49 protein-coding genes and 1 pseudogene (2 of these 50 running past the window's edge) are annotated in these 57,671 nt (G+C 32.6%); 25 read left to right on the forward strand and 25 right to left on the reverse strand.

Annotated features, from left to right (window positions below):
- The 4 genes and pseudogenes from xylB to LQ679_RS06510 all read right to left on the reverse strand — a co-directional run.
- Positions 1-1,390, reverse strand: the 5' portion of a protein-coding gene (gene xylB / locus LQ679_RS06495; protein WP_204183622.1) for a xylulokinase. It extends 101 nt beyond the left edge of the window; 1,390 of the gene's 1,491 nt are visible here — the first part of the coding sequence; its start codon is at positions 1,388-1,390; the stop codon falls past the left edge of the window.
- A gap of 5 nt (positions 1,391-1,395) precedes the next feature.
- Entirely contained in the window at positions 1,396-2,718 is a 1,323-nt protein-coding gene (gene xylA / locus LQ679_RS06500; protein WP_025907538.1) for a xylose isomerase, read from the reverse strand.
- A 157-nt stretch (positions 2,719-2,875) separates the two neighbouring features.
- Positions 2,876-4,024: an ROK family transcriptional regulator gene (locus tag LQ679_RS06505; protein WP_275589902.1), complete on the reverse strand. Its 1,149-nt coding sequence runs from the start codon at positions 4,022-4,024 to the stop codon at positions 2,876-2,878.
- Positions 4,025-4,546: 522 nt separating this feature from the next.
- Positions 4,547-6,372 (reverse strand): annotated as a pseudogene (locus LQ679_RS06510) (APC family permease).
- A 290-nt stretch (positions 6,373-6,662) separates the two neighbouring features.
- Here LQ679_RS06510 and mecA1 point away from each other — a divergent pair.
- Complete coding sequence (mecA1, locus tag LQ679_RS06515; RefSeq protein WP_204187718.1) at positions 6,663-8,663, forward strand: PBP2a family beta-lactam-resistant peptidoglycan transpeptidase MecA1; 2,001 nt, start codon at positions 6,663-6,665, stop codon at positions 8,661-8,663.
- Between the two features lie 48 nt (positions 8,664-8,711).
- On the opposite strand, the gene LQ679_RS06520 is transcribed toward mecA1, so the two are convergent.
- Entirely contained in the window at positions 8,712-8,897 is a 186-nt protein-coding gene (locus LQ679_RS06520; protein ID WP_025907530.1) for a hypothetical protein, read from the reverse strand.
- 195 nt (positions 8,898-9,092) lie between these two features.
- On the opposite strand from LQ679_RS06520, the gene LQ679_RS06525 reads away from it, so the two are divergent.
- The 3 genes from LQ679_RS06525 (at position 9,093) to uhpT (ending at position 12,441) form a co-directional block, all read left to right on the forward strand.
- A complete protein-coding gene (locus LQ679_RS06525) occupies positions 9,093-9,530 on the forward strand; it encodes a MarR family transcriptional regulator (protein ID WP_239762288.1) in 438 nt (145 codons plus the stop codon).
- Between the two features lie 20 nt (positions 9,531-9,550).
- On the forward strand, positions 9,551-10,894 hold the full coding sequence (locus LQ679_RS06530) for a dihydrolipoyl dehydrogenase family protein (RefSeq protein WP_126476575.1): 1,344 nt from the start codon (positions 9,551-9,553) through the stop codon (positions 10,892-10,894).
- Between the two features lie 167 nt (positions 10,895-11,061).
- Entirely contained in the window at positions 11,062-12,441 is a 1,380-nt protein-coding gene (gene uhpT, locus LQ679_RS06535; protein WP_037589170.1) for a hexose-6-phosphate:phosphate antiporter, read from the forward strand.
- Between the two features lie 34 nt (positions 12,442-12,475).
- On the opposite strand, the gene LQ679_RS06540 is transcribed toward uhpT, so the two are convergent.
- From LQ679_RS06540 to LQ679_RS06555, 4 genes are all read right to left on the reverse strand, one after another.
- On the reverse strand, positions 12,476-13,210 hold the full coding sequence (locus LQ679_RS06540; protein ID WP_239762289.1) for a response regulator transcription factor: 735 nt from the start codon (positions 13,208-13,210) through the stop codon (positions 12,476-12,478).
- Positions 13,211-13,215: 5 nt separating this feature from the next.
- Positions 13,216-14,757, reverse strand: a complete 1,542-nt coding sequence (locus LQ679_RS06545) for a sensor histidine kinase (RefSeq protein WP_239762290.1) — start codon at positions 14,755-14,757, stop codon at positions 13,216-13,218.
- Entirely contained in the window at positions 14,754-15,707 is a 954-nt protein-coding gene (locus tag LQ679_RS06550; protein ID WP_126476578.1) for an extracellular solute-binding protein, read from the reverse strand. The genes LQ679_RS06545 and LQ679_RS06550 overlap by 4 nt, the downstream gene beginning before the upstream one ends.
- 162 nt (positions 15,708-15,869) lie before the next feature.
- Entirely contained in the window at positions 15,870-16,613 is a 744-nt protein-coding gene (locus tag LQ679_RS06555) for a glycerophosphoryl diester phosphodiesterase (RefSeq protein WP_126476579.1), read from the reverse strand.
- A gap of 162 nt (positions 16,614-16,775) precedes the next feature.
- Between LQ679_RS06555 and LQ679_RS06560 the strand changes: the two genes are divergently transcribed.
- Entirely contained in the window at positions 16,776-18,173 is a 1,398-nt protein-coding gene (locus LQ679_RS06560; protein ID WP_126476580.1) for an MFS transporter, read from the forward strand.
- A gap of 557 nt (positions 18,174-18,730) precedes the next feature.
- Here LQ679_RS06560 and LQ679_RS06565 read toward each other — a convergent pair.
- Complete coding sequence (locus LQ679_RS06565; protein ID WP_196307698.1) at positions 18,731-19,900, reverse strand: hydroxymethylglutaryl-CoA synthase; 1,170 nt, start codon at positions 19,898-19,900, stop codon at positions 18,731-18,733.
- Positions 19,901-20,002: 102 nt separating this feature from the next.
- Here LQ679_RS06565 and LQ679_RS06570 point away from each other — a divergent pair, with 102 nt between their 5' ends.
- From LQ679_RS06570 to brnQ, 3 genes are all read left to right on the forward strand, one after another.
- Complete coding sequence (locus LQ679_RS06570; RefSeq protein ID WP_239762291.1) at positions 20,003-21,160, forward strand: thiolase family protein; 1,158 nt, start codon at positions 20,003-20,005, stop codon at positions 21,158-21,160.
- The gene (locus LQ679_RS06575; protein ID WP_206166601.1) at positions 21,160-22,437 is read left to right on the forward strand and encodes a hydroxymethylglutaryl-CoA reductase, degradative; all 1,278 of its coding nucleotides are present in this window, start codon (positions 21,160-21,162) and stop codon (positions 22,435-22,437) included. The genes LQ679_RS06570 and LQ679_RS06575 overlap by 1 nt, the downstream gene beginning before the upstream one ends.
- 506 nt (positions 22,438-22,943) lie before the next feature.
- Entirely contained in the window at positions 22,944-24,302 is a 1,359-nt protein-coding gene (gene brnQ, locus LQ679_RS06580) for a branched-chain amino acid transport system II carrier protein (protein WP_037589161.1), read from the forward strand.
- 57 nt (positions 24,303-24,359) lie between these two features.
- Here brnQ and LQ679_RS06585 read toward each other — a convergent pair whose 3' ends face one another.
- The 4 genes from LQ679_RS06585 to pgaC are packed head-to-tail and all read right to left on the reverse strand — an operon-like array spanning position 24,360 to position 27,759.
- Positions 24,360-25,400: an acyltransferase family protein gene (locus LQ679_RS06585; RefSeq protein WP_239762292.1), complete on the reverse strand. Its 1,041-nt coding sequence runs from the start codon at positions 25,398-25,400 to the stop codon at positions 24,360-24,362.
- Complete coding sequence (icaB, locus tag LQ679_RS06590; RefSeq protein WP_239762293.1) at positions 25,393-26,259, reverse strand: intercellular adhesin biosynthesis polysaccharide N-deacetylase; 867 nt, start codon at positions 26,257-26,259, stop codon at positions 25,393-25,395. Before icaB ends, LQ679_RS06585 begins: the two co-directional genes overlap by 8 nt.
- Positions 26,246-26,563: an intracellular adhesion protein IcaD gene (icaD, locus tag LQ679_RS06595; protein WP_078099638.1), complete on the reverse strand. Its 318-nt coding sequence runs from the start codon at positions 26,561-26,563 to the stop codon at positions 26,246-26,248. The genes icaB and icaD overlap by 14 nt, the downstream gene beginning before the upstream one ends.
- Positions 26,527-27,759 (reverse strand): poly-beta-1,6-N-acetyl-D-glucosamine synthase, encoded by a 1,233-nt coding sequence (gene pgaC / locus LQ679_RS06600; RefSeq protein ID WP_239762294.1) that lies wholly within the window; start codon positions 27,757-27,759, stop codon positions 26,527-26,529. The genes icaD and pgaC overlap by 37 nt, the downstream gene beginning before the upstream one ends.
- A gap of 161 nt (positions 27,760-27,920) precedes the next feature.
- Between pgaC and LQ679_RS06605 the strand changes: the two genes are divergently transcribed.
- Entirely contained in the window at positions 27,921-28,493 is a 573-nt protein-coding gene (locus LQ679_RS06605; RefSeq protein WP_037589157.1) for a TetR/AcrR family transcriptional regulator, read from the forward strand.
- Positions 28,494-28,756: 263 nt separating this feature from the next.
- Positions 28,757-28,924: a hypothetical protein gene (locus LQ679_RS06610; RefSeq protein ID WP_185805772.1), complete on the forward strand. Its 168-nt coding sequence runs from the start codon at positions 28,757-28,759 to the stop codon at positions 28,922-28,924.
- A 151-nt stretch (positions 28,925-29,075) separates the two neighbouring features.
- Here LQ679_RS06610 and LQ679_RS06615 read toward each other — a convergent pair whose 3' ends face one another.
- Complete coding sequence (locus LQ679_RS06615; protein WP_204255480.1) at positions 29,076-29,567, reverse strand: TspO/MBR family protein; 492 nt, start codon at positions 29,565-29,567, stop codon at positions 29,076-29,078.
- A 93-nt stretch (positions 29,568-29,660) separates the two neighbouring features.
- Between LQ679_RS06615 and LQ679_RS06620 the strand changes: the two genes are divergently transcribed.
- Positions 29,661-30,281: an NAD(P)-dependent oxidoreductase gene (locus LQ679_RS06620; RefSeq protein WP_239762295.1), complete on the forward strand. Its 621-nt coding sequence runs from the start codon at positions 29,661-29,663 to the stop codon at positions 30,279-30,281.
- Positions 30,282-30,830: 549 nt separating this feature from the next.
- Positions 30,831-32,714: a trypsin-like serine protease gene (locus LQ679_RS06625; RefSeq protein WP_239762296.1), complete on the forward strand. Its 1,884-nt coding sequence runs from the start codon at positions 30,831-30,833 to the stop codon at positions 32,712-32,714.
- Between the two features lie 42 nt (positions 32,715-32,756).
- On the opposite strand, the gene LQ679_RS06630 is transcribed toward LQ679_RS06625, so the two are convergent.
- Complete coding sequence (locus LQ679_RS06630; RefSeq protein ID WP_239762297.1) at positions 32,757-34,145, reverse strand: DHA2 family efflux MFS transporter permease subunit; 1,389 nt, start codon at positions 34,143-34,145, stop codon at positions 32,757-32,759.
- Between the two features lie 270 nt (positions 34,146-34,415).
- Positions 34,416-34,874, reverse strand: coding sequence for a MarR family transcriptional regulator (locus LQ679_RS06635; RefSeq protein WP_206166597.1), 459 nt, complete (start codon positions 34,872-34,874; stop codon positions 34,416-34,418).
- Between the two features lie 274 nt (positions 34,875-35,148).
- On the opposite strand from LQ679_RS06635, the gene LQ679_RS06640 reads away from it, so the two are divergent.
- From LQ679_RS06640 to LQ679_RS06670, 7 genes are all read left to right on the forward strand, one after another.
- A complete protein-coding gene (locus LQ679_RS06640; protein ID WP_239762298.1) occupies positions 35,149-36,711 on the forward strand; it encodes an IucA/IucC family protein in 1,563 nt (520 codons plus the stop codon).
- A gap of 1 nt (position 36,712) precedes the next feature.
- Positions 36,713-38,398, forward strand: a complete 1,686-nt coding sequence (locus tag LQ679_RS06645; RefSeq protein ID WP_204188256.1) for an IucA/IucC family protein — start codon at positions 36,713-36,715, stop codon at positions 38,396-38,398.
- A complete protein-coding gene (locus LQ679_RS06650) occupies positions 38,379-39,548 on the forward strand; it encodes an MFS transporter (RefSeq protein ID WP_239762299.1) in 1,170 nt (389 codons plus the stop codon). The genes LQ679_RS06645 and LQ679_RS06650 overlap by 20 nt, the downstream gene beginning before the upstream one ends.
- Complete coding sequence (locus LQ679_RS06655; RefSeq protein ID WP_239705585.1) at positions 39,535-40,659, forward strand: alanine racemase; 1,125 nt, start codon at positions 39,535-39,537, stop codon at positions 40,657-40,659. The genes LQ679_RS06650 and LQ679_RS06655 overlap by 14 nt, the downstream gene beginning before the upstream one ends.
- Before the next feature lie 118 nt (positions 40,660-40,777).
- Positions 40,778-41,707 carry an ABC transporter substrate-binding protein gene (locus LQ679_RS06660; protein WP_239762300.1) on the forward strand — a complete coding sequence of 310 codons (930 nt, stop codon included), beginning with the start codon at positions 40,778-40,780 and terminating at the stop codon, positions 41,705-41,707.
- A complete protein-coding gene (locus LQ679_RS06665; RefSeq protein ID WP_204188257.1) occupies positions 41,697-42,695 on the forward strand; it encodes a FecCD family ABC transporter permease in 999 nt (332 codons plus the stop codon). The genes LQ679_RS06660 and LQ679_RS06665 overlap by 11 nt, the downstream gene beginning before the upstream one ends.
- Complete coding sequence (locus LQ679_RS06670; RefSeq protein WP_037589144.1) at positions 42,692-43,675, forward strand: FecCD family ABC transporter permease; 984 nt, start codon at positions 42,692-42,694, stop codon at positions 43,673-43,675. Before LQ679_RS06665 ends, LQ679_RS06670 begins: the two co-directional genes overlap by 4 nt.
- A gap of 440 nt (positions 43,676-44,115) precedes the next feature.
- On the opposite strand, the gene LQ679_RS06675 is transcribed toward LQ679_RS06670, so the two are convergent.
- From LQ679_RS06675 to dcuS, 7 genes are all read right to left on the reverse strand, one after another.
- Entirely contained in the window at positions 44,116-44,652 is a 537-nt protein-coding gene (locus LQ679_RS06675; RefSeq protein ID WP_239762301.1) for a putative immunity protein, read from the reverse strand.
- Between the two features lie 88 nt (positions 44,653-44,740).
- On the reverse strand, positions 44,741-45,340 hold the full coding sequence (locus LQ679_RS06680) for a hypothetical protein (protein WP_204188476.1): 600 nt from the start codon (positions 45,338-45,340) through the stop codon (positions 44,741-44,743).
- A gap of 116 nt (positions 45,341-45,456) precedes the next feature.
- Positions 45,457-45,717, reverse strand: a complete 261-nt coding sequence (locus LQ679_RS06685) for an AbrB/MazE/SpoVT family DNA-binding domain-containing protein (protein ID WP_239762302.1) — start codon at positions 45,715-45,717, stop codon at positions 45,457-45,459.
- An 87-nt stretch (positions 45,718-45,804) separates the two neighbouring features.
- A complete protein-coding gene (locus LQ679_RS06690) occupies positions 45,805-46,986 on the reverse strand; it encodes an NAD(P)-dependent malic enzyme (RefSeq protein ID WP_239762303.1) in 1,182 nt (393 codons plus the stop codon).
- Positions 46,987-47,013: 27 nt separating this feature from the next.
- Positions 47,014-48,357 (reverse strand): 2-hydroxycarboxylate transporter family protein, encoded by a 1,344-nt coding sequence (locus LQ679_RS06695; protein ID WP_239762304.1) that lies wholly within the window; start codon positions 48,355-48,357, stop codon positions 47,014-47,016.
- A 135-nt stretch (positions 48,358-48,492) separates the two neighbouring features.
- Positions 48,493-49,206, reverse strand: coding sequence for a response regulator (locus LQ679_RS06700; RefSeq protein WP_037589138.1), 714 nt, complete (start codon positions 49,204-49,206; stop codon positions 48,493-48,495).
- A complete protein-coding gene (gene dcuS / locus LQ679_RS06705; protein WP_239762305.1) occupies positions 49,200-50,807 on the reverse strand; it encodes a DcuS/MalK family sensor histidine kinase in 1,608 nt (535 codons plus the stop codon). Before dcuS ends, LQ679_RS06700 begins: the two co-directional genes overlap by 7 nt.
- Before the next feature lie 198 nt (positions 50,808-51,005).
- On the opposite strand from dcuS, the gene LQ679_RS06710 reads away from it, so the two are divergent.
- The 4 genes from LQ679_RS06710 (at position 51,006) to LQ679_RS06720 (ending at position 55,042) form a co-directional block, all read left to right on the forward strand.
- Positions 51,006-51,398 carry a (deoxy)nucleoside triphosphate pyrophosphohydrolase gene (locus tag LQ679_RS06710; protein WP_239762306.1) on the forward strand — a complete coding sequence of 131 codons (393 nt, stop codon included), beginning with the start codon at positions 51,006-51,008 and terminating at the stop codon, positions 51,396-51,398.
- Positions 51,399-51,400: 2 nt separating this feature from the next.
- The gene (locus LQ679_RS06715; RefSeq protein WP_239762307.1) at positions 51,401-54,283 is read left to right on the forward strand and encodes a DEAD/DEAH box helicase; all 2,883 of its coding nucleotides are present in this window, start codon (positions 51,401-51,403) and stop codon (positions 54,281-54,283) included.
- A gap of 287 nt (positions 54,284-54,570) precedes the next feature.
- Positions 54,571-54,693 (forward strand): hypothetical protein, encoded by a 123-nt coding sequence (locus tag LQ679_RS14795; protein WP_275589903.1) that lies wholly within the window; start codon positions 54,571-54,573, stop codon positions 54,691-54,693.
- Between the two features lie 241 nt (positions 54,694-54,934).
- On the forward strand, positions 54,935-55,042 hold the full coding sequence (locus LQ679_RS06720) for a putative holin-like toxin (RefSeq protein ID WP_481817224.1): 108 nt from the start codon (positions 54,935-54,937) through the stop codon (positions 55,040-55,042).
- A gap of 181 nt (positions 55,043-55,223) precedes the next feature.
- On the opposite strand, the gene LQ679_RS06725 is transcribed toward LQ679_RS06720, so the two are convergent.
- Positions 55,224-56,135 (reverse strand): LysR family transcriptional regulator, encoded by a 912-nt coding sequence (locus tag LQ679_RS06725; protein WP_126477410.1) that lies wholly within the window; start codon positions 56,133-56,135, stop codon positions 55,224-55,226.
- A 182-nt stretch (positions 56,136-56,317) separates the two neighbouring features.
- Between LQ679_RS06725 and LQ679_RS06730 the strand changes: the two genes are divergently transcribed.
- Together LQ679_RS06730 and LQ679_RS06735 are read left to right on the forward strand one after the other, a co-directional pair.
- Positions 56,318-57,637, forward strand: a complete 1,320-nt coding sequence (locus tag LQ679_RS06730) for a GntP family permease (RefSeq protein WP_037589132.1) — start codon at positions 56,318-56,320, stop codon at positions 57,635-57,637.
- 17 nt (positions 57,638-57,654) lie between these two features.
- A protein-coding gene (locus LQ679_RS06735) for an SDR family NAD(P)-dependent oxidoreductase (RefSeq protein WP_037589131.1) crosses the window boundary here: on the forward strand, positions 57,655-57,671 show its 5' portion. It continues 739 nt past the right edge of the window; only the first 17 of its 756 coding nucleotides appear in the window; the start codon lies at positions 57,655-57,657; its stop codon lies beyond the right edge, outside the window.

The raw sequence follows: 57,671 nt of genomic DNA on the forward strand, positions 1-57,671 counted from the left end.
TTGGTACTATTTTTTCTTTATACTCAATCCAAGCATCATTTAGATCTTTAAATGATTTAAACCATTTTTCTCCCATAGCTGCTAACATAGCGGCACCATAAGCTGGTCCTTGCTCTTCAGTACGTGTAACAATCGTTACGCCGAAGACATCTGCTTGAATTTGTAACCATTCTTTATTTTTAGCACCACCACCAATTGATACAATTTCTTGAATAGCGATGTTATTATTTTTCATAATCTCTATACTTTCATTAATAGAATAAGTTATTCCTTCAATAACAGACCGCTTCATATCTAATTGAGTTGTATTAGCGTCTAATCCTATAAAGCTACCTCTTACGACTGCATCATTATATGGCGTACGTTCTCCCAATAAATATGGTGTATATAATAATCCATTTGCACCAATTTTAGACTGAGAAAAATCTTCTAGAAATACACTAAAATCATCCGACTTATTTATTAAATTTTTAAGCCATGACAAACTGTATCCAGCTGATAGGGTGACACCCATTACATATTTTTGATTAGGAACACAATGAGCAAAATAATGCATGCTACCATCATTTTGATAATTCGTATCATTCTCTATAGATAAGGCCACACCTGAAGTTCCAATACTTACAAGCTGTTTTGATTCATCTGTAATACCTGAACCAAGCGCACCACAAGCATTATCAGCTCCACCTTGATAGACATTAATATCCACACTAATATTCAACTGATCTTTCAGTTTATCGACTAATACACCACTTTTTTCATGTGATCCAATCACTTTTGGACAAATATTTGGATTGATTCGTAAAGTGTTGAGTAATTCTTCAGACCATTCTTCCGATTTTATGTTATACAATATAGTCCCAGAAGCATCTGATGGTTCAGTATATATATTTCCAGTCAATTTATAGACAACATAGTCTTTTGGTAACATAAATTTAAAAATTTTATTGTAGTTTTCAGGTTCATGATTTTTCAACCAGATTAACTTTGGTAGTGTGAATCCTTCAAGTACTGTATTTTGAGTGTAATTAAGTAATTGCTTTAATCCTACAGCATTTTTAATGTTTTCTACTTCTTGTGAAGTACGCGTATCATTCCATAGAATTGCTGGTCTTATACTTTCTCCTTTTTCATCAACTACTACTAAACCGTGCATCTGACCTGAAAAACTGATACCTGAAATCGATTGTTCTCCATACTTATTTAATAAATATTTTAAACTTTCAATTGTCGCTTCATACCAAATATTAGGGTCCATCTCGCTATAACCTGACTTAGGATGATTTGTTTCATAGTTAACACTATATGAATCAGCAACTAATCCTTCTTTATTGACAAGAACTGACTTCAATCCACTCGTACCGATATCGATGCCAATTACATATTCCATAATTATCAATCTCCATTGTTAATATTTAAAATATATTGATTAATTTGAGTCTTAATCACTTCTAGATGATCTGATTCATTTTCGATTTTATCAATGTTTAAAGCATATTCTTCTAATTCTTTAAATGAAGTTTTACCTTCAACTATTTGTTTACCGATTCCCTCATTAAATGATTGATACTTATCATTTATAATATTTTCAAAGAAATTATCTTCAATCATTTTGTGAGCAACTCTAAGACCTAATGCAAATGTATCCATACCCGCAATATGCGTAAGGATTAAATCTTCTTGTTTAAATGATGTTCTTCTTGGTTTAGCGTCAAAGTTTAATCCACCAGGGTTTAATCCACCATTTTTCAATATTTCATACATCGCTAAAGTCGTATCGTAAACGTCAGTTGGAAATTCATCCGTATCCCATCCTAATAACGGATGCCCTTGGTTTGCATCAACTGAACCTAATAATTGATTATCACGCGCATATCTTAATTCATGTTGAAATGTATGGCCAGCTAATGTTGCATGATTTGCTTCAATATTAAATTTAAATATTTTATCTAAACCATATTTTTGTAAAAAGGCATGTCCTGTAGCAACATCAGTATCATATTGATGAGAAGTTGGTTCTTTTGGTTTAGGTTCTATTAGAAATTGTCCTTCGTAGCCTATTTCATTAGCATAGTCCTTCGCCATTTTAAAGAAATTAGCTAAATTGTCTAACTCTAATTTCATATCAGTATTTAGTAAACTTTCATAACCTTCACGGCCGCCCCAGAATACAAAGTTTTCTGCACCAAGCTTTTTAGCAATTTCTAATGATTTTTTCACTTTGGCTGCCGCGTATGCATATACTTCAGCATTAGAAGTAGTAGCTGCACCATGTACAAAACGTTCATGTGTAAAGTTATTAGTCGTATTCCATAATAATTTTTTACCCGTACTTTTCATTTTTTCTTGAATTAAATCTACAATTATATCTAAATTTTCATTAGATTCTTTTAAATTCTTACCTTCTGGCGCAATATCTACATCATGGAAACAGAAATATTCAATATTTAATTTTTCCATAAACTCAAAAATTGCTTCAACTCGAGCTTTAGCTTTCCCCATCTCATCCAGATTATCCCAATCACGTTCAGCTGCACCAACACCAAATGGATCCGATAGGTCAGCAGTAAAAGTATGCCAGTATGCAACACTAAATCTTAAATGCTCTGCCATAGTCTTATTACCTAATTTTTCATCTGGATTATAGTATTTGAAACTATAAATATTATTTGATTTAGAACCTTCGTATTTTATATTGTCAACGTTAAAGTATGTCATGGAAATCCTCCTAGATTTTAGTTGGTTAGTTTAATAAACAAACTAACTTTAGAGATAATATAGCACACTTATCGTAATATGTAAACGCTTACTATATAAATATCATAAAAAAAACGCACTAGAAGCTTATCTAGTACGGTTTATGTGGATATATTATTTATAATCTGATATTTAAGTATAAGTCATCAATTTTTAATATTTTTTGCATTATTGATAAAGTACCACCTAATAAAGTAGCGAATTGCACATTTGATGTTAACTGAATTTGAACATCATTACGATCATATCGTTTAAACTCATTCTTAATTTCTTCCAAAATTGTAGGCATTTCATTAAATAATGGACAATTTATATAAATCGCACTGGGGTTAAATTGAATATTTAAATTATGTATGAGAACTGCAATTTTACTAATAAATTGTTTCATTTCTTCAATTACAATTGGATTCTTGTCATTATAATACTTTATTAGCACTTTCAAAGTTATACGCTCGTTCATCTGCATGCTAATATTCTGTAAAAGGGCTTCTTGTGAAAATATATCCTCAACTTTGTGAAAAGTTTCTATATTATCAACCATTTTCGACATGAGTGTTTTGCCTATTTCTCCTGCTTCTCCATTTTCCCCTCTATATAATTGGTCATTAATGATAAGGCCAGCACCTATCCCTTTATGTATACTTAAAGAAATAAGATTTTTGTGGGCATTATTACGATTAAAATTATGTTCATATAATGCTGATAAATTTGCTTCATTCTCGATTACAACTGGAGCATTTGCAAATTTTTTGATTTCTTCAGAGAGACATATATCTTCTGTATCATGAAATGGTAAATAAGTAATATTTTGTTCGTTATCTACAACACCATGAATAGAGACTGATACTCCTAATAAACCATTTAAAGTTTCATATTTATTACTGATATCAATATTTTCTTTCAAAACTTTTAATATACTACTAGCTTTATCATCTGGTAACTCATATGATTGATGTTTTATTATATTTCCATCAAAATAATTATACATAATATCAACTGAACTATAAGTTAGATCTAAAGAAACAAAATAGCCATAAAGATGGTTTACTTTAAGAAGAATAGGCTTTCTTCCCCCACTTTTTGTACTATCCCCTTCTCCAACTTCACGAACTAAAGATTTTATTTTTAATTTATTCAAAATACTAGAAATAGTTGCCTTATTAATTTCAAGGTTTTTGGATATTTGAGTACGTGAAATATTATGATGATTATATATTTCTCTTAGCACTCTTTTTTCATTATCATTAATGTTTAAAATATTTTCCATATTTGCATACCCCATAAGTTATTTTGAATTGTTATTATTTATATTGTCATTTATACCAATTATTTTAACACAAATTAGAAAATGTCAAATCACTTGTAAATGCTCATTCAAATATTAGAATGTCCAATTCATATGTTTTCTCAACTCTTTTTCTCTTTAATCTTCTTTTTTTCCAAACTGTTTAAAACTCTTCACATTCCCTAAATGATGGATTTTTGTGCATATTTGTATGTTGTTTTTTAACTCATTGGCAGTTATGTATGATTTTTGGCTTTATAGGGAGTTTTTAACATAAATGGGTTAAGTTTATTTATACTTAATGTATCTTAAAAGGAAAGAGGTTTTGCAAATGGATATCGCTGGTGTTATTACAAGCATTATTGATTTAATCAAGACTTGCATTCAAACTTTCGGTTAATTTCAGTTTTATTGCATTAAAAAGGCAGAGGAAATATTCAATCTTTTGATTGTTTCCTCTGCTTTTTTTAAATATATAGTTGTAAAATACAAACGATTTTCAGTTTAATGTTTTAATTTGTATGGTATCGTTGATATGACGATATTCTTTCTATAGAATAAATGCACTTTTAACATAAAGCTTGTTTGATTGTGTAATAAATTATGCCATCTTCTATTTGTAATAAATTGCGGTATGATAACAGTTATTAAATAATCTTCTGCTGTTGCTTTATGATTAATTTTATCTATAAAACGCGTGATAGGTTTAATGACGTCTCTGTACTCTGAATGCAATACGACAAGTCGTATATCTGGGTACAATGACTTCCATTTCGCTTGTAATTTCTTCTCATTTGTTTCACCTACTGCTACGTGTACAACGATGATGTCGTCAGATGTTAATTTTGCATATGCGATAGATTTATCTACTGCATTTGTGATACCGCTTATTGGAATAATGGCTAAGTTCTTACTTTTTGTTGTAGTGCTTTTGTGTGATTCTGAAACGTGTAATTCTTTCGCGATATTTATATAGTGTTTATGAATTCGAACAAACATCAATACGACGATCGGTAAAAAGATTAAGATTGGCCACACGTGTGGCATTTTTGTTATGAGTAAAATCATAAATATTGTAAATGTTATAACAGTACCTAATGTATTGATTGCTAATTTCTTTTTCCAATGTTTCGGTTTTTCTTTGATCCATTTTATCATCATACCGAGTTGTGCTAACGTAAACGGAATGAACACCCCACTGCATATAGTGGAACAAAGTTTTCAGTTTTGCCGTTAAAGCCTATTATTAAAAATATTGCTAAAACACCTAATATAATAATAGAGTTCGAATAACCTAATCTATCACCACGAACTGTAAACATATGTGGCATGTACTTATCTTTATCCATATTTGCTGCGAGTAGTGGAAATGCTGTAAATCCAGTATTAGCCGCTAATATCAGAATGAGTACTGTTGCACCTTGAATAAAGTAGAATATCACATTTTCTCCAAAGACTTGTTTCGCAAGTTGAGATAATACAGTCGTTTCTCTTTGTGGCATAATGCCATAGAAATAAGTTAAATAGACCATACCTACAAGCATAAACCCTAAAATACTTCCCATTGCGATTAAAGTCTTAACAGCATTTTTGGGTGCGGGATCTTTGAAACTTTTAACTGAGTTCGATATCGCTTCAACACCTGTTAAAGATGATGCACCAGATGAAAATGCTTTTAGTAATAGAAAGAACGTTACACCCGGTACTGAGCTACCGACAACGGATATTGTTTGTGGTTCAGCTTGGCCAGTTGCTACTTTCCATACACCAACAACAATCAGCATAATCAAACCAAATATAAATAAATATACGGGATACGACAACACCGTTGCAGATTCTGTTAAACCTCTTAAGTTCAAAATTAAAATCAATACGACTAAAATACATGCTATTAAAATTCGTTTTTCATATAAAGATGGAAATGCGGCTACAAATGCATCAGTACCTGATGAAATACTAACAGCGACTGTTAATATATAGTCTACAAGTAACGACCCACCTGCTAGTAGCGACCATTTTTCTCCTAAGTTATGTTTTGAAACGGTATAAGCACCACCACCATGAGGATAAGCGTAAATAACTTGTCTATATGACAGCACTAATGTGATTAACAGTATCAAAATAAATGCCGTAATCGGTAGTGTATACCAAGCTGCTATAGCACCTAACACTGAGAGCACAATTAAAATCTGCTCTGGTCCGTATGCTACAGAGGACAATGCATCTGATGAAAGTATGGCTAACGCTTTTGTATTACTAATCTTTTCATTTTGTAACTCTTTGTTTTTCTTTGGTTTACCTATTAGTAATCTTTTAGCTTGAGAAAATATCATATCTAATCTCCTAATCATATTTAATAAATTGAATAAAACGTTAACGATTGATGACATCAAAAGCATATATATATTTATACGCTCATCAAATTTAAAAGTATATATAAGCAACCATCTTTCGAGTGTATTATTTCTCTTTATCAATAAAATAACTCTTAATTAAAGTGTATATTACTCCATTAATAAACTTTCATAATAAGGGTAAATTGATTATTTATGTTATATTTGTATTCACAACTTGAATAACTGAAACACTCATTCTTAGTCCTAATTCTGGGAGGATTCTTATGAAAAAATTAATCATCGCCATCGTGATTGTAATCATCGCTGTTGGTTCAGGCGTATTCTTTTATGCATCTAAAGATAAGAAAATAAACGAAACAATAGATGCCATTGAAGATAAAAACGTTAAGCAAGTCTTTAAAAATAGTACTTACCAATCTAAAAACGATAATGGTGAAGTAGAAATGACAGACCGCCCTATTAAGATTTATGACAGTCTCGGCGTCAAAGATATCAACATTAAAGATCGTGATATCAAAAAGGTTTCGAAAAACAAAAAGCAAGTCACAGCAAAGTATGAACTGCAAACGAATTACGGCGAAATTAATCGTGACGTTAAATTAAACTTTATTAAAGAAGATAAAGATTGGAAATTGGATTGGAATCAAAGTGTCATTATTCCAGGCATGAAGAAAAATCAATCCATCAATATTGAACCATTGAAATCAGAACGTGGTAAGATTTTAGACCGAAACAATGTAGAGTTAGCCACTACAGGAACAGCACATGAAGTTGGTATTGTTCCTAATAATGTTTCCACAAGTGATTACAAAGCAATCGCTGAAAAGTTAGACCTTTCAGAATCGTATATTAAACAACAAACAGAACAGGATTGGGTTAAAGATGATACATTCGTCCCTCTCAAGACTGTTCAAGATATGAATCAAGATTTAAAGAATTTTGTTGAAAAGTATCATCTCACATCACAGGAAACAGAAAGTCGAGAGTATCCGTTTGAAGAAGCAACAACGCACTTACTTGGATACGTTGGCCCTATTAATTCAGAAGAATTGAAGCAAAAAGCATTTAAAGGTTATAAAAAGGATGCCATCGTTGGTAAAAAAGGTATCGAAAAACTATACGATAAAGAACTTCAAAATAAAGACGGATACCGTGTCACAATTATTGATGATCAAAATAAAGTGATAGATACATTAATCGAGAAAAAGAAAAAAGACGGTAAAGATATTAAATTAACCATTGATGCTAGAGTCCAAAAAAGTATTTATAACAACATGAAAGATGACTACGGTTCGGGGACTGCTATTCATCCACAAACTGGTGAACTCTTAGCACTTGTCAGCACGCCATCTTATGATGTTTATCCATTTATGAATGGAATGAACGATGAAGATTATAAGAAATTAACTGAAGATGATAAAGAGCCACTCCTTAATAAGTTCCAAATTACGACATCACCGGGTTCGACTCAAAAAATATTAACAGCCATGATTGGCTTAAAAAATAAGACATTAGACGGCAAAACAAGTTATAAAATTAATGGAAAAGGTTGGCAAAAAGATAAATCTTGGGGTGACTACAACGTTACAAGATATGAGGTCGTGAATGGCGATATTGACTTAAAACAAGCTATTGAATCATCAGATAATATCTTCTTTGCGAGAGTTGCACTTGAATTAGGCAGCAAAAAATTCGAAGAAGGAATGAAACGCCTTGGTGTTGGTGAAGATATCCCGAGTGATTATCCATTCTACAATGCACAAATTTCAAATAAGAACTTAGATAATGAAATATTGTTAGCTGACTCAGGTTATGGCCAAGGTGAAATATTAATCAATCCTGTTCAAATTCTTTCAATATACAGCGCATTAGAGAACAAAGGTAATGTGAATGCACCACATGTACTGAAAGATACGAAAAATAAAGTCTGGAAGAAGAACATCATTTCCCAGGAAAATATTAAGTTGTTAACAGACGGTATGCAACAAGTCGTTAACAAAACACATAGAGAAGATATTTATAGATCATATGCCAACTTAGTTGGTAAATCAGGTACAGCTGAACTCAAGATGAAACAAGGTGAGACAGGACAACAAATAGGTTGGTTCATTTCATATGATAAAAATAATCCAAATATGATGATGGCTATTAATGTGAAAGATGTACAAGATAAAGGCATGGCAAGTTACAATGCCAAAATATCTGGAAAAGTGTATGACGATTTATATGATAACGGTAAGAAAACGTATCGTATTGATAAATAAACAAACAGAGCAGCATCCGCGATTGGATGCTGCTCTGTTTTTATGTCTTTAAAAAATATTCATAACAATTCTAGAAATATATAGCAACGCAATGATTAAACTGCATAGAAATACCATGCTCATATATTTTTTCTTTTTAGGCTTTGCTGCTTCAATTTCGTCTTTATTCTCTAGATATTCTAGCAATTCTTTCTCTATTTCCTCGTTAATATCTTTGTCATGATTTTCACTCACAACCATCCCTCCACGACTACATGTTCATCTTTAAATTTATATTATTACAATTTCTGTAAAAGGACAATCTTTACTTTGTATTAATTACAAGTTATCAATTCTAGTACCTTTTTCAATTTGTGAGCACCACATTTGATTAATCGCGCACGATAATTTAATATATAATCAATCGCACACGATAGAAAGGAGTATTTTATGGATTACAATATGAAACTAGCCAATCAAGTTTGTTTCTCAGCATATAATGTAAGTCGATTATTTGCCCAATTTTATGAAAAAGAGCTTAAGTCATTTGGTTTAACTTACTCACAATATTTAGTCTTACTTTCATTATGGGAGGAAAATCCTCAAACATTACATTCAATTGGTCATAAATTGGACCTTTCAAGCAACACGCTTACCCCACTACTTAAAAGATTAGAACAATCAGGATGGGTTACTCGACAAAAATCAGACCAAGACAAAAGACAATTAATTGTTTCATTAACTCAAAAAGGAAAAGAACAAAAACAACCTATTTATGATGCCATCTCTAAATGTATATCAGAAGAAATGGATTTAGAATTATACAAACAAACGAAAGACATTATGGATCAATTAGAAACAACTTTAAGAAAGCAATTAAATAAATAATATATAAAGGATGATAAACTATGAAAAAATTTGATGTTGTATTTATAGGTAGTGGCCATGCTGCATGGCATGCTGCGTTAACGTTAAAACATGCTGGCAAATCTGTAGCAATTATAGAAAAAGACACGATAGCTGGTACATGTACGAATTATGGCTGTAATGCCAAAATCTTACTTGAAGGACCTTATGAAGTTCTAGAAGAAGCTAGTCACTATCCTCAAATTATTGAATCTGATCAATTACATGTAAACTGGGAGAACTTGATGCAATATAAGAAAGCTGTCATTAATCCCCTTTCTAATACGCTTAAATCTATGTTTGAACAACAAGGTATTGAAGTAATCATGGGTGCCGGTAAATTAGTAGATGCTCATACAATTGATGTTGAAGGCACACCTATTCAAGCAGAGAACATCGTTATTGCCACAGGTCAACATAGTAATAAATTAGATATAGAAGGTAGTGCATTAACACATGATAGTCGTGACTTTTTATCTTTAGATAAAATGCCAAATAACATCACATTTATTGGTGCCGGTATCATTAGCATCGAATTCGCTTCAATCGCAATTAAATCTGGCGCTGAGGTTCACGTCATCCACCATACAGACAAACCATTAGAAGGCTTTAATGAAAAACATATCGCTAAATTAATTCATAAATTAGAAGCAGAAGGCGTACAATTCCATTTCAATGAAAATGTTCAATCAGTCCAACAAGCTGGCAACAGTTACAACGTTACAACAGAATCTGGACTTAGCATTGACACTGAATATGTACTAGACGCAACAGGTCGTAAACCAAATGTACAAAATATAGGATTAGACGAATTAGGCATTGAATATAGTGAAAAAGGTATTCGAGTTGATGATCATTTAAGAACAAACATACACAACATATATGCAAGCGGAGATGTATTAGATAAAACAATTCCTAAATTAACACCAACAGCAACATTTGAATCTAACTACATCGCGTCTCACATATTGGGCATCAATCCAAACCCTATTCAATATCCAGCAATACCATCAGTACTATACTCATTACCAAGACTTTCACAAATCGGTGTTACTGTTAAAGAAGCAGAAGATAACGAAGCATATACAATAAAAGACATACCGTTCGGTAAACAAATGGTATTTGAATATAAAAATGAAATAGAAGCAGAAATGACAATTATATTAAACGCAGACAAACAACTCGTAGGCGCAGAAATCTACGCAGACGACGCAGCAAACTTAATCAACCTACTCACATTTATCGTTAACCAAAAACTAACAGCCAAAGACCTTAATCAACTCATCTTTGCATTCCCAGGCTCATCAAGCGGCGTGCTAGATTTATTAAAAGTAGCAATGATGTAATATTAAAAAACAGAGGTAAGACTACCGTCACTAATACGGAAGACTTACCTCTGTTTTTGTTTTGGAAAATCACTTCACTTTTTTGGATAAAATGACATTTCTTCGTATATAAAGCGCTTACACAAATTGCTAAGATTTTTATATACAAAACTACACGGGGTGATTACATGCAATTTTTTGAAATTAACAAAATTCCTAACAAAGGAATTCCACTTTCAACTCAAAGAAAGTTATGGCTTCGACACTTTATGAAAGCTTTCTTTGTAGTATTCTTTACATATATGGCAATGTATTTAATTAGAAATAACTTTAAAGCTGCTCAGCCATTACTAAAAGAAGAAGTCGGTCTGACTACTTTAGAATTAGGATATATCGGGTTAGCGTTTAGTATTACATATGGGCTTGGTAAATCATTACTTGGCTATTTTATAGATGGTAAGAACACTAAGAAAGTTATTTCATTCTTACTTGTTTTAGCAGCACTTGCTGTTTTAATAATGGGCTTTACGCTTAGTTACTTTGGTTCTATTTTAGGACTATTCATTGTATTATGGGGATTAAACGGTGTGTTCCAATCAGTTGGTGGTCCAGCTAGTTATTCAACAATCTCAAGATGGGCACCACGTTCGAAAAGAGGACGTTACCTTGGATTTTGGAATACTTCACATAATATCGGTGGTGCAATAGCCGGTGGACTTGCTTTATGGGGTGCACATACATTCTTTAATGGTAGTGTTGTTGGTATGTTCATCTTCCCTTCAGTCATTGCTTTAATTATAGGTATTGCTGGTTTATTCATTGGTAAAGACGATCCTGAAGAATTAGGTTGGAATCGTGCTGAAGAAATATGGGAAGAACCAATTGAGCAAGAAAATATTGATTCAGTTCATATGTCAAAATGGGAAATTTTCAAAACTTACATATTAAAAAATCCTGTTATTTGGATTTTATGTATTTCAAACGTATTTGTTTATATAGTACGTATAGGTATAGATAACTGGGCACCTTTATACGTATCTGAGCATTTAGGATTCGGTCAATCTGATGCTATCAATACCATATTCTACTTTGAGATAGGTGCACTTGTTGCGAGTTTATTATGGGGATATGTTTCCGATTTACTAAAAGGACGTCGTGCTGTCGTAGCAGTTGGTTGTATGTTTATCATTACATTTGTAGTTATACTTTATACAAATGCTACAAGTGTTGCTATGGTTAATATCGCTTTATTTGCATTAGGTGCATTAATCTTTGGACCTCAACTATTGATTGGTGTTTCATTAACAGGATTTGTACCAAAACGAGCAATCAGTGTTGCTAACGGTATGACAGGATCATTCGCTTATTTATTCGGTGATTCAATGGCCAAAGTAGGACTAGCTGCTATTGCAGACCCTAAATCAAAAGGATTAAATGTATTTGGATACACACTTAGCGGTTGGACAGATGTCTTTATCGTCTTCTACTTCGCTTTATTCATTGGTATCATTTTATTATGTATCGTTGCATATTATGAAGAAAAGAAAATACGCTCATTAAATATTTAATATAAAAAAGGAATGGATTTTAACCCATTCCTTTTTATTTTTTCATATAATCACTTGGTGATACTTCTAAATATTTTTTGAATTTATAACTAAACACTTTATATTCTGAAAATCCTACCATGTCAGCTACTTCATAATGTTTATAATGGTGTTCTAGTAGATGAAGTGATTTAAATACTCTATATCTATTTAAGTAATCTAATATTGTAATACCTACTTCTTGTTTAAAAATCCTCATAAGATAGCTTTCACTTGCGTCAAATTGACTAAGCATTTCTTTCACTGATTGTTTATCGTGATAGTGTTTACGGATATATTGAATGATTTTATTTACATAATAGTCATCATAATCAATCTCTTTTAAAGGTTTGAACACTTCTATATCTACTTTTTCTTCTTGATCATCATACTTTTCATAAATCTTATTGAGTATTTGTTTTAATTCTTGTTGATTAATAGGTTTTAGCAAATAATCTGTTACTTTATGCTGAATGCCTGCTTTCATATATTCGTAATCGTCATAACTAGATAAAATAATTTTCTCACAAGAAATGTCTTTAATGTTCTCTAGTAATTGTATGCCATTCATCTTAGGCATTCTAATATCAATAATCACAAGTAGTGGATGATTAAGATGAATTAATTCCAGTGCCTCTTCTCCGTCTTTTGCTAACAATACTTCATTGAAATTATAATCAGACCATTGTATAGAAGACTTCAAACCTTCTCTTATAATTCTCTCATCATCACAAATAATAACTGTATGCATAATACTCACCTACCTTTAGGAATTCTTAGAGCAATCATTGTGCCTTTATTTTCAATTGAATAAATTTTTATTTTTGATCTTAAACCATACTTCAATATTAATTTATGATTTAAATGGTTTAATCCTAAATGTGTTGTTTCATAAACAGAAAGATTTAAATTTTCTCGCGTTAATCTTAGTTGTTCTTTTGACATGCCATCTCCATCATCTTTAACAATAATAAGAAGATGATGCGCGTTTTCTCTTATTCGAATATTAATTGTTAAATCATGTTCACGTTCATTATGTTTGATCGCATTTTCTATAAATGGAAATATACACATTTTATCGATTTTCATTTCTTTAATATCAGAAGGTACATCGATTAATAATTTTATATTGTCGTCAAATCTTACATTTTGAATAGAGATATATTTCTTTATATATAGGAGTTCATCTTTAACAAGTACATTATCAGACTTAACTCTTAATGAATATCTCAGCATTTCTGATAATTGTTGCAAAATTTCTTCCGCCTTGTTCGGAGAAGTACTTACAAGATATTGTATCGTTTGCATTGTATTGAATAAAAAATGCGGGTGAAATTGTCTTTCTATTTCTTTAAGTTGAATTTCTCTCAATGATTTTTCTGTATCTTCAATTGAATGAATTAATGCTTCATTGGATTCAAACAAATCATAAACATACTTATTAATTTCTTCTAGTTCACTTGTACGGGATAAAGGTTCATATGTACCTAGTTTTCTTTCTTTTGCGTATTTAATTCGCTTAATAATTGATTCTATATCTCGCGTTTGAACTTGAGAAATTTTACTAGAAGAAATGTAACCAAATATAGTTAAAATGACGAATGTTAACAACATAATTGATAATAATTTAATACCGTCATTCAATATTTCATGTATATCTTTTAATAAAACAATGTGTGCATTTAACTCAGGTATATATTCACTTTTATAAACATAGCCAAATTTAGGTAATGTAACTTTATAGTTTGACGGGATCTTTTCATAATTTGAATACAAGACATTGTCATAACTATCTACTAATAATAAATGTTGATTATTTTTATAATGCAATTGATTCAAATAAGGTTGTTCTTCTATGTATATCGAAAGTTTATAATAACCATTGTTAAACTTTATATTTTGACTCTTTATGCGAAGTAAATTCGATAAATTTTTATCTTCATAATTATTCGTCATTTTTATATCATGATTTTCTAATATATAAATCATAGAAGCATCTTTTATGTGAATCGAGTCATTAATGAGCCGACGTATTTCTGTTTTATCTTGATCATTCTTAGGATTTAAAGATTCAAATTTGTGTTTATCATTCTTAATGGCTTTTGTAACTTTCTGATTTAATGACGTGACAATATCTTTACTTTCAACTATATTATGCTTCAAACTATTTATTTCAAGTATTCTGTATACGCCTAAAAATGTTGCAAATCCTATTAATATAATTAAAAATGCCGGTAGTATAGTAGTGATAAATAAAGATTTTCTAATCATACGTTGATAAGGTTTAGTTGGTATCATTGAATCAACTCCAAAAATTGCTTTCTAGTTAGATGACTAATATCGTCATCCTTAATTACAGGTATTTCACTGAACTTTGCTGCAACTTGCTTATTTTGATTAAAAACATCTTTTCTACCAGACTGAATTTTATACTCATCTGCTATTTTTTGTTGAACTTTTTTACTTTGTAAATAATTAATCAGTTTTTTACTTTTCGGATTAATATTTTCTTTTTTTACAAGTGCGATGCCGTCATGATTCAACATTGTACCTTCACTTGGATAAATCATTTTCAAAGGATAACCTTTATTAATATAAGCTTTAGCATCCGATTCATAACTTAAACCAGCATAATATTTACCTTTCGCAACTTCTTGAATAACTTTAGAAGATTTATCAACTTTATTTGCAGAAGCCATAAAATCTTTTACGTCATCAACATCATGATTGATACTTTCAATAGCTTTCATATGCTGATATCCCGTCGTTGTTTCTAGAGGATTAGAATAGACCACTTTACCTTTCAATTCATCTGCATGTAAGTCTTTATAACCTCTAACTTTAATATTTCCTATTAAGTCTTCGTTCACAACAATCGTAGTTGGCATTAATATGAAATCTGATACATACGGTACTTTTTGTTTTGCATATTTCATATACTTCTGATTTTTCGATTCGTATACTTCAAAATCATCTGGATGTTCAATCATTTCTGACAAAACACCACCAACCACAATATCCCCTAGTTCATCTTCATCTGATTGATGTATTTCCCTTAATAATACTTGTGTTGAACCCTGCTTAAGTTCAACTTTAACATTTTCAGTTTGTTCAAAGTCATTTAATAAAGAACGTATTAATTCTCTAGGATACGGAGAATAAACAGTTATCGTTTCTTGATGATTGTTTAATTTCCCACAGCCAGAAACAATCAATAATAAGCAAACTAAAACAAAAAATTTTTTCATACTTTTTCTCCCGTTTATTGTTTTTCATTTACTACTCTTGAAATTATTTTATCATTTGGAATAAATTATCAATATGTTTTTTTACATATTACAAACAAAAAACACTAGGTTATTCTATTTGAACAACCTAGTGTATAAAAGATTATATTTTTATAGTCTCTCCTACTCAGACAAATGCACCATTTTATCTGCGCTGTCTGTAAATATGCCATCAACGCCCCAGTTTGCTAATTGGTTTGCGCGTGCTGGTTTGTTTACGGTCCAAACGTTTAATTCATAACCCGCTTCTTTGACCATTCTTACTTTTGCTTTTGTGAGTTTGGCATCTTCTGTATTCACTATTTTCGCATTGCAATAGTCTAACAATGTTCTCCAGTCTTCTTTGAATCCTGTCGTATGGAAGATGACGGCTCTTTTATATTCTGGCATGATTTCTTCTGCTAGTTTAACGAGTACAACGTTAAAACTTGATATGAGTACTTCTTGATTTTGATTTAAGTTTGCTAGTTTTTCTTTAACTTGTTTTACCATACTTTTAGATAGGGCCAGTCCATTCGGTCCAGTGACGCCTTTTAATTCTACGTTTAAGTTCATATTATATTCATTCGCTATTTCTATAACATCATCGAATGTTGGTAAGTGTTCATCCTTAAATTTCTCACCATACCATGATCCTGCTGATGCTTCTTTTAATTCTTCATAGTTTAATGCTGTTATTTCCCCGGACATACTTGTTGTACGGTCTAAATAGTCATCATGTATGATGATTAATTGTTCATCTTTTGTAATACCTACATCTAATTCTAGCCAATTTACACCTTCTATTTCTGAAGCCGCTTTAAAAGATGCTATTGTATTTTCTGGAGCTTTACTAGGTAATCCTCTATGTCCATATATTGTTAACATATTACCTCTCCTTGCGTTTTTTATTTTTAATTTGTTAATTTTTTGATTCTTAGGGTATATATTTACAACAAACATCCGTAGAATCAGCATAACTGTATTATCACATTAATGGTCTGTTTATTGCCAACAAAATGTGTAACTTATTTTTAGGAGGGTATGGTTATGGCTAGTGAAACAATTACAATACATACGAAACAGGATATTATCGATTATGTGAACGAACGGAAGACGACAAAGCGTACGTCACTATTATTGATTATCGTATTAGGTACAATATTTTTAGATGCTTATGATTTAACAATATTAGGTACAGCGACTGATCAACTTACGCAAGAATTCAAACTTTCTCCAACTTACTTATCATTTATTATGACAGCAATGCCATTCGGTGCATTATTTGGTGCTGCGATTGGTGGATTTTACGCCGATAAATTAGGTCGTAAATTGATTCTATCTGTCTCACTTATCTCTTTAATCATCGGGGCGATTGGTGCCGCGTTATCACCTGCACCAGCTATTTTATTATGTTTCAGATTATTAATGGGCTTTGCGATTGGCATGGATAGCCCAGTTGCTTTTACATTTATAGCAGAAATCAGTAATAAAAAAGATAAGGGCCGTAACGTCAACTATTGGCAAGTTGTTTGGTATATCGCCGTTGTATCTTCGGCTCTTATCGTTATTTTATTATATTCTCTTGGAACTGGCGCTTGGTTATGGCGTTATTCTGTAGCTCTCGGTGCATTGTTCGCAACGATTATACTCGTATTAAGATTATTTTATTTAAGCGAAAGTCCATCATGGTCAATGAAAAATAAAACCTTAACAGAAGCGAGTAAAGAACTCGAGAAGAACTACAACATCAATGTGAATATCGAGCCCAATAAAGGTGAAAATGAATCATTTAGTAAAACAGAAGTTAAAAATCCTTTACGTACGTTATTTAATAAACGCTATCGAAAAAGAACAATATTAGCGACTTCCATTGCAACATTACAAGGTATGCAGTACTACGCAATCGGGCTGTATATTCCTTTAATCGCAATTTATATTATCGGAGAAAATAAAATCGAATCTCTATCAGGTACTGCACTCATTAATATCGCGGGTATCATTGGTGGTTTAACTGGTGCATTACTCACAACAAAATACGGCGCACGTAAGTTAACAATTGCTGGGTTTAGTATTGTCGGTACAGCCATGATTATTATAGGTTTATTTTATGGACAAACCTATACATGGTTAATCGCGTTAATGGTCGCATTCTTCCTATTTGGACATTCAGGTGGACCAGGAACTCAAGGGAAAGCAATTGCCGCCCTATCATACCCTACAATCCTACGAGGTAAAGGAACAGGCTTTGTAGAATCCGTAAGTAGATTTGGTAGTATGTTTGGTACATTTATTTTCCCAATTATATTAGCTAATTTAGGATTGAATAAGACAATGCTGCTATTAGCATTAGTACCTATAGTTGGACTTATCATTACAACTTATATTAAGTGGGAACCAGTCGGTAAAGATGTCGAATACGAAGATCAATATATAGAAAAAGTTTAATACAAAAAGCAAAAGCCTAGGACGTCTTATCCTAGGCTTTGTTACTTATAAAGTTCAATTTTCGCTATCTTGTGAGTTTACTGCACCTTTAACTCACATCTTTTGCGATCTCGTGAGTTTATTACACCTTTAACTCACATCTTTTACGATCTTGTGAGTTTATTACCTCTTTAACTCACATCTTTTGCGATCTCGTGAGTTTACTACCTCTTTAACTCACATCTTTTGCGATCTCGTGAGTTTATTACTTCTTTAACTCACATCTTTCACGATCTTGTGAGTTTATTACCTCTTTAACTCACATGTTTGGCGATCTCGTGAGTTTATTACACCTTTAACTCACATCTTTCACAATCTTGTGAGTTTATTACCTCTTTAACTCACATGTTCTGCGATCTCGTGAGTTTACTCCACTTTTAACTCACATGTTTGGCGATCTCGTGAGTTTATTACACCTTTAACTCACATCTTTTCAGCAATACAACTCATACTCAAAAAATATACCTAAAAATTTGAAAAGCCTAGGACGTCTTGAGAGATGTCCTAGGCTTCATTCATTATTCTTCTGTTTTATATGTTCTAATGTGATCTGCGATACTGTGTAAGTATACTTTTGAATATGGGTCTTGTCTAAGTTCGCGATCGAAGTCGAATTCTTGGTTATCAAATCTATTAAAGAATGTTTCGTATTCTTCTACAGATAATTGTTCTCTTGATGCAAGCATGTCTAAGTGTTTTTCTTTATCTAGTGCTTTATCATAACCTTCTACGATTGAACCACTAAATATTTCACCTACTGCGCCTGAACCATAACTAAATAGACATACTTTTTGTCCTGCTTGGAATGTATGGTTTTGTAATAAAGAGATTAAACTTAAATACAATGAACCTGTATAAATATTTCCTACGTCTCTATTCCATAATACAGAATCTTGATAAGCATCCATTAATCTGTTTTTAATTGAATCTTCTACGTTTTCGTTTAAAATAGTCTTGAAGGCTTTTTCGCCCATTTTTGTAAATGGAACGTGGAAACAGAATGATTCAAAATCATTTACTTCATGACCTGTACGTTTAGCGTATTCATTCCAAACTGTGTTGAATGATTCAATGTATGCATCTTTAGATAATGCACCATCTACGACAGGATATTTTTCAGATGTTGGTCTCCAGAAATCATATACGTTATTTGTATATGCAACGCTATCGTCATTTAATTCTAAAATTCTAGGATTATGACTTAATAATAAAGCGACTGCTCCTGCACCTTGTGTAGGTTCGCCACCTGAATTTAATCCGTAACGTGCGATATCAGATGCGATTACAAGTACTTTCTTGTTTGGGTTGTTTGATAAGAAATCTTTAGCAAGTTGGATAGCTGCTGTAGCTGAGTAACAAGCTTCTTTCATTTCAATACAACGTGCAAATGGTTGAATATTTAATTGGTTATGAATCTCTATTGATGCTGCTTTAGAGTGATCAACGCCTGATTCAGTCGCTACGATCACCATGTCGATATCTTTTTTATCTTGTTCAGATAAAATATCTTGAGCTGCGTTAATACCCATTGATATAATATCTTGGCTCACTGGATTAACGGCCATTTTATTTTGTCCGATACCAATTTTAAATTTATTTGGATCTACTCCACGAGCATTTGCCAAATCTTCCATACTTACATAAAAACTTGGGATGTAAAAATCTAATTTATCAATACCTATTGCCATAATAATTTCCTCTCAATATGTTATTTTATATATTGAATGATATCAAACTACATTAAATATTGACAATTATTAATAAATAAATTTTTAAGGAGAACATTAAATATGAATAAAGTTGTAATCGTAAGTGCTCAAAGAACACCTGTAGGAAAATTCAGAGGAAGGTTGAGTAACTACTCTGCAGTAGAATTAGGGACTGCTGCTTTAAAATCTGCAATTAATAAAATTCAACTAGATCCTAAAGATATCGAGAATGTTATTTTCGGTAACGTTGTTCAAGCAGGTACGGGACAAAATGCTGCTAGACAAATTGCTGTAAATGCTGGTTTACCATACGAAACACCTGGTATGACAGTAAACGAAGTTTGTGGATCAGGTCTTAAATCTATCATTTTAGGGAAACAACTTATTCAACTTGGCGAAGCAAATGTTGTTGCTGTTGGTGGCGTTGAAAGTATGACGAATACACCAGACCTTATTCTTAAAAAAGGCGACGCACCTGTTAAAAGTTTCATGCATGATGGTTTAACAGACGTCTTTCATAATATGGCGATGGGCTTAACTGCAGAAGCAATTGCAACTAAATATGAAGTTTCGCGTGAAGAACAAGATGCGTTTGCTTTAAATTCACACTTAAAATCTGATAAAGCAACTAAAGCTGGTAAATTCAACGAAGAAATCGTTTCATTAGAAGATGTTAATGGTGAAATAATGACTTCAGATGAATTAATTAGACCAGAAAGTACAATGGAAGACCTTGCAACATTAAAAACTATTTTCAAAGAAGATGGTACAGTGACTGCGGGTAACGCTTCAGCTTTAAGTGACGGTGGTTCTGCTTTAATTTTAATGAGTGAATCATATGCGAAAGAACACGGCTACACAATCTTAGCAACTGTCGGACAACACGCTGAAATCGGCTGTGATCCATTATACATGGGTTACGCACCTTTCTATGCTGTAGAGTCACTATTAAACAAGACTGGAAAGACAATTCAAGATATCGACTTAGTTGAGATGACAGAAGCATTCTCAGCACAAAGTATTCCTGTTAAAAAGAATCTGAACATTCCAGATGAGAAATTTAACATTTATGGTGGCGCGATTGCTTTAGGTCACCCACTAGGCTCAACTGGCTCAAGATTAGTTACAACGTTAGCACATGCCTTAAAACAAGAAGATAAGCAAACAGGTATCGCGACTGCTTGTATCGGTGGTGGCTTAGGCATAGCACTAATGATAGAAAAAGGAGTAGGACTTTAATGAAACCTTTAACGAAAGATTTCAGACACTTATCACGACATGAGAAAATTCAACAATTAAAAGATCATGGTTGGATTAAAGAAGAATCTGAGCAAATATTACTCAATAATTCAGAAATAGATAAAGAACTTTTAGAGAATTTAATCGAAAATGTCATTGGTCAAGGTACCCTACCAGTAGGTGTCTTACCTGAAATTATAGTAGAAGATAAAGCATACGCTGTACCTATGATGGTTGAAGAGCCTTCAGTAGTCGCAGCAGCAAGTTTCGGTTCTAAACTTTTCAACAAATCTGGTGGTCTTAAAGTCATTCAAAGTGACAATATTAAATTAGGTCAAATCGTATTTGATAATGTTACAGATACTGCTCAACTATCTAAAGATATACTAAATTTAGAATCAGATATCCACCAAGTAGCCGATCAAGTTTACCCTTCTATTCTTAAAAGAGGTGGCGGTTACCGTAAAATCGAAACAGATGAATTCCCTGAAGAAGGCATGCTTTCTTTAAAAGTTCATATCGATACACGAGATGCAATGGGTGCTAATATTATCAATACGATTCTTGAAGGTATTGCGCACTATTTAGAAACGCAATTAAGTGATACAAACATACTAATGAGTATCCTTTCAAACTATTCAACAACATCTGTTATTCGCATTGAAGGTAAAATTGCCGTTTCAGATTTGGATAAAGGTGATGTAAGTGGTGCAGAAGTCGCACACCGTATGGAAAGAGCATCTGTATTAGCGCACATCGACCCATATAGAGCAGTCACACATAATAAAGGTGTTATGAATGGTATTAGCTCAGTTGTATTAGCTTCAGGTAATGATACAAGAAGTGTTGAAGCAGGTGCACATGCTTATGCAAGTAAAGACGGACAATATAGAAGTTTAACAACTTGGAAATATGATAGAGATAACCAATTCTTAATAGGTGCTATAGAATTACCATTAACACTTGGCATTATTGGCGGAAGCATAGACCTCTTACCAATATCTAAAGTTACGTTAGACTTGCTAGGCGTTAAAACAGCACAAGAATTAGCACATATTGTAGCAGCAGTCGGACTCGCACAGAACTTTTCAGCATGTCGTGCACTCGTATCAGAAGGTATACAGCAAGGTCATATGAACCTACACTATAAATCATTAGCAATTAAAATCGGTGCAAAAGGTAATGAAATCCAACTTATAACAGAAGCACTTAAAAATATGGATAAACCAAACTTAGAAGCAGCACAAGGATTACTGTATGAGATGAGAAATAACTAGATAATTGGTGAGATTCGGTGGATTTCGGTGGAATTCGGCGCGCTAACGATCTAGTTTCGCATTCTTGATCGTTAGATAGCTCATTTAGTGTAAAATCACTATATTTCACCTATGATTCAGTCCGCTAACGATCTTGTTTTTGAGTCTTGATCGTTAGATAGCTCATTTAGTGCAAATTCACACTATTCTACCTGCATTTCGGCGCGCTAACGATCTTGTTTCACTTTCTTGAACGTTAGAATTTCTAACGATCTTGTTTTCGAGTCTTGATCGTTAGACATCTCATTTAGTGTAAAATCACTATATTTCACCTATGATTCAGTCCGCTAACGATCTTGTTTTTGAGTCTTGATCGTTAGCGCCACAATAAAATCATAAAAGAGCCTAGAACAACATTCATCGTTGTTCTAGGCTCTTTCTTTGTTTATCCCGAATACCCATTTGACATCTTCTTACAATACGCATTAAGATAGTGAAGTTGATTAAAAAAATAGGAGATATTTATCATCATGAAAAACAAACTGACTTTTAAAGAAAATATATATATTGGATCCTTACTTTTTGGCTTATTTTTTGGAGCGGGTAATTTAATCTTCCCTATTCATTTAGGTCAATTGGCGGGATCGAATGTTTTAACGGCCAATATTGGTTTCTTAATTACTGCGATTGGTTTACCGTTCTTAGGTATTATCGCAATTGGTATATCTAAGACGAATGGTATTTTTGAAGTAACGACACGTGTGAATCGCAAATACGCTTATATCTTCACAATATTACTTTATCTTGTAATTGGACCGTTCTATGCGTTACCTAGACTTGCGACGACATCGTTTGAAATTGCATTTACACCGTTTATTTCAGATTCATCTGTCACATTATATTTATCGATATTTAGTATTTTATTCTTCTTAGTTGCTTGGTTTTTCTCAAAAAAACCTTCAAAAATTCTAGAATATATCGGTAAATTTTTAAATCCTGTATTTTTAGTCCTTTTAGGCTTATTGATTTTATTAGCGTTTATTAATCCAATTGGACAAGTATCAAATGCTAATATTAATCCTGATTATGAAAATAGCGCGTTATTAAAAGGGTTCATTGATGGTTATAATACGTTAGATGCTTTAGCTGCACTTGCATTCGGTATTATCATCGTATCCACTATTAAAAAGTTAGGTATTACAAACCCAAATCATATTGCGAAAGAAACGTTTAAATCTGGTACGATTAGCATTATTTTAATGGGTATTATTTATAGTTTATTAGCATTTATGGGTACGATGAGTTTAGGTCATTTCAAAGCGAGTGAAAATGGTGGCATAGCTTTAGCTCAAATCGCACGATATTATTTAGGTGATTACGGCATCATATTACTATCTCTAATCATTATCGTAGCTTGTTTAAAGACTGCTATAGGCTTAATCACAGCCTTTTCAGAAACATTCACTGAGCTATTTCCAAAGCAAAATTATTTAATGTTTGCAACAGTTGTAAGTATTATTTCATGTATATTTGCTAATGTTGGTTTAACAAAAATTATTGAATACTCTACTCCAGTATTAATGTTTTTATATCCATTAGCGATTACAATTATTTTGCTAACATTATTCAGTTCATTCTTTAATCATTCAAAAATTGTTTATCAATTTACGACATACTTTACAATGATTGCTTCATTTGTTGATGGCATTAAAGCAAGTCCTGAATTCATCGCAAATACAAGTTTTGCACATGCAGTCATCACTTTTGGCGAAAAATTCTTACCGTTCTTCACGATTGGAATGGGTTGGGTATTACCAGCCGTTGTCGGATTTATCATCGGCTTCATCGTATATCAATTTAAGAAATCATCATACAAAACAGCATAATACAGATAAAAGCAAGTTACCTCGTTTATGAGATAACTTGCTTTTTTATTTAAATATTTATTTATTATAAGGTTGTCTGCCCATTACAAATTTAAAAATTTGAAATTCTCTTAATAAAATTCCAATCCCGAGGCAACATCCCACAATAAACAGTAAAGATATTGGAATAAAGATGAATGTTTGTTCTTCAAATATACTTGTATATTGGAACATATATTCCAATATAATAGGATGTAGTAAATAAACAAAAAATGAATATCTACTAATCAATTCAACAGAACTAAACATAAATTCATCAAACTGTGTGCTAAAGTTAATTAAAATTAAAAATGCAAAAGTAATATATAATAAAATACGATAGTCCATACTACTAACCATCCAATAATCATGTTCTCCTACAAATACAAAAGCTATGTATGCAGCGATAGCTAAAAATACAATTAAAGCGATGTATTTCGATACGAAAGCTTTAATAGCTTGATAATTATGACCTACGTAAGAACCTAAAAAGTAATAAAATAACCAACCAATTATAAATGTTTCAGGACTAAATGGATAATAGTGACTTATAAATTCTCTGACAGGTTCAACATTTTGATAGCTATATAAATAGACTGTATTGATCATAAACGAAATGATAAGGCTCCATTTTGAAAAAAGTATTTTTGCGTTTATTCGATAGATAAACCAATTTAACAAGAAGAACTGAATAATGATTACAATAAAGTATCCATACCAATTACCTTGAATAACATTTTCTGTGTATTGCGTTAAGAATGAATCATTTAATTTAAGTGATTCAGAATAACTATAGAAAGCACCCATAATTAAGTAAGGTAATAATATATATTTTAATCTTGTTCTTAAATAGCCTGTTTTTAATTTTTCATTATAATTTAGCGTCGTTAATAGTTGAGACAATATAATAAATGAAGGTGTCCCGATAATTAAGATCATTCTGATCCAATATAAGACTTGTAACTGTAAATTATCAGGTTCATTTGTATTTGTAAACTCGGTAAAAACATGTGTTAGTACAATTAATAAACATAAAAATGTTCTTAAATATATAAATTCAATATATCTTCCTTTACTCATGATTAAATCCTTCCCATTTCTTAACAAGCTTGTTAAAAGCGTCATCACTTACCATAACTCTTGGAATGTAAAAATTATCACTATCTGGAACAACTGCTTTTTCTTCCAATGTAAATCCATACTTGATTGATGTATCGTGATCAAGTTGTTTAATTAATTTATCGTTTGCTTGACCGTACGGATATGCGATCGCTTGTTCATTTCCATCTAGTTCATCTTTAATATAGTTCGTACTATTATCGATATCCTGTTTAATGTTCCCCTTTTCAGCATATGCTACAAATTTTGATTTTTCTTTTTTCATAGTATGCATATCATGTGTATGCGAAGCAAAATCCCATAGACCACTATTCTTCATTTCGAGTAATTCTTTTTTAGGAGACATACGAATATTATGAAAATCAGGGTCACCTACATGATCTGTTATTACAAACCCAGTTCCTTGGACATCGTATTTTTTCATAATTGGAAAGGCATTTTCATAAATACTTTGATCCATATCATCAAAATTTAACCACACGCAATTTTTAGGGAACTTACCTTTTTCTTTGTAATGAATGAATTCATCTAAAGATAAAAATTGAGCATTCTTTTCTTTTAACCATTTAATATGAGATTCGAATTGCGTGTCAGTGACACTATAAATTTTCAATTCTTTACTATTTGAGAATGCTGATAATAATTTATCTATCCATGTGTCTTCTCGTACGCGGTGATAGTTTAATGCGAGACATCCATTTTTCTCGCCACCAAGTGTTTTTTGTTTCTTAGCAAGTACTGATTGATCACTAGAAATGAACATGAATAATATCAAAGCTATCATCATCGACCACTTAAGACTCATCTTAATAATTCTCATGTGGTACAGCTCTCTTTCTTCTAACGTTGAATAGAAACGTAATCATCAAATATACTGCAATGATGATTGACCCAATCACAAAATAATTAAAAATCGAGACAATGTCACCTTTCTCAAGATTCAATATTACTCTTACAATTTGTATAAAATGATTGTCTATCGGTAATAACGAACCTACCATTACAAATAATACTGTTATGCAATATAGCCATAATATTGATGATGCTATAAATACGATTGACTCTCTAAAAATATTTAAATTTGATTCTACTCTTTTATGTTCCCTCTGTCTGGACTTGTCCATGTAGCAAACGCTCCTTTTTTTCTTTTAAGTGCTTTTGGAAATGCAACTACGACGACAATCGCATTGATTAACCAATAAAAAGTTGGATACCAACTTAAAAATATAAGAAATAAATTATTTTTTCTTTCATATCTACTATCAATTAATAAAGAAATAGTAAATTGAATAATGTTAATAAACGTCAGTAAGAATGCTGATATTAAGAAGATATTTAATTGATAATTATAGAAGTAGTAATCCAAGAAGTTTAATCGAAGTAGTGTGTAACATAAGATAACAACTATGCCATAGACCCATATTACAGAAAGAATTTGTTCAATAAATAACAACCATAATGAAACGTTTCTTACTTTAAACATGTTCTTAAAATCTCTTAAAATCACTTCATGTCCACCTTGGGACCATCTTACCCTTTGTTTCCATAACCCCTTAAATGTTTCAGGCACAAGCATCCAACATAAAGCTCTCGGTTCATATTTTATTTTGTATCCTGATAAATGAAACTTCCATGACACTGCAATATCTTCAGTAATCATGTCCGTATCCCAATATTGATTCTTCTCTAGTGCTTTTTTATTAAATAACGTAAACACACCAGATATCGTATTAACAAATCCGTTAATCGTTTGTGCTCTCTTTATACTGCCTATCATACTTGCATATTCGATTGTTTGAATTTTCCCTAGTAAAGTAGATTTATTTCTAATACGTGGGTTCCCTGTTACTGCTCCGATTGTTGGATCATCAACCAAACTTTCCACCATATAATACGGTGCATCATCGTCGATAATCGTATCTGCATCCACACACATCAAATATGGGTATTGAGCATATTGAGCTGCAATATTTAACGCATTTGCTTTACCCCTATTTTCCTCTAAATTAATAAACTTAATTTTGTACGCTTGTTTAAGTCTTAATAATTCTGCCTTTGTATTATCCGAGCTCCCATCATTAACAGCAATAATCTCTTTGATCGGAAATGAGAGGTCATTTAAATTCTTAATCGTTTCTGCAATGGTACTCGCTTCGTTGTAACAAGCGATAATAAATGAAATCCCTTCTTGTGGTTGATAATTAATATGCTTAGCTTTCAACTTTCTTTCAATAAAAACATAGTAAATCAAAGTCCCGATTATCCAAAAAATCGACATAGCAATTGGATAAACGATAAAAAATAACAATAAAAGTTCCATAATCCCTCTCCCTAACGAACGGTAGTTTGTAAAAATAGTATATCATTTTCAGAGAAAAAGGCAATGCGTAATTTATTGTGTGAAATGTAAACGTTTTTACGAGTGATTTTTAGTGTATTTTCCTGTATAGTTATTCATAGGAAGTAAAGGAGGCAAATGAAGTGAATAATACATCTGAGAAACTCATTCAAATAAGTATGAGAACCTTTTCTGAAATGGGCTATTATGGAACATCACTAAATAATATTGCCAATGAATTAGGTATTAAAAAAGCAAGTTTATATAACTATTTCAAAAGTAAAGATGAATTGTATGAACAATGTATTGAAAGATGTATGAATAAAGGTATGAAATTAATCAAAAGTATTGATACACAACCTCATAATGCTCATGAAGAACTTATAAAGTTTTTTCAAGAATATATATATGATTCAGAGTACTTAGTGAAATTCTACATTCAATTATCATTTGCACCATCCAACTTTACAGAGATGATTTTAGAGCATAATAAAGAACTTGCAGTCGTATTTAACAGTAAATTAGTAGATATCCATAAAAATAGTGAATTCAATATAAATCGTGAAGATTTCATTCTATTTATTAATATGTTTGTATACGGATGGCTTTATAGAAAATCATTTGTACAAAATAACGTTACACCTGAGAATATCATTAAAGAATTTGATCAACATATTAAAATATTAATGAATCAGTCCAATGCTGATAATTCATAAAAACTTATAATAACGCGCCATATCAATTAAGATATGGTGTGTTTTTTTTATAGATTAATCATTTATAAAAAGTTCCGCAAAATCAAAAAACACATTAACTTTAATTGATTTTCAAAACCATTCTTTTTGTGTATAATTTGTTTCAGAAAGTAAACAAATTAATTATTATTTTGTATTTCCAATAATTAAATTACTTTTTTTGTTATTATTTTATATTTTCTGGGTATTACATATATAGCTATACTAGAGAAAGAGGTAGAACCATGGTTAACAACAACGGGAAAGGCTATTATGAAGATATTAGTGATGATTTGTTATATGTTTCACAGTCTATTAGCCAAAAAATCTCATCTGAAGAGTTTAATTTATCAGATGAGAAAGAAATTATTAAAGGCATCCTAGAAAAGTTGGAAGCTCAATCTTCAGAATAATTCGCTATATACCGTCATAACGACTGCTCAGACAATCAAGGCAATCGTTATGATTTTATTTTTTATACAGACATATTTTAAGCGGGTACTCTATTGAGTAATCCCGCTTAAAATATATGCTTAATTGTATTTTTCCTACTAGGTGTATTCCCTATTTCTCCGTATATCTCGGGTTATCTTTATTAAGTGCCCAATTACCTGTTGTTAAATATGAGGCATAAGCAGACCAACAAACATATGGAATTAATAATAATCCTGCTGTCTTATTCACTTTATAAAATTGAACAGTTGTTAATATGACTGCGCTCAATAATACATAACTTTCAATCAGCGCTGTGCCTCTTAATTTATATTTGAAATACAGTATTGACCATAAGTAATTTAAACCTAATTGACTATAATAAGCTGTCTGTGTTGATTTAGCTGCGCGTTCTTTCGTTATAATCGAATGTGCGATACCCATGCTTAAATATAATATCGGCCATACAATTGGGAATATATAACCCGGTGGTGAAAATGGTGGTTTTTTATTTTTAGAGTAATCTTTACGTGCATTTTGAACAGCATATTTACCGATTAGTCTACCACCAACTAACGGTGCTGAAATGATACCAGCGTATTTCACTATTTTACTTAATTTCATACAGAACCACCTTTTCAAAAGTTTGATGTCTAGTATATATACCCGAAATTGTCTATCATTAAAATAAGAACTTTTTTAAAAGGAGCAATACAAATGAAAATATTAATTTTAGGTGCTACAGGCAGAGTTGGACAAGAAGTATTAACACATGCGCTATCGGACGGTCATGACGTAACCGTACTCGTTCGTGATAAAAATAAATTAAGCGTCGATCATCAATCTGTGAGACTAATCGAAGGAAATGTATTAAATCCAAATGATATTCAAAAAGCAGCTGAAGGTAATGACATTATTGTAAGTGCATTAAGTACAGATGGCTCCACTACATTATCAGAAGCTATGCCATTCATTATCGATACAATGTCACAACAAGGCATAAAGCGTATCATCACAATAGGTACTGCTGGTATATTACAAAGTCGAACTGATGAGAATTTACTGCGCTATCAATCTAATGAATCTAAAAGACGAACAACACGTGCAGCAGAAGAACATCATAAAGTTTATACACTGCTTAAAGATTCAGAGTTAGATTGGACAATCGTATGCCCAACCTATTTACCAGATGGCGAAAGAATCGGACAATACAGAGTCGAACGAAACTACTTACCAGAGAACGCTGTAAAAATATCTGTCCCAGACACAGCAGACTTCGTTTACAATCAAATATCGTCTGACGAATATATCCAATCACGCGTTGGAATAGGATATTGAATTAGAGTGTAAAAATGCCCCCGAATGTTGCTAGATATCCTCGTCTTGCAATATTCACGGCTTCTATGTTGCTAGTCAGTCGTGTCTTGCAATATTCGGGCCTCCTATGTTGCTAGTCATACGCGTCTTGCAATATTCACGGCTCCTATGTTGCTAGTCATGTCCGTCTTGCAATATTCGCGGCTTCTATGTTGCTAGTTATGTCCGTCTTGCAATATTCACGGCTTCTATGTTGCTAGTCATGTCCGTCTTGCAATATTCCCCGCTTCTATGTTGCTAGTCAGTCGGGTCTTGCAATATTCGCAGCTCCTATGTTGCTAGTCATACGCGTCTTGCAATATTCGGGCCTTCTATGTTGCTAGTCATCCTCGTCTTGCAATATTCGTGGGTTCTATGTTGCTAGTCATACCTTTCTTTCACACCTCTCCTACCTTCATTCACAAATTTGTAAAATTTTTCTAAAATAATTGAGAATAATAATCATTTCGTATTGCGTTAGCATGGAAATTTTTGTATATTATGGGTATCATCCAAGAAAGGAAGTTTTACATGAATAAAAACTTTATCAACTTTAGAACGGGATTAGTAAAATTACCTGTTATTATAGCAGGTGTGTTTTTCTTATCTCATCCAACTGTCACTCATGCCAGCGAGAACAATGCATCAACTGAGTCAAACGCAGCTGTAGCTCATGAAGAAACACATACTTCAAATGAATCAAATAATATAGAGAATAAAGACAATTCAACAAATACAAATGAAGCGACAAATTCAGTTGAAGCAAACAAAGAAACAGATAGTAATGCTGCTAACGAAGCTAATAGTGAGCCAACAGCATCACCTTCTGAGCATAATGTAACTGAAAATACTACAAGTAATACAACATCAAGTACTAAAGAAGGTACAACTCAACCTGCACCTACTTCAACAGAAAATAATGCAACAGCACAACCTACTCCGACAGCACTTACTGCCGAAGAAGAAAAAGAAGATGCATATTTCACAGATCCTAATTTCCGATATGATACTTCAAAAGACCCTCACTTTGATGAGGATGGTGCTTTAATTGATACTCGTAGAAAATTAGAAAACTATGAGGTCCGTAACAGAACTGCTTATATTTATGTGGAAAATGGTAATTATAAAGGTCAAATCGAAAACTTAAAACATGCTAATGGTACTGGATTAGTTATTGGAGAAAATTATATCCTAACAGCAGGTCATGTTATTTATAGTAATAATTACCCAAGAGGATATTTAACTGGTGGGTATGTTTCACCAGGTAGACATGGTGAATTTGAAAAGTTTGGTCGCTACAAAATTAAAGCAATGCATGTTATGCCACAATACATTGAATCTCCATTGCAACGTTATGATATCGGAATTATTGAAGTAGAACCACATAATGATATGCCAGAATCTATAAGTGAAATAAACCCTTATAACATTAAACCATTTAATAAAGAAATGCTTGGTAAAAAGATAGAATCACAAGGTTATCCAGTTGATTTAAATGAAGAATCAATAGACCAATATTGGGTTGATGGTACTATCATTCAAAAACAACCTAAAGGAACAGTTGAATTATCGATGTACGGATATTCTGGACAATCTGGAAGTCCTATTATTCTTGAAGGTACTGACGATGTTATTGGTGTATTTAGTTATGATACAACAGGCAATGAATATGGAACTTTAATGACTCCTATAACACATGAAATTTATAACTGGATACAGTCTATTATTAATAAAGACGGTAAAGTAGAAGATCCAACTCAACCTGCTGAGCAACCTAAAGTAGACGAGCCTACTAAACCGGCAGAACAACCTAAAGCGGATGAACCTACTAAGCCAGCTGAACAACCTAAAGTAGACGAGCCTACTAAACCGGCGGAACAACCTAAAGTAGACGAGCCTACTAAACCGGCGGAACAACCTAAAGCGGATGAACCTACTAAGCCAGCTGAGCAACCTAAAGTGGACGAGCCTACTAAACCGGCGGAACAACCTAAAGTAGACGACACTACTAAACCGGCTGAGCAACCTAAAGTAGACGACACTACTAAACCGGCGGAACAACCTAAAGTAGACGAGCCTACTAAATCGGCTGATCAATCTAATGCGGATGACACAGCTAAGCCAGCTGTTCAACCTAAAGTAGATGAACCTACTAAACCGGCTGAGCAACCTAAAGTAGATGACACTAAACAAGCAGTAAAAGCTACTCAAATAAATAATACTGAAAAGAAAGTAACTGCTACTCAAGTATCTACATCTCATGCTCAGAACAAAACTCAATCAAATGCTAAGCATGATAAGAAACAATTACCAAATACAGGTGAAAAAGAAGCGATAACTACAACATTATTCGGTACATTATTCGCAGTATTAGGTAGTTTATTATTCTTCAGAAAACGTAAAACTGATAAATAATAAGGTATCCCCTAAGAGATGTTTCATATGAAACATCTCTTTTTATGCTTTCACACTTTTAGAAGGAATCATCGCCCAACATATAAGCAATAATATAAATACAATTGCTGGGACTAGAAACCCAATGTGAAATGCCATTATATGATTGTGTATAGATATTGTTGCGACGACTGTAGCGATCAATGCGGAACCGAAGCTAGATCCAATATTTTCTACAATATTAATCGTAATACCTGCTTGTGGTAATTGTTCGTCTTTTAAATCTGCATAAGTATTTGTTGTAAATGGTAGAAGTATCCCACCAACACTTATTCCTCGTAATAAAAGCAGCATACTTAATATGATGATTGATGTGTTGCCGTCTACAAATACAAATGGTATTGAAGCAACAATCGTTAATATTAAACTTACCAATATCACTTTTTTAGCACCATAATGATCTGTTAATTTACCAATCAAAGGTCTCGCTAATAACATACCAATTCCTTGAGGCATTAATGCAATAGCCGCTTCAATCGTATTAAATCCTTTAAAATTCTGAAAGAACAGCGGGAAAATAATCATCGGTCCCATAATCGCTAAATTGGCTAGAAATAAGCCGCTACTTGAAGCTGCATAGTTACGATTTTTAAATAAATTAGTTGGTAATACGGTTTGATAATCCTGAACTCGATTGTATATCAAATAAATCATGATAAGTATAATACTCGCCGATAGCACGAGCACAGTTTCAATATTTGTAAACGAAGCTGTTTCAGTAGCATGTGTAATGCCGTAAATTAACGTAATACTGATTAAAGATAAATTAATTATGCCAAACCAATCTAGTCTCTTACCTTTATTAAAAGGTTCATATGACGGTAATCGTTTAATCATAACTGGTGTGATAATGATCATGACAATGATGTTCAAATAAAATATCCATTGCCATGAGACATAATGAATAATAAACCCACCAACTACTGGACCTAATATAGGACCAAGTATCATAGGAATACTTACAATAGCCATAACTCTACCAATTTTATCTTGACCTGTTGTCTTAACAAGCAGTGTAGCCATAAGCGTTGAAATGATTCCTGCACTAAATCCTTGAACGAGTCTAAATAGAATAAACCAAAAGATATTTGGACTTAATCCTGTTAATACTGAAACAATACCAAATGTAACAACAGCACTTATATATACACGTTTACCATCAAAGTGGTCCATTAACCAACCAGAAAACGGCACAGCAACTGCCATAGCAAGAATATATCCCGTAACACCCCATTGAATAAAATTAAGGGATGTATCAAAGTATTTCGTTAAATCATTAATCGCAATATTGATCATTGTTGAATCGAGCATGGGCATAATAGCACCTAAAGCAATGGCCCATGCCGCTATCATTATGCTTTTAGGAATGCGTTCTAATTGTTGAGAATACATAAATTAACTCCTTTATATTTTGTTTCCACAGAAACATTATAAGAGCTTTTTGTTTCCTAGTCAACAAAAATAATATAAGCAGAAATTTTGTTAGTGACAGAATTCCGAATTGTGTCCGTTAGAACCCTCGTTAGAGACAGAATTACGAATTGTGTCCCTTAGAATCCCCGTTAGAGACAGAATCCCGAATAATGTTCCTTAGAAATGCCACTATCCCTTAAATCCAAAAAAGCTGAGACATGGATGTCTCAGCTTTTATCTACATTCTATTCAAGCTTTTTCTTTCTCAATGACTTGATCTAAGTAGTCACTATATTTATCAAAAAATCGATTCAATGTTTCAAATTCTTCTTCTGTTATATCATCAAAGAATGGTTTGTCTCTTTCTAAAAATTGATCATGCAATGCTAAATGACTGTTATATATTCGGTTTCCTTCTGCTGTTAACTCAAAGTATATTTCTTTTTTATTGTCATCTTTTTGATATACCGTAATCGCATTTTTCTTAATGAGTTTTTTCGTTAATTTACTTATTGCGCCTCGTGTCATAAATAAGTCATCTGATATTTTTTTAACATTTGGATTTTCTATATTATGGATAGCTTCTATACAATGAACTTCTGAGGACGTATATCCAGATAAAGCTTTTTCCATTTTAGGTTTATTTAGCCAGACAATTCTATTTTGTACATGACCCATTTTTTGCATTAAAGACTTTACTTTATTCATCGCTAAATCCCCTTATATTCAATCTCATATATGATAATTCACTTTACACATACTTTTCTTCATAGTAACAGAAATGATAAAAAATCAATAGTTCATTCAATTGTCTTTATCATATTCTAATCTTTTTAGACTAACTAAAGTATTAAAATAATAATTTTATATAATTTATCGTGATTTTTTATTATTATGTTCTATCATTGACAAACCGTTCAAACCTCCTATAATTGAGAATGATTCTCACTATATAAATTATTTGAAAAGGAAGTTGATCTTTTTGGAAATCGTATATAACGAACAGATACAAGAAATACGTCAATATTTTCAAGATTTTTCTGAAGAAGAAATAACTACTTTATACGAGAAAGCATACCGTGAAATCACACGACGTATTGATCAATTATCAAATTTTGAAGATATTGATCAAGATGTCATTTATGATGATGAACGCTTAGTACACGAAATTCAAGACTCTATTCGTAATCTCACTTTGAGCTATATTCAATTCGAACGTGATCATCAACAATATGGTCACCGTTATCAAAATATTTTTGAGTTTGTTGAACAAGAAAATTTATCAGATGTCTTTTTCGAACAAAGTGTTACTGAAGGACATCCTTTTCACCCTATGACTAAGACAAAACTAGGATTCTCTATTGATGATGTTATTAAGTTTTCACCAGAATTTAGACAAACGGTGAATGTCATTCCTCTATTGTGCAATAAAGATTTTATAGATGAAATCAATATCTATCAATCACCTGCATTAGAGACTTTTAAAAAGAAAATTAATACATATTGTAAAGAACATGGCATTAAATTTGAAAACTATGCATTACTGTTTATTCATGAATGGCAATTGAAACATTTTCTGTTACCACAGTTTGAAACATGTTTCGAACAACAGTTCATGATTCCGTTATTCGATTTAGCAGTTGAAAGTAATCCATTATTATCTTTTAGAACTTTAGAAGCACAAGAATTAAATTGCATCGTTAAGACTGCTGTCAATGCACAAGCGACAAGTGCAGTAAGAAATGTGTCACCCGCTTCTATACGTAACGGTATTATTCTCAGTGATGTTGTGGAAGGCATTTATCGTTCAAATGGTTATGATAATAGCTATATTCAAAAAGATTTAGCAGGCAGTTATTTAAATATCAATCAGGCTCACGCTAATAAATGTAGCTTTATGTTAAGAAGTCGTATACCCGAACAGAAAGGTGCTCACCAATTAGTATGTGGCAGTCTGATTACTGATAGCTTTGTTACGAAAAAACCTATACTCATTGAATGTATTGAAACAATTATGCAAACACAAGACATGTCATTTGATTCTGCAACTCAATTATTCTTAACAGAGTATACACATAATTTATTAGAAGCTACTTATAGATTATTGCTTGAAGAAGGTATTAGTTTAGAAGCACATATGCAAAATAGCACTGTCATTATTAAAGACGGCATGCCTATCTCTATTTATATAAGAGACTTTGGTGGCGTGAGATTATACGAAAGAAATATAGATATCGATGCTTCAACAGGTTTGATTACTGACTCATTTGAAGATTTGTTATCTGTATTCTCTCATGCAGTCTTATACAATCATCTGTTCCAGCTTATACAAGTGTTGGCTACTTATGGCTATGACAGCACAAAAGGTTATCAAATCATTCGAAATATGATAGCCGATCATCACGTTCATAGTGCACCTGACATCAATATTTTAAAACAACCAACCTTTAACATTAAATCATTGTTAAAAATGAGAATTTTCGCTGAAGGTTACGATTACCAATATACAAATATCAATAACCCGTTATATATGGAGGCCAAATAAAATGAGTTGGACTAAAGAGGTATATCAACATACAGATAAATATGAACATCACTATATCGAGCAATGTATTCAAGACAGCATTCATACAACATTTAAGAAATTATTAACATGCTTATATGAAGAAGTAACACCTCCTATACATCATGTAGAATCTATTAAAACAATCACTACTTTATATATTACCGATTCTATATTTATCACATATGATAAAGCGAACCATCGCGTACAAATTACAGATGATACAACAACTCGCTTTGTTCAAGATCCACTTGAATTAATAGATTGGCTTAATCATTTTAGCGATGAACATCACGATTACCACAAATTGCGTGTTGAAATTGAAAATCATCTCATCAACCAAGCCATTAGCTTTATTCACTGTTCTTATACATCTAAAAGTGACCACCCATTATTACATAGTGAGCAATATGTGATTACAGGACATAACATTCATCCATGCGCAAAGACAAAGTTAGGATTGTCTTTCAAAGAAGTGATGCAATATTCACCTGAATATAATCAAGCATTTAAATTAAACTGGTTATTCGTGAAAAAAGGCTTTCTATATAACAATTTAGAAGCTTCTGAGATAAAAACATTGGCTAACTTTAGTGGTTATTTAGGAGAAATTCCTGAAGATTATGATTTGATACCCGTTCATCCGTTTCAATTCGAACATGTCATACCACAAGTTTATGCGGAAGAGATTCAATCTCAAAACATTATACCGCTTCAACATACTGGTGGACTCGTAAAGAGTACATCATCATTTAGAACCGTTTGTCCTTTAGATACGATAACACCGATTATCAAATTGCCCGTCAATTCACAAATGACGTCAACAATACGTTCTATTAGTAACAACAGTATTATTAACTCTAAAAATATCGGTGAATATTTCAAATATATTTATAAGACTGACGACCGTCTTAATGAAATCAGCTTACCTGTTTTAGAATATGGCGGAATGACTTACATTCATGACGAAGTAGATAAACAGCGTAACCTGTCATTCATATTGCGAGAAAATAATACACAATATATACCTGCTCATGCATCACTTTATACAGCGACATGTTTGTTTGAGTTAAATGAACATCACCAAAAAATTTACGTCGATATGATTGAAACAGCTCGTGCAACAGCAACGCCAATTGCTTGGTTTGACCAATATGTTTCATTACTCGTTGAAACCGTGTTAACACTTATGACGAAATACGGTGTCGGCTTAGAAGCACATCTACAAAATATGTCATTTGAATTTATGAACGGTATGCCTACACGACTACACGTACGTGACTTTGGCGGATTACGAATTGATGCTTCTCGCGTTCCTGAATGGCTAGAACTTAGCAACGCTTTAACAAATGCAACGACTGAAGGTATGTATGAAAAAGTACAAAACACATTAATGAGTAATCACCTCAACACACTTGTGCATCATTTCAGTGAAGATTATACATATGATCCAAACATGTTATGGCTACGTATTAACCGTACATTTAAAGCCGTATTTGAAGATTTATTATCACAAGACATAGAACATACAGAGGCAGATATTAAAGCCTTTTACAAAGAGACTATAAACGAGAAAGCGTTATTAACGATGCGCGTATCTAATAAAGATCAAGATATTTATATCCAAAAAGCCAACCCACTTCTCATTAATGATGAAGTTAAAGTTTAATCCTTATCATCGTTTTGTCAGTTCTCAGTTTATAGCTCGAACAATCGATTGGGTAGATATTATCGCATTAAATTGGATAACGTTACAAATGACCGGCAGTGCTGTTTATATTGCATATATTAATTTTGCACGGTTAATGCCGCAGTTAGCTTTTGCTTTTGTAATCGGTAAAATCATCGATACAGTCAGCTCTACCAAACTCATGTACATCATCCATTGTGCAAATATGTTATGCACAGTATGTGTCGTCTATGCTTTTTGGCAAAAATGGAATATCTACCTCATCCTTTCAATTATTATGGTGCGTTCATTTTTCCAAGCAATCGATACAATTCAAAGAAATGCACTTATACAAAGTTTTGTAACACCAGACAAGCTACATAAAGCAATCAGTTTAAATGCTTTAATTTTAAATATAGCTAGATTAACTGGACCATTTATAGGTGGGATATTATTAGCTCAACTGAATTCTAATATCGTATTATCCCTACCTATTATAGGGAGTTTGATGGTTATGTTATTCAATCAAACTTTGCCAGAGGTCCATCATGAGAAGAAGACACGTCATAAAATATGGTCTTACTTAAGACAACAACCTGTTATTGTCATGCTCATGTTGTCTAGTGTCTTATCGATGCTTTTTGGATTTTCGTATACGATTATTTTGCCAAGCATTGTAGATGAACAATTTGGCAGCCGTACGATGATTTATTCACTCTTTACTGCCATGATTGCAGCTGGTTCTATTATGATTTTAGTCATGTTTATGCGCACTAAAAATATGAACACGATGAAAAGTTTGAAACGATGGGCAATGATATTTACGTTAACCATCATATTATTAATGTTTATTCATGATACATATTTATATGCAGCTATCTTATTAATAATGGGATTGGCATCACAAGCGTTTAGAACGACCAATCGAATACTTGTTCAACAGCTTGTTGAAGCTAAATATAGAGGGTCTGTATTATCCATTTCAATGATGGACAAAGGTTTCATTCCACTTGGTGGTATATTACTAAGCTTTATCTTTGAACAGTTCAATTTACAAATTGTATATATAACAATGGTTGTTGGACTGCTCATCATGGTCATCTGTGTCATGTTTATGATAAATAAGGAGAATCAATATGGAAAGAATTAAAGAAGTGTTAACAGACAGTAATCACGATTATTATATATATGATTTAACCGAACTAAAACAGCGCATCAATTGGATTAGATCTGTCACGAAACACGATATTTTCTATGCAGTGAAAGCCAACTCTAATATAAAAATTTTAGAAACACTCGCACCTTTTGTTTCTGGATTTGAAGTTGCTTCTACTGGAGAAATTGAAAAGGTTCGATCTATTTCAAAAGAAATTCCAATCATTTACGGCGGACCTGTAAAGACGAAACAACATTTAGAATATGCTTTAGATGAACAAGTGAAATCTATTCAAGTAGAGAGCCTCTTTGAGTTAGATGCATTGCAAGCATTGCTTCAAGACAAACAACAAACAATCGAAGTGATGATTCGCATTAATTTAAGTAACATTCAATCAACAGCTAAATTAAAAATGGCTGGTGTCGCGACACAATTTGGTATGCCCTACAACGATCTAGATGAAGCCATTCAAATCTGTCACGACACAGAAGAAATTACTTTAACAGGTTTCCACTTTCATGCTATGAGCAATAATTTAGATGAGGATGCGCATGTCACATTCATAGAAAGTGCCCTTAAATTTACGCAACAATATCAATCACATTTACCGGAAGACTATGCGATTAATGTTGGTGGCGGTATAGGGATCGACTACGATGATCAAACATGTTTTGATTTTGATTATTTTGCAACACGTATCCATCACCTACCACGCTTAACTTTTGAACTTGGTCGTTTTATTACAGGTCCAATAGGTTATTATGCCGCTCATGTTTACGATATTAAATCTATGCATGATCAAACATTCGTCTTATTAAACGGTGGCACAAATCATTTTAGATTTCCAAAAGCGTGGCAACATCATCAACCTTTTGAAGTCATTCATTCGCATTCAACATCTAACAGAATAAAGTCCATTAATAATGATACGGTCGTATTAGCCGGAAAACTATGTACACCTAATGATGTATTTGGTCTCCCCTATGATATTGAAAGCATACAAACGGGTGACTGGGTCGTCTTTAAATATGCTGGAAGTTACGGATATGACATTAGCCATTTACAATTTTTATCTCATGAACTGCCAGTTATTGAGTATATTTAAATATATTTTATTTAAACTGAAAGTATATTCCAAAAATATATTGACAAAAAAAGGTAATATTTTATAATTGAAAATGAAAATCATTATCATAATTCAACTTGAGAAAGAGGTTAAAGAAATGAGAAAGCTTTTATCAGTTATAGTAGTACTTGTTGTAATGCTCGCAGCTTGTGGTAATAAACAAGAGGCATCTTCAGACAAAGATACGCATGAAGTGAAACATGCGATGGGAACGACTAAAGTACCTAACAATCCTAAACGCGTTGTTGTATTAACTAATGAAGGTACAGAAGCACTCGTTTCAATGGGCGTTAAACCTGTTGGTGCTGCTAATTCATATGCTGGTGATCCGTGGTATAAGCATTTAGAGAAGAAATATAAAGACATTGAACCTGTTGGTGGAGAAAGTGAAATCAACTTAGAAAAAATTGCGAAACTTAAACCAGATTTAATTATCGGTAATAAATTCAGACAAGAAGCACAATACAAGAAACTTTCTGAAATCGCACCTACTGTATTCTCTAAAGAACTACGTGGTGACTGGAAAAACAACTTTAAATTATACGCGAAAGCTGTAAATAAAGAAGATAAAGGAAATGAAGTCTTAAAGAATTACGATAATCATGTTAAAAAAGCAAAAGAAGAAATTGGAGATAAAGCAAACTCAGAAGTATCAATGGTTCGCTTTATGCCAGGTGATGTAAGAATTTATCATAAAGATACATTCTCAGGTGTTATCTTAGACGAACTTGGTATTAAACGTCCTAAAGGTCAAGATAAGAACGACTTTGCGGAAAGAGGTCTTACAAAAGAACGTATTGAAGCAATGGACGGAGATTACATCTTCTACTTTACTTTCCAAGAAGATGATAAGAAAGTTTCAGCATTAGAAAAAGAATGGGTAAATGATCCTGCCTTTAAAGAATTAAATGCTTCTAAAAAAGGTCATGTTTATAAAGTAGATGATGCTGTTTGGAACACTTCAGGTGGTGTATTATCTGCCAATATGATGATTGATGATTTAAAGGAAAAATTAAATGAAAAATAAATATCTTTGGTTATTTCTCCTATTTTCAGGTATGTTTATCGTACTATTCATATTAAGTATGATGCTTGGCTATAAACATTTTACCTTTTCAGATATATGGCAACATTATATCCATGGAGAAACAATTAAAGAGCAACGTGTACTGACACAACTAAGACTACCTCGCGCAATATTGGGCGGGGTTGTCGGTGTTTTAATGGGTATTAGTGGTGTAATGATCCAAACCATTACACGAAACCCTTTCGCAAGTCCTGGCATTATGGGAGTTAATAGTGGTGCTAGTTTAATGGTTGTAATTACGACTGTTGCGTTTGGGATGAACGGTGCATTTCAACAAACCATTATGGCTTTTATCGGTACCATCATCATTGCAACTTTAATTATATTAGCCACAACATTACCATTTAAGCCATTTAATGCGATGGAATTAACTTTATTTGGAGCAAGTATTAGTGCTTTTTGTATGGCTATCACTCAAGGTCTACTGATCTATAACGAATCAGCTATAGAAGAATTAATATATTGGTTAAATGGTTCGGTAGCGAATAAACATATTAATATTTTAATGTACATATGGCCATTTATTATCGTTGGTTTAATCATATCTATTTACATGGCCAAGCCGCTTAATCTTTATATGCTAAGTGATGACGCATTAAAAGGACTTGGAGCTAAAATATTATCCATTAAAGTATTCACGATGATTGCTGTTGTTCTATTAAGTGGATCTGCCGTGGCATTAGCTGGTCCCATCGCCTTTATAGGACTGATTACACCTCATGTTGCGAAATTGTTATGTAAATCTCATAATCATTTTATCGTCATACCTTTATCAGGTGTTCTAGGTGGTTGTCTTCTATTATTAAGCGACATTTTAAGCAGATATTTATTAATGCCGAGAGAATTGCCAGTCGGTATTACAACAGCTCTTATTGGTGCACCAATATTCATTTATTTAATTCTTAATCGTAAGGAGTTAACAGAATGAAGAAATTTATCATACTTATTATCATGCTCATGTTAACGACTTTACTCACACTCATGTTAGGTGACAGCTTTATCGCACCTCAAAATGTACTAAGTGGCTTATTTAAACTTGGTGATCCTTATACAAACTTAGTCATTAATACTTTAAGACTGCCGAGAGTCTTATTAGCAATTGTAACGGGTGCAGCACTTGGCATTGCAGGTTGTGTCTTACAATTTATTACGAAGAATCCATTAGCTTCTCCTGATGTGATTGGTATATCACAAGGTGCTAATGTTGGTTCATTAGTATTTCTTATTGTTTTAACAACAAGTACCGAAGCTTTATTATTACCAATTGCCTATCAGCCAATCTTTTCAATGCTTGGCGCGATTATTATTACGGCATTATTATATTATTTAGCAATGCGAAAAAGTTACAAACGAGATCGTCTCATACTCATTGGTATAAGCTTTAATATACTTTGCCAAGCAATTGTGATGTTCCTAATATTAACTTCAAGTAAACGAAGTGCTCAAGCTCAAATTTGGATTACAGGATCTGTTCATCAAGCAGAATATCAACAAGTCATGATTGTAGGAAGCATCTTGCTTATCGTTATGTTTGTTCTGACATATTATGCACGATCATTTGATATTCATTACTTAGGTAGAAATTTATCACTAGCTTTAGGTAATCCTTATCAACACATATCTGTCATTGCATTAATATCAATGAGTATCTTAATTGGAATATCCATGAGTTATGTAGGTGGCATACAATTTGTTGGATTAATCGCACCACACATCGCACTTAAACTCGGTGCACATCAATTTAGAAACCGAATATTTTATAGTGCTATAATCGGCGCCATCATACTATTATTAAGTGATTTAATCGGTAGAACACTCTTCTTACCAAAAGAAATCCCAGCAGGAATCTTTACCGCACTCATCGGTTCACCATTCTTTATGTATTTATTAATTAAGAGTAGAAAATGATATATTAATAACACAAAATGGACTAGAAAATTTTCTAGTCCTTTTTGTTATCTATCTTGATATGACGATTCGTTGTCTCTTGGCTTTACTTAGGTCTTAAGCCATGACTTTTGCGATCTCTTGGCTTTACTTAGGTCTTAAGCCATGACTTGGACGATCTCTTGGCTTTATTCATCACTTAAGCCATGACTTTCGCAATCTCTTGGCTTTATTCATCACTTAAGCCATGACTTCGACGATCTCTTGGCTTTACTCATCACTTAAGCCACAACTTTTGCGATCTCTTGGCTTTACTCATCACTTAAGCCATGACTTTGACGATCTCTTGGCTTTACTCATCACTTAAGCCACGACTTCGACGATCTCTTGGCTTTATTCAGGACTTAAGCCATGACTTGGGCGATCTCTTGGCTTTACTAAATCCTCAAATCAAACAATACTCATCTTGCCATGATATCTTTTGCTATATGGATTTGTTTATTTCTTTCTTCAGTCACTAACTTTAAATCATTGTTAGATATTACATTCATCACTTTAACAGCATAATCTGATGATACAATTGCATGTCCTCTCATATGTCCTGTTGCGATTGCTTGTGCGTATACACGTGCTGCAAATTTACTTTGTTCTGTTAGTGATCTTTGTGATAATTGATTCGCTAAAAATCCAGCTTGTCTGAGTTCATAAGCACTAATTTGCCCTTCTTTTCTAAGTTTTAATTTGTGTTCAGTTTCTGAAATAATTGTATATTTTTCTTCGTCATTGCCTATATCTATATCATCAATAAATCTCTTCGCATTTGTAATCGCCCACTCGACAAGTTCTTTCTGTGTCAGTTCTTCTAATAATATCTCCAAAGTTATTCGTTTTTCAATATCATCTTGAATTTTCACTTTATATTTAGAAGGTATTTCAACTTTATGCGCTTTCTTAAGCTCTCTTTCATGCTCATTCCATGCATATTCCTCTAGATCCATAACATGTCCTCCTTAGTATGACGATTGTTTAAATGCTTTCAATTAAATTTATAAAAACACCAGCTACATCATCATAGCTGGCATTATATTATCTTTGTATTTGATTGGCATTTTCAATGGCTGTTATTTTACCATTCTTTGTCGTTATTAATATTGAGAAGGAATTGTTTGGATTATCATCATATACTAACCCATCGCTATTTTCTATAGTTGGTGTTCCGTGAACGGATTTAAATGCTTCTACTGTTACATTTGTCGGTGCTACGTATATATGTTCTGCTTTATCTTTACTATTATATCTTACGGCTACGTTACCATATTTTTCAGCTTGAGATTGTCCAGCTTCTATACGTCCATCTGACTTCCCGAATTTCTTTTCAATGGCATCTCGCGATAATCCAATACCTACTCCATAAAATCCGCTTCTTACATCAGCATTCATAAAGCCTTGGCTAAATTGAGTCGTTTGGACATCGATGCTTGGTGGATCGCCTTCTGGTTCCTCAGAATCATCACTGGATTCTTTGTCATGACTTTCCTCACTACTCGGTTCTTTATCAGCTGTTTGTTGATTACTAGAAAATTCAATACGATTATCACCAGCAATAAATTGATACGCAATGAAACCAAATACACCAACGATTAAAAGTAGTAATACTAATATCATTCCCGAAAATATCTGTTTCAAATTCCTTCCTCCGAACTGTAATTTTCATAAAAAGTTTATAAATGTATTGTAATTCATATCGTTTGTGGTGAATATATTTTAAGTTTACTTTATTGTTATAAACTCATATTACTAACTTACCATTTTTCTTCTCCGACATCTTCGCCCCAATCAAACTCTTCTTCTTCATATCTTCCGCCATCTGCTACAAATTGTCTCAGACGTTCCTTATATGAATTAGGTTTTTCTACTATAATTTGATTAGGTTTTACTTTCACGATAAGTTCATCACCAATTTTCATGCCTGCTTTTTCAAGTATTTCTTTAGTGACACTGATAAATTGTCCATTGTCATTTTCATATACTTTAGCAGATTCATTGTTCATCGATTCACTCACGGATATCACTCCTTTATCATGCTATCAAAGATATAATAACACAAAAAGAACACCACATATAGACGGACTATACGTGGCGTTTATACCTTACACCAACACTTCTGTTTTATTTTCTACGCATTGTTGGACTGATGCTGCTACTTGATCGACGACTCTTTTTTCTAATGAATTTGGTATGACATAATTCGCATTGAGTTCGTCTTTATGAATGGTTGCTGCTATGGCTTTTGCTGCTGCTATTTTCATTTCTGTTGTAATATGTTGTGTCTTGGCATCTAATACACCTCTAAATATACCAGGGAATGCTAACAGATTATTAATTTGATTTGGATAATCTGAACGACCTGTTCCAACGATTGCTGCACCCGCTTCATACGCTTCTTCCGGATAAATTTCTGGTGTTGGATTCGCTAATGCAAAGATAATTGGATCGTTGTTCATTGATTGAACATGTTCTTTTGATAATGCTTTTGGACCTGATACGCCGATAAATACATCAGCATCTTTAATAACATCTTCTAAAGTTCCATGGATATTATCAAGATTTGTATATTCAGCAATTTCTCTTTGTGCATCATTCAACCATTCTTCTGATTTATTTAAGACGCCTTCTAGACTAACGAGCGTAATGTTTTGATAACCCGCTTCTAGCAATAATTTCGCAATCGCAATACCTGCTGAACCTGCGCCATTTATAATGATTTTCGCATCTTTTTCTGCTTTATCTACAACTTTAAGTGCATTGATAAGTGCTGCAAGTACGACGATTGCTGTTCCGTGTTGATCGTCATGAAATACAGGTATATCTAATTCTTCTATTAAACGCTTCTCTATTTCAAAGCAACGAGGTGCTGAAATATCTTCTAAATTGATACCTGAAAAATTAGGTTGTAACGCTTTAATGATTGAGATGATTTCTTCAGTATCTTTCGTGTCTAATGAAATTGGAAAAGCATCAACATTCGCAAGTTTTTTAAAGAGAATGCTCTTACCTTCCATAACAGGAATGGCCGCTTTTGGACCGATATCACCTAAACCTAGTACTGCTGTCCCATCTGTAATAACTGCAATCATGTTACCTCTTGCAGTCAATGTATTTACTTTTGTTTCATCTTCAGCAATTGCTCTACATACTGCAGAAACACCTGGTGTATAGACAACACTTAAGTCTTCTTCTGAAGTCACATCTACTTTGCTCGTGATTTCAATTTTACCTGCGCGTTCTTGATGTAAATTTATAGATTCACCGTATTCATTACTTTCAGTCATTTTTAATTACTCCTTATTTATATATATTTAGCTTAATAATTTTAATAATAGTGATGCTAAGATTACGGTAGATACACCACCGATTCTAGTAGCCACTTGTGCAAACGGCATTAATGCCATACGTTTAGATGCTGATAATATCGCAACATCTCCTGTACCACCTAACCCACTATGACAACCTGTTACGATTGCTGCATCAACAGGATACATCTTCATTAATTTTCCTACGAAATATCCAGATAACATCATGACGAAAACAACTGACGCACATACGATAACGTATGCTGGTGTTACAATCTTCACAACATCTTCTAACGGAATATAAAGCATACCGAGACCGACCATTAACGGCCAAGTTAAACTTGTTGAAATAAATTTGTATAAATTATGCGCACCGTCTTCCATTTTGTGTGGCATCACTTTAAGACACTTAATTAATGTTGCAAATAAAATCATAATAACCGGTCCTGGGACACCAATGAATTTCTGACCAAGCGTACCAACAATAAAGAATGTACAAGCAATAAGTAAACCTGCACCCATTAGTGAGAAATCAATGACTTTCTCTTTCTCTTCATGAACTTCATTACCATCTTCATTTTTTACTAACTTCCCATTTCCTGAAAGATGTTTTTTCTTTTCACCTAAACGCATCATAAGTCCCGCACTAACAACTGCAAAAATATTCCCAATAACAGCTGCTGGAATCATTTGTGATACGAATGATTCTGCTGATCCACCTAAAATAGATGAATATGCTATAGATAATGGAAGTATCCCTTCACCAATACCGCCACCGATAATTGGAACAACGATATAGAAGAAAGTATGTTGTAAATCATATCCAAACAACAATCCAACTAACATACCTGCTACGACAGCTAATACTGTACCCACTATTAAAGGCACAAACATGCGTGTGAAACCTTGAATTAACATTTTTCTATTCATGCCTAAAATACTGCCGACTACTAAACAAGAAATATAGAAATACAAGAAATTAGATGTCTTCATCAAAGTCGTAACGGCTTCCATTGAAGATGTATTAATCACATTTAGAAATACTAGAATAGAAGGTACGAGCAATGCTAATATAGCTGGTCCACCTATTTCTTTTAATATAGGAATTCTCTGCCCTAAATCGCCAAGCAATATTCCTAAAATCATAATGACAGCAAATCCACCAATCATATCTGCTGGTAACGTATTATATACAGATGCTGTTAATATAATTGCAGCTAAGACAATGTATAACGGTAATGGTAATACACCAATTTTAGCTTTCATTAATTTTTCCCATAAGCTTTTTATATTATTTTGGATAGGTAACTCACTCTCGGTAACCGCTTCCAAATTGGTCTTCGTATTCATTTTTATCCCCCTTAATTGATATAAATTCATTTTATGAAAACGCAACCAAAAATTATAGCTTATGAAATTTTAATTATCTTTTTGTAATTAAAAAAACCAAACGAACCGAATCGTTTGGTTTTTTATTGAGATATATCATGACATATATCCTTGTAAATATTTTAAGTTGTCTTTGTTTAACTTGTAGAAGTATATCGGTCGGCCAATACCATACGTTAAAGACTCTTCTAACACTTCAATATCGGTTAAGAATTTTAAATACTTTCTGACAGATACTCTTGAAATATTAACTGCTTTAGAAATATCATCTGTTGAAAATGCATGATCTTCAAAGTCATTCATCTTCTCAATGATACTTTGTAACGTTTCTTTTGTGACACCTTTTGGCAATTTCAGTTCTGAATCATCTGTAACAACTTGTTTATTCAAGAACTCTGCATCAATATCTGCTTGTTTAATTTGATGATTACCTTTAAAGAAAGTCTGTCCTTGTTTGTATTTAAGTAAAGACTGCTTAAATCGTTCAAATTCAAATGGTTTAATTAAATAATCTACTGCACCATATCTGAAGGCTGTCTGAATATCTTCAGCATCTGTAGCAGCTGTTATCAATATCGCATCTACTTGATAACCTTGCTCTCTTACATATTTCAAAAAAGTTAAGCCATTTTCTTCTGGCATGTATATATCTAACAATAATAAATCGATTGTCTTTGACTGAATGACTTCCATTGCTTCTGTTACATTCTGTGCAAAATCAACTAACGCTTCAGGATCTACTTTTTCTATAAATTGACGATTGATTTGCGCAACCATTGGGTCATCTTCAACTATAAGTATATTTAACATTTATCTTCGTCCTTTTTCGGATAGTTTATAACAACTGAGAACTGTACATTTCCTGCTTCATGCGCATTGATTGATATTTGACCATCAAGCTTTTCAACACTTTGTTGAACGAGGTGTAAACCATACCCTCTATTCTCTCCTTTAGAAGAAAAGCCTTTTTCAAATATATGTTCATCTAGTTCATGATTGAGCCCTATGCCTGAATCTATTACATCTATCATTAACTGATCTTGTTTATAGTTCAAGTGTACGTCAATTGTTTTCTTTTTAAGTGATGATGATACTAATGAGTCTATACTATTATCAATTAAATTACCGATAATAGTAATCACTTCATGTGTAATATGTGAATCTTTCGGTTCTGGTATCGTAGCATGATTCACAATAGAAAGCTTGATTTGTTGTTCGCGTGCCAGACTAAGCTTACCAATTAAGAAACCAGCTAGTGCAGCATCTTTAACTTTCGATGTGATATCTCCACTTTCTTGACTACCGAGTTCAACAATTTCACGTATGTACTGTTTTAAATCATCGTAATGTTCCATCTGCAACATACCAGAAATCACATGCAATCTATTACTAAATTCATGCGATTGAGCTCTTAACGTATCTGCATACGTCCGAACGCCTACCAACTGCTCTGATAATTTATGCACTTCTGTCTTATCTCTAAACGTTGATATCGCACCTACAATGTCATGATTCACAATCAATGGTACTCTATTCACCAATATCTTCACGCCATTAATATCTTGTTCTTTATCAAGTTCAGGCTTTCCAAGCTCAACAATCTTAGGCAATTGTGTCGAAGCCATATAATCATTAATTGGCATACCTATAGGATCTCCTTTAAGACCTGCTTTCTTAAAAATATCCATTGCAGACTTATTGACCAGATTAATTTTACCTTCTTTATCAACTGCCACAATCCCTTCATGAACAGACTGTAACATCGTATTCCGTTCACCTAGAATTTTCGCGATATGTGAAGGTTCAAGCCCTAACAAAATACGCTTAATATAAATCGATAATAAATACGCACCAATAGCACCGACAATTAAACCAATCACAGATCCAATAATAATTTTCTTATTACCATCCGCTAAAGCCTCGTATACCGTCTGCATAGGCACACCAACCGATACCGCACCAACTTGTTTGCCATCAGCATATATAGGCGTAAAAGCACGCATCGTTAAACCAAGCGTACCTTTCGCAATAGAAGAACTAGCCTTACCATGTAAGACCTCTCCTTCATCGCCACCTTTAAAATGCTTACCAATCAACTTCTCATTCGGGTGAGACTTTCTAATGCCATTCATATCCATCACTACAATAAAACTCACGTCCGTTGTTTTTTGAATCTTAGACGTATAATCTTGGATCTTATGATCATCACTATTCTCAGCCAAAGACTTCTGCACAACCTCAGAACCCGCAATCGCCTTACCAATAACCTCCGCCTTCTCCTTTGTCGTACTATGAATCGTATCCTTAATCGTATTACTGATCAATAAACACGTAATTAATAAAGAAAATAACACTACAATACAAACCACAATAATCACAAGCGTACTCAACTTTAATCTTTGCTTCTTCAAAACATAACCGCCTTTAGTAAACATTACAAATGTCATTAATTATTAAGAATATATCATATTCTTAGTTTTCATATAATAAATCATAGGAAATTATCTAAAGTTGAATTTTTATGGATCGTAATTTTACATTTTATTAACCTTGAGAACAATTTTTGATAAAATATATAGACAAATATCATAATTTTTGGAGGTAATATTTTGAAAAAACAAATCGAAGTTGTAGGTGCAATTATCTTTAATGATGATAAGATACTTTGTGCACAAAGAAATGAAAATATGAGTTTACCTCTTATGTGGGAATTCCCTGGCGGTAAAATAGAAAAAGGTGAATCTGAAATAGAAGCTTTAAAACGTGAGATCAGTGAAGAAATGTTATGTGATCTTGAAGTTGGTGATAAAGTTACTTCTACTTCATATGAATATGACTTTGGAATTGTTAACCTTCATACATATAAATGTAAATTGAAAGAGAAAATGCCTACACTTACTGAACATAAAAATATTCAATGGCTTGATGTTAAAGATCTTGAAACTTTAGAATGGGCACCAGCCGATATACCTGCTGTCAAAATCATTGTAGATGAGGTATAAATATGAACAATTTATTAGAAGACTTTAATCAGTCGCTACACAAAGGGTTTATAGATCGTACAATTTCACATAAAGGTAATTTCATGCCGAAATTATTGGTTAATAATAATGAAGAAAATGTACTTTCTACTATTATTAATGAACTACATAAATGTAAGACATTCACGATTTCAGTCGCTTTTATCACAGAAGGTGGATTAGCAAGTTTAAAATCGCATCTATATGATTTAGACAAAAAAGGTGTTCGAGGTAAAATTATTACTTCGAATTATTTAGGGTTCAACACGCCTAAAATGTATAAAGAATTATTAAAGCTTAAAAATGTAGATGTAAAATTAACTGGTGTTAGTGGATTTCACGCTAAAGGTTATGTATTTGACCATGAATATTATTCGTCCATGATTGTCGGAAGTTCTAATTTAACTTCTAATGCTTTAAAAGTTAACTACGAACATAATATCTTACTTTCTACTCAAAAGAATGGGGATCTCGTTTATAATGTTAAAGCTCAATTTGATGAACTATGGCATAATAGTACGCCTCTTTCTGATGAATGGATTCAAGACTACGAGAAGACATATGACGCGCGTAATTTAAAAGAAGCCTATCGTATTACAGAGCAACAAAATGAAATCCAAAGAAATATTGATGAAGCAGTTAGAATCGAACCTAACATTATGCAAAAAGAAGCTTTACATTCATTAGCTGAACTCAGAAAAGAGCATAAAGATAAAGCATTGATTATTTCAGCTACTGGTACAGGAAAAACAATTCTCTCTGCATTAGATGTGAGAAGTTACAATCCTAATCAATTTCTTTTTATCGTTCATAATGAAGGTATTTTAAAAAGAGCCATTCAAGAATTTAAAAAAGTACTACCATTCGCACAAGATGAGGACTTTGGCTTATTAACAGGGAAACAAAAGAATACTAGTGCTAAATATTTATTTGCAACGATTCAAACATTATCTAAAGAAGATGTTTTTAGGCAGTTTGATGAAAATTACTTTGATTATATCGTTTACGATGAAGCACACCGATCAGCTGCCTCATCATATCAAAAGGTATTCAATTACTTTACACCTGATTTTGTACTTGGTATGACAGCAACACCTGAAAGAACCGATAATTTAAATATATTTGAAATGTTCGATTACAACATTGCTTATGAAATTAGATTACAAAAAGCGCTGGAAAGTGAAATACTATGCCCGTTCCATTATTTCGGTGTCACAGACTACGTTCATAATGGGCAATCTACAGATGATTACAGTAGTTTAGCAGATTTAACTTCTGATGAAAGAGTTAAACATATTCTAGAAAAGACACAATACTATGGCTATTCTGGTGATACGCTTAGAGGACTTATTTTCGTAAGTAGAAAAGACGAAGCATGGGAACTCGCTAAAAAATTAACAGCTCTTAACGTACCTTCGCTTGCATTAACTGGTGAAGATAATATGGATAAACGACAAGAAGCAATCGAACAACTAAAATCAGGAGAAATCAATTACATTATTACCGTTAACTTATTTAACGAAGGTATTGATATTGCACCTGTAAATCAGATTGTCATGTTAAGGGAAACAGAATCAAGTATTATCTTTATTCAGCAGCTTGGTAGAGGTTTAAGAAAAGCGGAAAGCAAAGAATATTTAACGGTTATTGATTTCATAGGTAACTATAAGAAAAACTACCTCATTCCAGTCGCATTATCTGGTGATCAATCACAAAATAAAGATAATTACAGAAGATTTATAGCGGATAATACTGCATTAACAGGTGTTTCTACTATCAATTTTGAAGAAGTAGCTAAGAAACAAATATATGATTCACTGAAACAAGTCAATTTGAGTTCAGCAGCTCACATTAAACAGGCTTTTAATGAAGTTGAACAAAGAATTGGTCGAACGCCATTATTAATGGATTTCATTAGACAGAATTCTATAGAACCTAGCGTGATATATTCTAGTGATAGTACTTATAATAACTATCATGAATTCCTCGTCAGATTTAAGAAAATTGAAGACACATTAACTAAAAATGAAAGTCTCAACTTAACATTCTTGTCTCGAGAAATCGCACCAGGCTTAAAAAACGTTGATTATACAATTTTAGAAGCTATTATGAGAAGACCTCATAAAATACATGAGCTACTACCAATCGCACAACAAATTGATTCAAACGTTACAAACGATGACATTCAAACAACCTTAAAAATTTTAGACCATCGTTTCTTTAGCGTTACAATAAACAAAACGTATGGTAACCCTATTATCAACATAATCGATGATGAAGTTAGACTGACTGATACATTTTCAGCAGCACTAGAAAAAACAGAGTTCAAAACATACGTTGATGACATTATCGAATTAGCTAAATACAATAATATGGTTCATCACGGTAGCCAAAACGGCCTACTACTGTATAACAAATATACAAGAAAAGACTTCGTTAAATTACTAAACTGGAAATCTGATGAGTCTGGAACAATTAACGGCTATAAATTCGGAAATAATACTTTACCAATTTTCATTACATATCATAAACAAGATGATATCAGTGATAATACAAAGTACGAAGATGAATTCCTAAGCCCTGACGAACTCAAATGGTTTACAAGAAGTAATCGTACATTAGAATCAAAGGAAGTCCAAAAAATCCTAGCACATCAAGAAAATAATATAGACATGTATATCTTTGTAAAGAAAGAAGACGTGGCAGACGGGAAAGAATTTTATTACCTGGGAAAAGCCCACTACAATAAAGATTCAGCAGAACAAACAATCATGCCAAACGCTAAACAACAAAATATCGTCACAATGACATTATCTATGGAATCACCTGTAAAAGACGAAATTTATAGATATATCATAGAGGCGTAGGAAAAAGTCTAGGACATTAATGTTCTGGACTTTTCTATAGTATGAACCACTCTCATTGTTAATCACCCGCTTCTTGTACTTTAACTAAATTATATTAAATACTCTTTAATTTGTGCTATGAGCATTAAATTATTACAAAAAAATAACCATTCCCAACTATTAATCAAGTTTACGGAATGATTGAAATTATCTTTATTTTAATATAAGCAAGTTCGAAAGATGGTGGCTAATCTCTATTTCAAGGGTGATGCCTATGATGTTGGTTTTTGATCCTTGAAAGTAGTAGAATGACTGATTATGAAATTCTAATGGTTGTCATATCAATCATTGGTTTAATATTAATAAGCAACAATCAAAAAGTAACCATCTCTAACTTTGGACAGTTAAATGGTTACTTTTTAATCAACTAACTAGCCACTTTCTTTCGAACGGGCTAACTGGCCAACGTGTTAGTGTACGTCGCCATTTTATAGTTATATTATACAATAATCCGTAATATTATGTCTATAACAACCAAAAATTATGTTACAAATACTGGTAATTTGGTATAATATAACAGAGCAAGTTGGATTGATGGTGGCTAATCTCAGTATAGAGTGAGGTGGTGCTTATGAAAGTATCAACAAAATCTTTAGAAAGGAGACGCCTTTAGTGATTACAATTGTTGATGCAATTAAGCTGATGATAGATTTCGGTACTTTTATCGTAGTCTTAATTGGCTTAGTCATTACAATTGTGAAGTTAAACACAAAAAAGTAACCATTCCAACTTTTGACGGAGTTCTGGAATGATTACTTATTATTGTTCTAAAAACTTCAGTCACCGTCTTTCGAACGGGCTCATCGGGCAACGTGTTCGCGCACGTTGTCCTTTTTCATTTACATAATATCATAATTTGGTATATTTTGTCTATTTTCTATGTTCTTTTAGTTCTTAACACCTATCTCTCTTTAAATCGCATTATTGCTAAATTTAAAAAGACACTTGCTGCTTTAGAGATATCAAAATGCTTATTATATGCAATTGCTACTGTGTTCTTATAAACGAACTCATTTAATTTGAAATACTTTACGTTTTGATGTGATGATTTCATTTTTACACTTGCTGGTACGACTGTTATGCCTAATCCTTCGTTTACTAAGTAAAGTGCATTATCTACATTAATGGTTTCTACTATTGTTTGTGGCTTCAAATCATGATCTTCAAAAAATGTATCTGTCACTCTGCGTAATGTCATATTGTTCTTAAGTAGTATAAATTTTTCTCGATTCAATTTATTAATCGCAAATGGTAATTTATGTTCTGAAGATTGTATATATTTCGCTAATGGATTCTGGTCTGGGATGGCTAAGTACAATGCTTCTGTATATAACGTCTCGTAGTCTATTTCTTCATTATTGATAGGTAATATGGTTATGCAAATATCTATTTTATGTTCTGCAAGTAGCACTTCTATTTGATTCGCACTGTCTTCTATTAATTCAACTTCGATACCTGGATAGTTCTTTATAAATTCAGGCAAAATATTATATAAAGTATGTGATGCTAGAAATGGGTTCACCCCTATTTTTAAGCGTCCTTTTTCTAAATTGGCGATTTCTTGTAATTCATAAGCCATTTTTTGAGAGATGTTCTCCATTTCTTCTGCATAAGCTAAATAACGTTCTCCTGCGTAAGTTAATGTTAAAGGATTACTTTCTCTATCAATGAGTTTAACCCCTACTTCTGATTCTATATCTTTCAAAAATTTACTTAAATAAGGCTGTGAAACGTATAAATGTTTAGCTGCATGAGAAATGTTTCCAAATCTCACAATAGCCTCTAAATATGATTTAGCATGTAATTTGTTCATAGGTTCATGTCCCCTTTATGTCTATCTTTATAAGCGTAACCCCTTATGATACTTGCTTTCATACACCTCTATAACTAATTAGTTATCACGCTAATAACTAAACAAGTCTTTTACTTCAGGCGATTTCAGGCGAATAATAGTATATGTAATCACATAAATCGTAATTGTTATAGGGGGATTTTATGGAAACAATAGGTACGATTGGCATCATTATAGGTATCCTCTTCATTATTTATTTATCAATGAAAGGTTATTCTATTTTGGTTATAGGGCCAATAGCTTCAATCATTGTTATTCTAACAAATGGCTTACCGTTCTTTAATTCTTTAGTCGGTACCGAAGAATCGTATATGACTGGTCTCGCCGGTTTTATTATTAGTTTCTTTGGTGTATTCATTCTAGGTTCACTACTTGCGAAGTATATGGACCAAAGTGGTGCAGCACAATCTATCGCTGAAAAAATCATTAGCAAAGTTGGTACAAACAATCCTTATTCTATATTAGTAGCAATCTTCTTAATTACTGCTATTTTAACATATGGTGGCATTAGCCTGTTTGTTGTTGTCTTTGTTATTGTGCCTTTAGCTAAACCATTATTCAAGCAATTAAATATCGCTTGGAACTTAATTGGTATTCCAATCATGTTAGGTTTAGGTACATTCACGATGACGATGCTCCCTGGTACACCGTCAGTACAAAACGTTGTCCCTACTAAATATTTAGGTACAACATTAACAGCGGCACCTTTATTAGGTATTATCGGTGCAGTTGTCGCAATAGTATTTGGGTTATGGTATATGAAATATGCATTAAATAAAAGTCTTAAAAAAGGTGAAACATTCGATGACTTTAATGTCGAACAAGACGCTTCTGATCAATCTAAAAATAAAACACCGAACTTTTATTTAAGTATTTTACCAATTATCGTGTTAATAGTAATTAATATTGTGGGTAGTATATTAAGAGTAGACAATGTTATTCTGATTGGTTTAGCAGTGTCTATTATCTTATCAGCTATACTATTTTATCAATATATTCCTAAACAAAAAGCAATTATTAATGATGGTGCAGTAAGTTCTATCTTACCAATGTTCTTAACCGCTTCAGCTATCGCATTTGGTACTGTTGTCACGTTAGCACCAGGATTTGATGGTATTAAGACTTTCATCTTAAATATACCAGGCAATCCATTAATTAGTTTATCAATCGCATCTGCATTATTTGGTGTGATAACAGGATCTGCATCTGGTTCACTAGGTATCGTAATGCAAGCATTCGGTAAACAATATGTTGATATGGGACTCGATCCAGATGCTATTCACAGAGTAGCTACAATGTCTTCATCAATATTCACAGTTATGCCGCACACAGGCGTTGTATTAACATTCTTCGCTTTAACAGGCTTAACACACAAAAACGGCTTTAAATATTTATTCATTACAAACACAGGTGCAAACTTACTCGCACTTATCGTTGTTATTTTAGCATCAATTATTCTATAAAATTCAGGAGGTTTTACATTATGAGAAACGTAAT

Source organism: Mammaliicoccus sp. I-M35, assembly GCF_022386455.1.
Lineage (GTDB): Bacteria > Bacillota > Bacilli > Staphylococcales > Staphylococcaceae > Mammaliicoccus > Mammaliicoccus sciuri_A.

Coding starts and splice junctions, on each gene's coding strand:
- xylA (WP_025907538.1), bottom strand. CDS start 2,718: ATGACATACTTTAACGTTGACAATATAAAATACGAAGGTTCTAAATCA.
- LQ679_RS06505 (WP_275589902.1), bottom strand. CDS start 4,024: ATGGAAAATATTTTAAACATTAATGATAATGAAAAAAGAGTGCTAAGA.
- mecA1 (WP_204187718.1), top strand. CDS start 6,663: ATGAAAAAATTAATCATCGCCATCGTGATTGTAATCATCGCTGTTGGT.
- LQ679_RS06525 (WP_239762288.1), top strand. CDS start 9,093: ATGGATTACAATATGAAACTAGCCAATCAAGTTTGTTTCTCAGCATAT.
- LQ679_RS06530 (WP_126476575.1), top strand. CDS start 9,551: ATGAAAAAATTTGATGTTGTATTTATAGGTAGTGGCCATGCTGCATGG.
- uhpT (WP_037589170.1), top strand. CDS start 11,062: ATGCAATTTTTTGAAATTAACAAAATTCCTAACAAAGGAATTCCACTT.
- LQ679_RS06540 (WP_239762289.1), bottom strand. CDS start 13,210: ATGCATACAGTTATTATTTGTGATGATGAGAGAATTATAAGAGAAGGT.
- LQ679_RS06545 (WP_239762290.1), bottom strand. CDS start 14,757: ATGATACCAACTAAACCTTATCAACGTATGATTAGAAAATCTTTATTT.
- LQ679_RS06550 (WP_126476578.1), bottom strand. CDS start 15,707: ATGAAAAAATTTTTTGTTTTAGTTTGCTTATTATTGATTGTTTCTGGC.
- LQ679_RS06555 (WP_126476579.1), bottom strand. CDS start 16,613: ATGTTAACAATATATGGACATAGAGGATTACCTAGTAAAGCTCCAGAA.
- LQ679_RS06560 (WP_126476580.1), top strand. CDS start 16,776: ATGGCTAGTGAAACAATTACAATACATACGAAACAGGATATTATCGAT.
- LQ679_RS06565 (WP_196307698.1), bottom strand. CDS start 19,900: ATGGCAATAGGTATTGATAAATTAGATTTTTACATCCCAAGTTTTTAT.
- LQ679_RS06570 (WP_239762291.1), top strand. CDS start 20,003: ATGAATAAAGTTGTAATCGTAAGTGCTCAAAGAACACCTGTAGGAAAA.
- LQ679_RS06575 (WP_206166601.1), top strand. CDS start 21,160: ATGAAACCTTTAACGAAAGATTTCAGACACTTATCACGACATGAGAAA.
- LQ679_RS06585 (WP_239762292.1), bottom strand. CDS start 25,400: ATGAGTAAAGGAAGATATATTGAATTTATATATTTAAGAACATTTTTA.
- icaB (WP_239762293.1), bottom strand. CDS start 26,259: ATGAGAATTATTAAGATGAGTCTTAAGTGGTCGATGATGATAGCTTTG.
- icaD (WP_078099638.1), bottom strand. CDS start 26,563: ATGGACAAGTCCAGACAGAGGGAACATAAAAGAGTAGAATCAAATTTA.
- pgaC (WP_239762294.1), bottom strand. CDS start 27,759: ATGGAACTTTTATTGTTATTTTTTATCGTTTATCCAATTGCTATGTCG.
- LQ679_RS06610 (WP_185805772.1), top strand. CDS start 28,757: ATGGTTAACAACAACGGGAAAGGCTATTATGAAGATATTAGTGATGAT.
- LQ679_RS06615 (WP_204255480.1), bottom strand. CDS start 29,567: ATGAAATTAAGTAAAATAGTGAAATACGCTGGTATCATTTCAGCACCG.
- LQ679_RS06620 (WP_239762295.1), top strand. CDS start 29,661: ATGAAAATATTAATTTTAGGTGCTACAGGCAGAGTTGGACAAGAAGTA.
- LQ679_RS06625 (WP_239762296.1), top strand. CDS start 30,831: ATGAATAAAAACTTTATCAACTTTAGAACGGGATTAGTAAAATTACCT.
- LQ679_RS06630 (WP_239762297.1), bottom strand. CDS start 34,145: ATGTATTCTCAACAATTAGAACGCATTCCTAAAAGCATAATGATAGCG.
- LQ679_RS06635 (WP_206166597.1), bottom strand. CDS start 34,874: ATGAATAAAGTAAAGTCTTTAATGCAAAAAATGGGTCATGTACAAAAT.
- LQ679_RS06645 (WP_204188256.1), top strand. CDS start 36,713: ATGAGTTGGACTAAAGAGGTATATCAACATACAGATAAATATGAACAT.
- LQ679_RS06650 (WP_239762299.1), top strand. CDS start 38,379: ATGATGAAGTTAAAGTTTAATCCTTATCATCGTTTTGTCAGTTCTCAG.
- LQ679_RS06655 (WP_239705585.1), top strand. CDS start 39,535: ATGGAAAGAATTAAAGAAGTGTTAACAGACAGTAATCACGATTATTAT.
- LQ679_RS06660 (WP_239762300.1), top strand. CDS start 40,778: ATGAGAAAGCTTTTATCAGTTATAGTAGTACTTGTTGTAATGCTCGCA.
- LQ679_RS06665 (WP_204188257.1), top strand. CDS start 41,697: ATGAAAAATAAATATCTTTGGTTATTTCTCCTATTTTCAGGTATGTTT.
- LQ679_RS06670 (WP_037589144.1), top strand. CDS start 42,692: ATGAAGAAATTTATCATACTTATTATCATGCTCATGTTAACGACTTTA.
- LQ679_RS06675 (WP_239762301.1), bottom strand. CDS start 44,652: ATGGATCTAGAGGAATATGCATGGAATGAGCATGAAAGAGAGCTTAAG.
- LQ679_RS06690 (WP_239762303.1), bottom strand. CDS start 46,986: ATGACTGAAAGTAATGAATACGGTGAATCTATAAATTTACATCAAGAA.
- LQ679_RS06695 (WP_239762304.1), bottom strand. CDS start 48,357: ATGAATACGAAGACCAATTTGGAAGCGGTTACCGAGAGTGAGTTACCT.
- LQ679_RS06700 (WP_037589138.1), bottom strand. CDS start 49,206: ATGTTAAATATACTTATAGTTGAAGATGACCCAATGGTTGCGCAAATC.
- LQ679_RS06715 (WP_239762307.1), top strand. CDS start 51,401: ATGAACAATTTATTAGAAGACTTTAATCAGTCGCTACACAAAGGGTTT.
- LQ679_RS14795 (WP_275589903.1), top strand. CDS start 54,571: ATGACTGATTATGAAATTCTAATGGTTGTCATATCAATCATTGGTTTA.
- LQ679_RS06725 (WP_126477410.1), bottom strand. CDS start 56,135: ATGAACAAATTACATGCTAAATCATATTTAGAGGCTATTGTGAGATTT.
- LQ679_RS06730 (WP_037589132.1), top strand. CDS start 56,318: ATGGAAACAATAGGTACGATTGGCATCATTATAGGTATCCTCTTCATT.